Here is a 57671-nt window from a genome sequence, read left to right on the forward strand (position 1 = left end):
TCTTAAGTGAACGGCATTAACGCATGTGCATCGGTTTTTGTTTAACGAGACTCAAGTTATTGGATCAATCGAACCCATTAAGCGTTCGCTTGTTCCAAATCTTGCTGCTTGTCCTTTTTAGCCAATAGGCGGCTTGTAATTGTACCAGCTGTCATTGCACCAGATACGTTAAGCGCAGTACGTGCCATATCGATAAGTGGCTCGATAGAGATAAGCAGTGCTGCGATAGTCACAGGAAGACCCATCGCGGGTAGTACGATAAGTGCAGCGAAAGTTGCACCGCCACCAACGCCGGCAATACCAAATGAGCTCACTGTGATAATAGCAATCAGAGACAGAATGAAGTTAATGTCCATTGGGTCGATACCAACCGTAGGCGCAACCATAACTGCAAGCATTGCAGGGTAAATACCCGCACAACCATTTTGACCAATTGTTGCACCGAAAGACGCAGACAGGTTAGCAATCGCTGGTGGTACGTTTAACTTAGTGATTTGAGCTTCAACGTTCAGGGGAATAGTTGCTGCAGAGCTACGAGACGTGAAAGCGAACGTCAGTACTGGCCAGATCTTTTGGAAGTACTCTTTCGGGTTGACACCAACAAAAGAAACCAACACACCGTGAACGACGAACATCAGGATAATAGCGACGTAAGAAGCAACGATGAAGCCCAATAGGCTTAGGATGTCAGAAGCACTTGACGTTGCGACTACCTTCGCCATTAATGCTGCGATGCCGTATGGCGTTAGTGCCATGATCATCTTAACTAAGCGCATAACGATAGATTGAGCCGCTTCAACGAACGTACGGATTGGAGATTCTAATTCTTCTTTCTCTGCCATCACCTTACGAGCAGCAATACCCGTTAGCACGCCAAAGATAACTACCGCGATGATAGAAGTAGAGCGAGCCCCTGTTAGGTCTGCAAATGGGTTAGTCGGAATAAAGCTAACCAGCATTTGTGGAATCGTTAGATCTGAAACGCTGCCGATGCGGCTTTCTAGTGTTGCGATACGTGCTGTTTCACGAGCGCCTTCAGTTAAACCTTCAGCCGACAAGCCGAATGCTTGTGTTACAACAATACCAACAATCGCAGAAATTGCCGTTGTTGCTAGCAACACAGAAATGGTGATGCCGGAAATCTTACCTAGTGAGCCGCCTTTCTCAAGCTTCACTACTGCCGCAATCATTGAAACTAACACTAATGGCATGATGACCATTTTTAGTAGGCCAACGTAACCACGACCCACAATGTTTACCCAGTCGAGCGTCTCTTTGATAATAGGATTGCCTTCACCAAATAGCAGTTGAAGACCAAGGCCAAAAGCACTACCGAAAACTAAACCGAGTAAAACGAGGCGAGAAAGTGTGTTTTCTTTTTTCTGCTGTCCGTAGAGAAAAAAGAGGATACCAGTGAATACCGCTAAGGCAGCGATAGCTGAAAATGACATTGTTTTTCCTTATGAATAACCATGAATCGATAGGGCGCTTAGATATATGGGCGCAAATACTGTTAGCTAAAATAGCGACCTGTAACAAAACGTAAAATAAGGAAAAGTAATTTATTAGAACGATTAGTAATATCCACCCAATGGGTTGGATGGATATTCAACATTGTGGTGAATAGATAGACGTTTTAATGATATTTCGCTAATAAATTAAGCATGTCAGTCGAGGTGTAGATTTCGATACTTTGGAAATTATTTTCGAACAATCGGAATAATATTGCTTTCGCTACATCTTCCGATTGGATAGGGCGTAGGTTTTTGAATTTTCCAAACATTAACGGAGATATTAAAGGGAAGACTCTTTGTAGGAGCTTTTCATCAGTTCTGGGTTCGGCACGTTCACCCACCAGCGGGCCTGGACGAGCGATCAAAAGCTGCTTGAAGCCAATACGTTTTAGGTTTTGCTCCATTTGTCCCTTACAGCGCAGATAGTGTGAATAGGAGTCTGGCGAAGCGCCATAGCTAGAAACGACTGCGACACGTTGAACTCCAAGGAATTTCATCGACTGTGCCACTTGGCTAACCAGTTCTACATCGATCTTTCGCAGCGCTTCTTTTGAACCTGCTTTTTTCTTGGTTGTGCCTAAGCAGATAATGCCTAAGTTGGGCGTCGCTTTGGTGTCGTCCCAACTCGTTACTTGTAGATCGTTGTGGATGAGTGTATCGAGTTTGTTGGAGTGAAATTCTTCACCTAATGCTCTTCGTGACAAAGCATAGATGTGTTCTACAGCGGGCTCGTTAATGAGCAGTCTCAGGACATGATGACCAATTAGCCCTGTCGCACCAGCTATAACAACCGATGTTTTATCTCCATTAATACTCATTCTATTCCTTACTCGCTCTACAAGTGCTTGTTTAATATAAACAGTGTTTGAATTTTAAGCGAACAAAAGTTTCATGAATGAGCGTTAGGAAGATGGGGTTTGATGATGGGCTTTTATACGGAAGGTATGTGCTTAGCTAGGTAAACCTCAATTAAGGTGTTAAAGATAACAAAGCCCGCTGGGCGACGGGCTTGTTATTTGCTTTGCTACTTTGTTGTCTTATTGCTTCGATAGCTATTAGGTGAAGGAGAGTGGGATTTTCCTTACCTTTTTACTGGTTTTCTTACTCGATTTATTTGGTTTTATTTTACTTGAGTTTGGAATCATTCCACCTCCTAAATCATTGTTTGGTTTTGTCTTTCAATCGATTGTTTTCCTTTAAAGCAACTGCGATGTGGGTATTCACAGTATGGGCACTCATCAATGGAGAGATTAACAAGTACTTTAGATAAAGCATAAACGATGCCAAAATGTAAGTTATTGATAAATCTGTTATCAATATTGTAGGTGTTTCGGGTTCGTCAATTTGACTGTCAATTTGAGAAAATACCGGTGTGATCTGTTTAAATTAAGAACACTCTCTACCGTTTCTGTTGATTAGGCATAGATACAGCATTGCTTAACACGTAAACTGAGTCGTAATTCACATAGACCAAGGACGTGCTATGAACCTCAAGCTTGATACTCTTGCTCCCACTCAGATTTATCACCTGATGACACAAACCGTTGTGCCTCGCCCGATAGCGTGGGCATTAACGGAATCTTCCGACCAAGAGTACAACCTAGCGCCTTTCTCTTATTTCACGCCTGTTTCCAGCAATCCGCCGCTACTGATGTTATCAGTTGGGGAAAAGCCGTCGGGCGAAATCAAAGATACCACTCGTAACGCCTTAGAAACGGGTAAGCTAGTGATTCACATTGCTTCTTCAAGTTCTGCCGAAACAATGACAGCAACAGCAACTACACTCGATTACGGTGATTCTGAAGTAACCGCGAATAATATTGAGCTGGTTGAATTTGAGGGGTTTTCTTTACCGAGAGTGAAAGAGTGTGCGGTCGCTTTTGGCTGCACCTTGTACGAAGTAAAAGAAGTGGGAGAGGCGCCTCAAAGCCTTATCTTTGCTCAAGTTGAAACCGTGTACATTTCCGAAAATGTGATTGATAAAGAGAGTGAACGTCTGAAGATTGATGCGATGGCATTGGACCCTTTATCTCGACTTGGTGGCGGTGAATACGCGACGCTTTCCAATGTGTTCTCTGTTGCACGCCCTAAATAGTGTTATCGATTTAGCTTAAGCAGAATCGCAGCCCTAGAAATCCATTACCTTAAATTTAAGTGTTCCTAAACTTATGTTAGATACCCAATACTCGCAGTACATCCAACACCGAATTGACCAAAAAACCAAGCCACTCGGTGCGCTTGGCTTACTAGAAAAAGTCGCACATCAACTGGCATTGATTCAGAGCCAAGGCAACGAAACTGCGGTTGAGCACATCGAATTGAATAAGCCACGTATCATCATTTTTGCTGGCGACCATGGCATAGCAGATGAAGGTGTGAGTATTGCTCCAAGTGCCGTCACGCAACAGATGGTGTTGAACTTCTTAAGCGGTGGCGCAGCGATTAATTGCTTTTGTGCGGTAAACAACGTCGAAATTACAGTCGTGGACACTGGGATTTTGTTGCCTGTTGAATCTGACAGCGACATGTTGATTTCTCAGCGCTTAGGTACGCGAACCAATAACTTTGCCAATGAAGCGGCAATGAGTTTAGAAACTGTTGAACGTGGGATTGAACTGGGAACTGGTCTTGTATCTAGAACCATTTCGAATGGCACCAATATCATCATGTTTGGTGAAATGGGCATCGGTAATACCAGCAGCGCATCAGCGATCTTAAGTGCATTATCGAATCGGTCTGCGGATGAGTGTGTCGGCCTAGGCACTGGCATCAACAATGAACAGCTTGCACGTAAAGTGGCGGTGGTTGAGCAAGGTGTAGCTCGCTGCAAAGGCTTGGATCTTAAAGAAGTTAAAGATATTAAAGAGGTACTAGCACAAGTCGGTGGCTATGAAATCGTTCAAATGGTGGGTGGCTTCCTTGGCGCTTACGAAAACAGAACCCCTGTGTTGGTCGATGGTTTTATCGTGTCGGTTGCGGCGTATGTCGCGACTCTAATTGAACCGAGTTGCCGTGATTACATGATCTTTGCTCATCGCTCTGAAGAGTCGGGGCACAAGATTCTATTAGAGCTGCTAGACGCTGAGCCACTGCTCGATCTTGGATTGAGATTGGGCGAGGGCACAGGTGCTGCGCTAGCTATGCCAATAATTCGTGCGGCGGCAGAGTTCTATAACAACATGGCGAGTTTTGCGAGTGCTGGAGTCACGGTTTAATGAGTGATGTACCAGAAAGATCGTTGAGAGATCGAGTCACTTACCAGTGGGAGCTGTTTGCGCTGGCGATGGGCTTCTTTTCTCGTTTACCAATGCCAAAGAACACGCCCTATTCATCGGAGCGAATGAACCGTTCTGGTCGCTACTTTTCAACGGTTGGTTTGTTACTTGGTGTTCTATGTGGCGGTGTGTTTTTGCTACTTGATACGGTACTGCCGAGTGCAGTGGCGATTTTCTTGATGATGAGTTTTAGCCTGATGCTCACAGGTGCATTCCATGAAGATGGTTTGACTGATATGGCGGATGGCATTGGTGGCGGCATGACTCTAGAACGTCGTTTGACCATCATGAAAGACAGTCGAATTGGTACTTATGGCGCGTCTGCACTGGTTATGGCTCTGCTTGGCAAGTGGGTTCTATTAAACGAACTAGCGAATATGACAAATTTGTTTATGGCTATCGTGACCAGTTATACGTTTAGCCGCGCGATTGCCGCATCACTTATTTTTGATATGCCTTATGTCAGTGATTTAGATACCAGTAAAAGTAAGCCATTGGCGAACAAGCAAACTAAAGGTGAACTTGTCTTTTTATTGTTTGTAGGTGTGTTGCCTAGCCTGTGGTTTGGTCTTGAGCTCGCTTTGGTTTTATCTTTCTTCGCCTATCTGTTCAGAGTAGGTTTCAAAAAATGGTTAACGGCTCGAATTGGTGGCTTTACTGGCGACTGTTTGGGTGCGGCTCAACAGTTGATGGAGTTACTGATTTACCTTGTGTTCATTACTGCTTTTTACAATGGTTTTCTATAACAGGTTCCTATGACAAACACGAATCAAGCTAATCAAATTAATCAAGTAAGTCAGCGAAATAGCCATCTGGTATTGGGTGGAGCTCGTTCTGGTAAGTCTAGTTTTGCAGAACAACAGGCATTATGTGCGCTTGAAGCATGTTCAAATGGACGCCTCAACTATATTGCGACGGCCACTTATTTGGACGACGAAATGCGTGAGAGAATTGTGCACCATAAACAACGTCGTGGTGAGCTGTGGATTGAGCATGAAGCCCCTGTTGAATTAGCCGAAAAACTGCTGTCTTTTGGTCAAAACGATGTGGTGTTGATTGACTGCCTAACTTTGTGGTTGAACAACATTATTTTTGAGTTGGGTGATGATGCGACCAATGAACAGGTTGAGGCCGTGGTTGAAGTTTTAGTGAAAAGCGTAGAGCAAAGCCCAGCGCAAATTATCATGGTTTCTAACGAAGTTGGCTTAGGTGTGGTGCCGTTGGGTAAAGTGTCGCGCTTATTTGTAGACAATGCAGGGCGCATGAACCAAGCGTTAGCTCGGGTCGTTGAACGCGTTACGCTGGTTGCAGCAGGATTACCACTGAGCTTAAAACCATCTAATCACTTGCTTGATACTCAAGGCTAGGTCGCACACATGGTTAATGGAACAACTAAAAACATCTATTTATTAAGACATGGCAAGGTCGAAGGCGAAGCAGCACTTAACGGATTGTCAGACGTGTTGGTCAACCCTGATCTTCAATATCAGATCTGTGGAGCTCTCGCTAAACAAGACATTACCTTTGATAGTGTGGTTTCCTCGCCACTCAGACGATGTGGTGATCTCGCGAGCTTGTTTGCAGAGCGTATGTCTGTGCCTTTATCAGTTGCACCAGACTTTCAGGAAATGAACTTCGGTGAAGTAGATGGTGTCCCATTTGATGAACTTAAAGACAAGTGGGGAATGTTAGAAACCTTTTGGCAAGATCCTGCTAATCATCAATTAACTGGCGCAGAAAGTTTACAGGGCTTCCACGACAGAGTAACTCAAGCTTGGTCGCAACTTTTGAATGATCCAAGTGACAATATATTGTTGGTTACTCATGGTGGTGTGATTCGTATATTGTTAGCACACTGCCTTGATATTGATTGGAAAAACCCGAGTTTGTACTCGAAGTTATCGATAGAAAACGCATCGATAACTCATATTCAAATCACTCAGTTTGCGCAGAGCTTTATCAGCGTCAAATCGATAGGGCTACCTGTTCTCTGAGTGTTCAAAAAACACAGTTTAAGAATTAACGATCTATTAGATCTGTAAATAGAAACAGAAATATAAATAGAAGTATAAAGCGGCGTTTACAGCCGCTATACCAGATTGGTATTACTACCTACGTGAAAGGAATTTAGTCATGACAACACCGAGTTGGGATCTAAGCATTGCTTATCGCGATCTTAATGATGCAAAAATCGAACAGGACATTGAACTCATTCAACAATGTATTGAGCTGTTGTACCTACACGTTGAAAAGCGTCATATTATCCTAGCGATGCAAAACGCCATTCAAACTTCTGAAGCGGCAGGCACGTTACTGAGCACAATCAACACCTTCGCTAATTGCCACGCATCGGTAGACGCGACGCACACAGAAGCCAAAGCACTACTTGGTCGTGTAGCGAAGCTGAACTCTGAAATGTCTCAAGCGTTCAGCCCTTACGAAGACACGCTAATTCACGCAGAACCAGAATTTATTGATGCAGTATTAGAGCATGAGAGCGCGGATGTTGCAGGGCAACGCTTTGCTATCGAAAGCTCACGTAAGTTATCAAGCAGTCGACTCAGTGTTGCTGAAGAGCAGTTATTAGCGGCGATGAAGGTTGATGGCCGTGACGGATGGGGTCGTTTATACGACAACCTAACCGGTTCTTTAAAACTGTCGCTAAAGCTGGACGGTGAAGACGAAGCTCTAGGTTTTTCACAAGCCGCGAGCCTGTTGTACGGTAGCGAATTCGACAAACAAGAACCGGCATGGCGCGCCGTTCAAGGCGCGATGAAAACGCATCAAGAGTCTTTTGCTTCGATCCTAAATGCATTGGCGGGTTGGCGACTGACTGAAAACAAAAAGCGCTCGAAGATTAGCGATGTACACTTCCTAGATCCAAGCCTACACGGCAGCCGCATTGTGCCAGAAACGCTAGACACCATGATGTCGGTAGCCAAAGCTAATCGAGCAGTAGGCCAGAAAGCAGGCCTGTTAATGGCAAGAGTTCACGGGCTCGATGAAATGAAGCCTTGGAACCATTTAGCAGCAATGCCACCGCTGGGTGACAGCGAATCTAAGGTTTATCCATTTGATGAAGCGATCGAAGTGATCAAAACCGCCTTCGCTGAAGTAAATCCAGAGATGGCTGATTTCGTCGCATTAATGGTTGAGAACGGTTGGATTGATGCCGCTCCAGCTGCCAATAAACGTTTAGGTGCGTACTGCACTAAATTTGCTGCGACACGCACCCCGCTTGTGTTCATGACATGGAGTGGTAGCCGCTCAGACTTAATGACATTAGCGCACGAGCTAGGCCACGCGTTCCACAACTGGGTGATGAAAGACATGCCGTTGTGTCAAACACGCTACCCAATGACGCTAGCAGAAACCGCTTCGATTTTTGCAGAGAACATCGTTCGAGACCATTTGTTAAAACAAGCACAAACACGTAATGAGAAACTTGAAATGCTGTGGGAAGAGCTTTCTTCTTCATTGGCATTAATGGTGAACATTCCCGTTCGTTTTGAGTTTGAAAAAGCCTTCTACGAGCAGCGTGAAAAAGGCGAGCTAACGGCTCAGCAGCTGTGTGACTTGATGGAAACGACTTGGAAAGAGTGGTACGGCGATGCAATGACAGAAGCCGACCCTTACTTCTGGGCGAGCAAACTGCACTTCAGCATCTCTCAAGTGAGCTTCTACAACTACCCATACCTGTTCGGTTACCTGTTCAGTAAAGGTGTTTACGCTCAGCGCGATGCTAAGGGCGAACAATTCTACGGTGATTACGTTTCCTTGCTTCGTGATACGGGCAGCATGATGGCGGAAGAAGTCGTTCAAAAACACTTGGGAATGGACCTGACTCAAGCTGACTTTTGGCAACAAAGCATCGACATGGTCAAAGTTCAAATCGATGAATTTGAAAGATTGCTCGATCAGGAAGATTAATTGATCTCAATCTGTTCATGGTAGGTAAGAGCTGTGTTAGCTTACGTGGCTCTTATCTTGCTGATATAAACAGAGATAACCAAAAGTTGTTCTAAATAGGTAAAATTATTTGGAATAGATGTCGGTTAGTATAGTCAGCAGGTAATACAAAAATATATGGGTAGTATTTGTGAGTGATAACGGAGTTTCTATTGATAAGTGCGATCCTAGCAACACAATTTCTATGTACAATTTATTAACATACGGCCGTGCAATTAAGGAGTAGCGCATGACGAAGACCCTCTTTCGCCAATCATTTCTTTTTGACAGCCTAGATCTTGAGCAAGAAGTGGTTGCAGGACAGACCGTACTGAGTAACGGTGTTCAAATTAAGCTTCATCAACGCGGTGTATTGGAAGTGATTCCCGCAGAGTATAATTCTGAGACCAAGAACATCATCTTTTCAACAGGTGTTCATGGCGACGAAACTTCACCAATGGAGCTGATTGATAAGCTCATTGAGGATATTGAAACCGGCTTCCAAGTCGTGACAGCAAGATGTTTGTTCATCATTGCTCACCCAGAAGCGACCAATGCGCATACGCGTTTTCTTGATGTGAATATGAACCGTCTGTTTGATGAAAAACAGTACGAGAGTAATCGAGAAGTGGACATCGCGAAGAACCTTAAGTACTTGGTTACTGAGTTTTACAAGGAAACGGTGCCTGCCACTCGTTGGCACTTAGATCTGCACTGTGCGATCCGTTTGTCTAAGCATTACTCTTTCGCCGTAAGCCCTAAGGTTCGACACGAAGTTCGCAGTAAAGCCTTGTTCGATTTCATTAACAGTGCTCACGTTGAAGCGGTGTTGTTATCCAATGCGCCAACGAGTACTTTCAGTTGGTACAGCGCTGAAAACTTTGAAGCCCAAGCACTGACAATGGAGCTAGGGCAGGTAGCAAGAATTGGTGAGAACCAGCTTGATAAGTTAACTGCTTTCGATTTGGCAATGCGCAATTTGATTGCTGAAATAGAACCAGAGCATTTGCCAAAGAAAACCATTACTTATCGCGTAAGCCGAACCATTGTTCGTTTGCATGATGATTTTGATTTCATGTTCTCTGATGCCGTTGAAAACTTTACGGCGTTCAAGCACGGTGAAGTGTTTGGTCATGATGGTGATAAGCCATTGATGGCGAAGAATGAAAACGAAGCAGTTGTGTTCCCAAATCGCAACGTTGCTATCGGTCAACGAGCGGCCTTAATGGTGTGCGAAGTTGAAACACGATTCGACCACGGTCAGCTTGTGTACGATTAATACCGACTCGGGTTTAAACGACGAAAACAACCGCTCAACTGGTTGAAATATCAAGGTTCACATTACGGTGTGAGCCTTGAGTTTATTTGGGGATACAGGTAAGGTTACGCGAACAATTTCAAAGTAGCTTGATATGGATTTCCAACAACTTCTTCACCAAAAACAGCGCAAATGGACCCGAGCCATTTATCTGATGGCAGCACTGCTTGTCGCGCTGAGTGCGATTTACCTAATGGTTGGCGATCTTTTCATTTCCCCTCTGGGCACCTTGTCCACGTTAGAACAAAAACTACTGATTGATTTACGCTTACCTCGACTATTGGCGGCTATTGCTATCGGGGCAGGGTTAGCCGTATCTGGCGCAAGCTTACAAGTCTTATTGGGTAACGTATTAGCAGAGCCCGGTGTGCTCGGCATTTCTGGTGGTGCAAGCTTAGCGATGGTGATCGTGCTGTTCTTCTTACCGTTTGCTCCTACACCAGAACTGTTCATGATTGCCGCCGTTTTAGGGTCACTCTGTTTTACCGTGATTCTAGTGAGCATGGTTAAAACGATGCGACTGACTACGGCCAAGTTATTGCTGGTGGGTGTTGCGTTAGGCATTCTTTCTGGCGCGATGGTGACGTGGGCGTTCTATTTTAGTGATGACCTCAGCCTACGCTTATTGATGTATTGGCTGATGGGCAGCTTAGGTGGCGTCACTTGGTACCAACACTCGCTCACCTTAGTAATGATCCCCGTGATTATCTGGCTGTGCCTGCAAGGTAGCAAGCTAGACAAACTCATGATTGGCGAGACCCATGCTGCGCAGTTAGGCGTGAACGTTCCGAGATTACGTTGGCGTCTAATCTTCGCTGTGTCTATTTTAGTCGGCTGCGCAGTAGCGTTAGGTGGCGTGATCAGCTTTGTGGGTTTGGTGGTGCCACACTTACTCCGTTTAGCGATTGGTACCGACAACCGATACCTTCTTCCTTTGTCTGCCGTTGCAGGTGCCGCGTTACTGGTGTTTGCTGATATTTGCGCACGTACATTACTCGATTCTGCAGAATTACCCTTGGGTGTGATGACCACCAGTATCGGTGCACCAATCTTCATTTGGATGTTAATTAAAAATCATGATTCAAATTAAGAGCCTGAGCGTTGGCGCTCGTTTATTACCACTATCATTTGAGCTCAAGCAAGGGCAGGTGACTCATGTCATCGGTCCTAATGGCAGTGGGAAAAGTACCTTATTAGAAGCGATATCTGGCGTTGGTGATGGCTACAAAGGTGATATAAAGCTCGACGGTCAAGACTTGTCAGTATTATCACTACAAGATTTATCATTGCATCGCGCTTATCTTTGTCAAAGTGCAAGACCCGCCTTCAACTTGGAAGTGTTCCAATACCTTGCGTTATCACTGCCAAGTTCATCACATGGCCTTGATACTGAAATCAACACGGCTTTGGAAGAGATAAGCCAGATGTTGGACATCACAGATAAACTTCATCGTTCAATTCAGACACTGTCTGGTGGTGAATGGCAACGCGTTCGTTTGGCGGGAATGTGCCTGCAAATTTGGCCGACGCTTAACCCTTATGCAAAGCTCCTGATCCTAGACGAACCTGCAGCGCCGTTAGATATTGCTCAAGAAGCGTTGCTGTATAAGCTTATCGAACGAGTGGCTGAGAAGGGCATTGCGGTTATTATGGCTAACCACGACCTGAACCGAACCTTGAGGCATGCCGACCAAGTACTGCTGCTCGAAAAGGGCGTACTACAAGCATCAGGCAGTGCAGAGCAAGTGCTTGTGCCTGAACAGCTAGAATCCGTATTTAACACGCAAGTAAAAAGCATCTCGGTCGACAATCAAACTTACCTATTGTTTGGTTAATTTAGGCTCATCAATACAAGGCAATCTCTATGTTTAGATATATTCAACGACGACGAATCAAGAAAGTAATCAAATCACTTTCTGCAAAGTTGGTGAAAGCGTACGGAAGCAGTGATTTTTTCTCTATTGGGCAAGTAGAAACGAGTTCATGTGAATTGAGTAAGCGCCAACAACTGGTTGCCTTAGCATTGTTTGCTGATCCACAAGACCTTGCTGCTGAAATTGCTCCAGCCATTCAATTGCTGCGTAATGATGTGTCTAACGACTTCTTCGGTGGTGAGGAATATAACGCGCGTGATGTACTTAATTTGTTGGGCGGTGGCGGTTGGAAGGGCGGTCGTATGGACGATGATATGTCGAATCGCTTTGGTATGCATAGCCGCTATTAGTTTAGCTCTTTCAAACTAACGTTTAGTGGTTTAGCGATTTATAAACGTATACGCTTAATAGCTTAATAGCTTAATAGCTTAATAGCTTAATAGCTTAATAGCTTAGTCACTTAGCGACTTTGCAACAGTCTCAACAACGTTTTGATGATGATCAAAAGCACTCAATATCATTATTTATGCGAGCGTTTCACTCCAATTGATTCCCTAAAAAAATACCTTCCTAGTGAACTATTTTCTTAGGGAATGCGTAATTCGTGTCGGTAAAAATCGATAATTCGAAGCAATATCATCTATCTCTAACACATTTCTTTGAGTTGTGTGACTCTGATTCCTTTCAAAATAAATCCCACTTTTATTGATAGTTATGACGTATATATTTTCCGTGTTCTTTAAGTCAGAAACTATAAACCCTCGAACTGCAATCTTGATTAGTAAATATCCAATCAATATTGCATACGGGGTAAAATAATAGAGAGTGGGAAAGTGAAAACAGCAAATAATAATATTCTAAAAATAGCAGTGGGGATGGCTATGCTATCCAGCGTACCATCAGTAGCAAACGCTCATGGTTGGTCTGAATTTCCAAGTGCACGTCAGAATACGTGTTATGAACAAGGCGGAGTTTGGTCTGGTACGCCACCAAATGCGGCGTGTGCTCAAGCAAAAGAGATTTCAGGATCATATCCTTTCGTTCAACGCAACGAGTATGCGAAAAATATCCAAGATTTCAACAATATCAATGCTGTGAAAGCTGCGATTCCAGACGGCACTTTGTGTTATGCCAATGATTCGCAAAAACGTGGCATGGGTGCTCCTCATACTGGTTGGACTCGCACCGAGCTAAGCACTGGTAAATTTGAATATGTATTCAACGCGACTGCACCACACAACCCGTCATTCTGGGAGTTCTATCTAACAAAACCAAACGCCGACCTGAGCAAAGGCCTAGCGTGGGGTGATTTAGATCTTATCCAAGAAGTTGGGAATGTTCCTGTAAGTGGTGGCAAATACCGTATCAACGTAACGATTCCTTCAGACCGCTCTGGCGACGCAATCTTATACGTACGTTGGCAACGTGACGATGCCGCGGGTGAAGGTTTCTACAACTGTTCAGACATCACTATCGCGGGGGGAACAACTCCTCCACCAGAGCCGGGTCCTCAACCTGATCTAGTCCGTGGCGACCTGTTTGTTTCTGACCAGTTTGGTACGCCAGAAATTGGTGATACGGTTAAGTACGACATCATCAACAAGTACGGTGAAGTCGCGCGTAGCTTCGACATCGTTATCGACGCTTCAAACGTTAACGATTGGGCTCGCTTGTTGGCTTCAGAGATTAACGGCTGGCACGAAGAGTTTAAAGATGGCGCGATCTTCATTGGTGATTGGCACACTGAAATGCAGCACTACATGTACTTCCAAAACGATCCTTCACGTAACTTCTTTAACTCAAAAGATAGCCGTGCTTCTGGTCAGTTAACGCTGATTGATGGTGGCGACGGTGGTGTTGAACCATTAAAAGGCGACATCTACGAGCTAGTGAAGAGTGACAACGTAGTGAATGCTGGCGACAAAGTTGTGATTGCAACAAGCGAAGTGGCGACATTGACTCAAACTCAAGGCTCTTCAGTAAGCATTCAAAATAACGGCACGGCTTCTATCGTAGTTGATACCACTGGCATCACTGCAAACGAAACTCTATCGTTTATGGCTAGCTCGATTGAAAGCGAAAGTGTTGAAACCTTCACTTTTGAAGTAATTGCTGATGACGGTGGTGTAACACCAGACCCAGATCCAACGCCGGATCCTGATCCGACTCCTGACCCAGGCACATGGGATTCATCAGCGACTTACCTAGGCGGTGAAGTTGTGATGTATTCAAACCTGTCGTGGAAAGCACAATGGTGGGTTCAAGGTGGTACAAACCCTAAAGCGACCTACGAAAATGATCAATGGGGCGTGTGGCGTCCAGCTAACTAGTCGGCTAGTTAATCTAAACTAAGTAGCTAAGCAGCTCAGTAATTAAGGCACCACACTCGATTGATGAGTGTGGTGTCTTTTCTTATGGGAGAGATAAACAAGTCGACCGTGAAGGTAATTGGGTTTAGGGTAGGGCTTTGTTATACCTGAATGTCTGAGTACTTCGAATATTCACGGTTTAGTAATATTTTACACATTAGATAGAAAAGACTTTTTGATGAAAAAATCTCAGATACTCGCCAATACAATCAAGAATCAGATAGAACAAAACATCTGGCTTAGTGGTGAGAAGATCCCATCAATAAGAGACGCGTGTAAGCGCTACAAACTCAGTATCGAGACGGTACTTCAGGCCTATCAACAACTTGAAGACCAAGGCTATGTGCGCTCAAAGCCTAAGTCTGGTTATTTCGTGTTACCGCGTAGAAATGTATTCACCTCAGAACACACGCAACAAAAAGCCATCAAGCCGTATCCCGTTAAAATCAGTGACCTGCTTTACGATGTGCTTCAACGAGCCAAAGACCCTAGCATCATTCCACTCAGCTCGGCATTTCCAGACCCTGCCTTGTTTCCGCATCAAGCGTTGTCGCGCAGTTTAGCCAATGCCAGTCGCCAAATGCCCGATAACAGCATGCTTACTAATCTTCCTCCGGGCAGTGAAACACTTCGCAGGCAAATCGCTCAACGTTATCAAACTGGTGGGCTAGATGTATTGCCCGACGATATTGTGATCACATCTGGGGCAATGGAAGCACTTAACTTATGCCTGCAATCCTGTACCGAACCGGGTGACTTAGTCGCGATAGAGTACCCTGCGTTTTACGGTGTGTTACAGACCATTGAAAGGCTTAATCTTACCGCTGTTGAGATCCCGACCGATCCTGAAACCGGTATCGATTTAGATGTATTGGAGTCGGTGTTCGCTTCAATGGACATCAAAGCATGTTGGTTCATGACAGAATCGCAAAACCCTGTTGGCTATTCGATGAGTGATAACAACAAGCAGCGACTCGCCGAGTTAGTGAATGACCATAAGATCCCGATGATCGAAGACGATGTGTATCGAGAACTTCATGTCGGCAACCAAAGCTCATTGCCTGCTAAAGCCTATGACACCGGCGAGCAAATCATGCTGTGCGGTTCGTTTTCCAAATCATTGTCGCCCGGCTTTCGAATCGGTTGGGTAGTTGCAAGGAAACAAGCGTTAAAGATTCAGAGATTGCAGCACCTTTCGACGCTCTCAAGCAGTATTCCTATCCAACTTGGACTGTCTCATTACCTGACGTTTTATAGTTATGACAACCATCTTAAAAAACTTCGCAAGCTTTTGAATGAAAGGAAGAAGGCGCATATTGCATTGTTAGAATCTAGCTTACCTTCAAGTGCGATGGTGCATAAAAGCCAAGGTGGTTACTTCCTTTGGATAGAGTTGCCTCATTCTGTTTGTGTTGAGAAGCTTTATGAGCAAGCACTTGAACACAACATCTCTGTTGCGCCGGGAATTATACTCAGCAGCGACAAAAAGTTCTCTCATCATATTCGTCTCAATTGTTCGTACGCTTGTGACGACAAAATAGCAGAAGCCATTCGTACACTAGGTAGTTTGATTCAGACCATGGAATCACAAGCCTAAGTCGTTAGTCGATCCTCGACTATGTTTACTTGAAATCTAGCTTGTCACTCGTCGGATAATTCAACCTGTTCTGTTTTTTAACATTCAATCTGTTCTAGTTTGGTTTGTTCAAACTGTGCTGAAATACGCTCCAATTCTTAATATGAAATCCATCATTATGATGTTTTGAGCTTAAATGTTTGATGTAGTTGAATTGTCGCGTTTACAGTTTGCGCTAACCGCTATGTTTCACTTTCTCTTTGTCCCGTTAACTATTGGTATGTCTTGCTTATTGGCGATCATGGAGTCGATCTATGTGCTTACCGGTAAGCAAATCTATCAGGACATGACTCGCTTTTGGGGCAAACTTTTTGGTATTAACTTCGCATTAGGTGTCACGACCGGATTAACCATGGAGTTCCAGTTCGGCACCAACTGGTCTTATTATTCTCACTATGTCGGCGATATTTTCGGTGCTCCTCTTGCTATCGAAGCCCTTGTTGCATTCTTCCTAGAATCCACCTTTGTTGGACTGTTCTTTTTCGGTTGGGAAAGGCTGTCCAAACGCCAACACCTTATGGTGACTTGGCTGGTGGCGTTGGGCTCAAGCTTTTCTGCATTATGGATTCTGGTTGCTAACGGTTGGATGCAAAACCCGATTGGATCGGAGTTTAATTACCAAACCATGCGTATGGAAATGACTAGCTTTGCCGAAGTGGTGCTCAACCCAGTTGCTCAAGTTAAGTTCTTACACACAGTCGCTTCGGCTTATACCTGCGGTGCGGTGTTTATCCTTGGCGTGAGTTCATACTACTTGCTTAAAGGTCGTGACGTTGCTTTTGCAAAACGTTCGTTTGCTGTCGCAGCTTCGTTCGGCATTGCTTCTATCATATCGGTGATCGTATTAGGTGATGAGTCGGGCTATGAACTGGGTGACGTCCAAAAAGTAAAACTCGCAGCGATTGAAGCTGAATGGCACACCGAACCGGCACCTGCGGCGTTTACCTTGTTTGGATTACCAAATCAAGAAGAAGGCAAAACCGACTTTGCTGTGAAAATTCCCTATGTGATGGGGATTATTGCAACGCGATCTTTGGACGAGCAAGTGACAGGGCTTCATGACTTGCGTGATCAACACCTCGTCCGCATTCGAAACGGTATTATTGCTTATGAATTGCTAGAGCGTTTACGAGCTGGCGACACCTCTTATGAGACGGAACAAGCCTTTGATCAAACCAAGCACGACCTTGGCTACGGCTTATTGCTTAAGCGTTACACCGACACCGTGACCGATGCGACTGAACAGCAAATCCAACAAGCAGCAGATGATTCCATTCCAACGGTCTGGCCTCTTTTCTGGTCATTCCGAATTATGGTGGGCTGTGGCTTCATTATGTTGTTTGTCTTTGGTGCAGCCTTCCTTCAAACCTACCGTAAAAATATTACGCAAAAGCCTTGGTTATTGAAGGCGGCACTTTGGTCAATTCCATTACCTTGGGTGGCAATCGAAGCTGGTTGGTTTGTTGCAGAGTATGGTCGTCAACCATGGGCGGTCGGTGAAATTCTCCCTGTTGCGGTCGCGGCTTCTTCGCAAACCGTTGAAAACTTACTTACGTCTCTCGCGCTAATTATTGGCCTCTATGCGGTCTTCATCATTGTTGAAAGTTACTTGATGATTACCGTCGCTAAAAAAGGCCCAAGCAGTTTGAAAACGGGGCGTTATCACTATGAACAAACAACAACAACATCACTTGAAGCCAAATTGGCACAACAAGTTCAACAATAAGGTGACTGACTCATGTTCGAATATGACACATTGCGTTTAATTTGGTGGGTGCTAATCGGTGTGTTGCTGATTGGTTTTATGATCACCGATGGCTTTGATATGGGAGTAGGAGCGTTGTTACCGTTTATCGGTAAAACCAACTCTGAAAGACGAGTGATGATTAACTCCATTGCACCCCATTGGGACGGCAACCAGGTGTGGTTAATTACCGCAGGTGGAGCTTTGTTTGCGGCTTGGCCGTTAGTGTATGCGACATCGTTTTCAAGCTTATATGTTGCGATGTACTTGGCTCTTATCTCATTGTGGCTGCGTCCTCTTGCACTTGAGTACCGAGCCAAGATAGATAACGACCAATGGCGAAAAGTGTGTGATTTAGCGATTTCGTTTTCAGGCTTTTTTCCGCCGATTTTATTTGGTGTCGCGTTTGGCAACTTGATGCAAGGGCTTCCATTCTCGCTCAATAGTTTAATCATGGTTGAGTACCACGGATCGTTTGTTGATTTGCTTAATCCGTTTGCTCTGTTGTGTGGCTTCGTTGGTTTATTGATGGCGTTGTTGCAAGGCAGTGCTTGGCTGATGATGAAAACGACAGATGCGCTATACAACAAGGTAAGATTGGTTGCTCAGGTGAGTGCGATACTTGTGGTGAGTCTCATGGTGCTAGGTGGTTTAACAATAAGCCACATTGATGGTTATCTGGTAGTCAGTGCGATGGATCATAGCTCGGCTTCGAATCCTTTGAACAAAGAAGTCATCACACAAACAGGCGCTTGGTTAACCAACTTCGATACGTACCCTTGGATGTGGTTTGCACCGATCGGCAGCGTGACCATTCCATTGCTGGCTTTGATTGGCGCAAGGTTGAAATGGGATGCGATTGCTTTTATTAGTTCAAGCCTGACTAACGCTTGCATCATCTTAACGGCGGTTTTCTCGATGTTCCCGTTCATTATCCCGTCGAGTGTTAATCCAAGTCATAGCTTAACCCTTTGGGACTCGACATCAAGCGAACTGACCTTGAACATCATGACAGGCGTAGCATTTGTGATGTTGCCAATCATCCTTTGTTACACCGCTTTTAGTTATCGCACCATGTTTGGACGACTCGATAACGAGTATGTCGAACGCAACGGCAATTCACTGTATTAAGGAGTTTCTCATGTGGTATTTTGTTTGGATATTAGGCTTATTCCTAGCCTCTGCATTTGCAGTTTTGAATGTCATCAGCCTAGAGAAAAGTGACTCAGAAACTGAGTTCTGATTGACGTTTGATTCATAAAAAGACCAGAAGCATGATGCTCTGGTCTTTTTTATACCTTTAAATCATGGCTATGCTGCTTTATTAGTTAGTGGCACAAAATGGTAAGACTCGATTCGAGCGAATGACTAGAATTATCTCAAACGAAACAAGTGAATTAGGGCGGATTCTAGTCACTTTATCTTATTCGAATGGACGCTTTTAAAGCTCGAAAGAGGATTATTTTATGTACGAACTCACACTGATTCTAAGTCTAATGATGGGTGGCGCTGACAGCACAGCAGAAATGGAAGTTAACACCCAATTTACGACTCTTGAGCAATGTAATGAAGAAGGCGCAGCGTTAGCTAAGAAGCTCAATGCTACGGACCTTAAAGTCATGCAAGTTCAATGTGAACGTGACTAATCAAGAGAGCTAGTTAAACAATATGGGCACATACCTTTGTGTCCATATCACATCAACATAATAACCTAGTATTTACTCTCTCCATCGGAAACTTTCCGTTAGCCACTACAAGTTAAACCATATTATTAATACGCCTTCGTCAAAATACTGTTTCCCTCCACTTGCTAATTCCTTAATTTGAAACAATTTCATCTAACCTATTGTTAAATATTTACTATTTGATAGTGTGTCTAGGTGCACATCAAGGATGTGTTTCATATTTAGTGATGAAAATAGTAGGAGTTGCGATGAGTATTATAGTGAGACGGTCTGAACCGTCAGATGCAAAGGGAATCAAAGAAGTTTACGAATGCACTAATGCTTATACCGGTACGCTGCAACTCCCAAATCCATCTCTGGAAAGCTGGCAGAAACGAATCTCAAATATGCCCGACAACGTGTACTCGTATGTCGCGATGATCGACGATGAGATTGTTGGTAATTTGGGAATGGAAGTGTGTGTAAACCCGAGAAGGCGTCATGTTGCTTCATTCGGTATGGGTGTTAAAGACGATGTATTAGGCAAAGGTGTCGGTAGTCAACTGCTCGCGACCGCGATCGACTTGTGTGATAACTGGATTAACATCAAGCGAATGGAGTTAACGGTATACACCGATAATGAAAGAGCGATCAGCCTGTATAAGAAGTTCGGTTTCGTGATTGAAGGAGAGTCCGCAGGGTTCGCTTTCAGAAATGGCGAATATGTGGCGGCTTATCACATGGCACGACTGGTATAGTGTTCTGCTTCTAATACAAGGCTCCAATTACCACAGCTAGAGCTTTCTAATAGATAATAAAACGCCACGTTAAAATAACGTGGCGTTTTCGATTTCAGTCAACTGCGGCTTTAAAGTGCTTCAGTTGTAGCCTTACTTAAGCCGTTAGAGACTCAAGGTTCGCAGGGCGGTAATGTACTGATTTTAGTACTTTACCTTGGCGAACTGTCTTGCCTTCCGATACGAAATCTTCCGCACACTTAGCGATGATGTATTCACCTTTTTGAACAGCCATCAGTTTGATGTTCTGCTCAGCATAGAAAGCTTCAGTTTCTGCGTATTCTGTTTCGTTACGGCACACTTTACTCATGTTGCTTGAGTGTACTTCGTCCCAACAAGGCAGAAAGTCGATTGAGCGGTTTTTAGAAACATTCAACAGTAGGTCGATCAGGTAGCTGATTGCTAGGTTGTCTTCTACCTTAGCTTGGCCAAGGTGAACTAAACGTCCCATCAAAACATAAACGCTGTCTACGATAGCGTCCGCTTGTTCGATTTTAGAATCAGCTTCTGCAAGTTCTGTTAGTTCTTCGATCGCTAGAGAGGTATGTAGCGTATCGCCTTTTTCGTCCATTGTTTCAGGAGCAGCAACAGGCAGATCAAAAGTACTGCGGAACTCTTCAATGTCGCGGTAAAGGTGATCGTAGATTTCTTGGCTTAGTTGAGAAAGGTTCATTTTCCTATCCATTCTGTTTCGTTAATGGATTATTTTACCAAAGCTAGGAATAGGGTGCTAACGCAAAGTCGAAGAAGTCGACTTTTATTCATTGGACCAATGAGGTATTTTGCATACAAACCAATTGATTATTATGTTTTTTTACACTTTACTCTTCTTAATATACCAAATATTAATGTTGCCATTAACTTCGGCTGCAGTGGGACTCCATTTATGAACCAAGCCAGTGAAAGCGAAATTGTTATACGTCGCTTGTATCAAATCACCAATGATTACCGGAAGGGCTTCGATATTCAGATCGCTCAGCTGCTTATCATGGGGCTTGAACGCTTCAACCTTGATATCGGTATTTTATCTAAAGTCGAGGGTAATACTTACTTAGTTGAACACTCTGTCACACCTGAAGGGGTTGAGCTCAATAGTGGCGATATCTTCGATTATCGTTCAACCTATTGCGAAATTACCTGTAAATCGATTGGTCCTATCTGCATAGAGCATTGTGGCAAACACGATAAGTATGCGACGCATCCCGCTTACCAGTCTTTTGGTTTAGAGTCTTATATTGGCATCCCGATTTTCGTTAATGATGAGCTTTATGGCACCTTAAATTTTTCAAGCCCGGCTCCTTATCATCGTGAATTCAAAGAGTTCGATATCGACGTTATGAGGTTAATGGCCTCATGGATCGAAGTGGAACTGGTTAGAAGACAGCAAGAACGAAAACTCAAAGAGCTGAATGAGAAGTTAGAGTACCAAGCTCTGTATGATCCTCTGACCCATTTGCCAAATAGACGTTGCTTGTTCAAAACGTTGAATGCAGAAGTGGAGCAGTTAAAAGGATCCTTAGGAAAGGGAACCTTGGCCGTTGTCGACATCGATTTCTTTAAACAGGTCAATGACACTTATGGCCACCAAATGGGTGATGTTGTCTTAAAGAAAGTGGCGAACGTGCTGAGCCATAACACTCAAGAGGGTGAGTTTGTGGCGCGCTTTGGTGGCGAGGAGTTCATTCTTTGGTACCCAAATAAAACACCAAGTTGTGTTGAAGATAAGTTCATGACTCTTTTACAAGAGATGAAGAAAATCACGCTTGATAGAAAGCCAGTCACTATATCAATCGGTGCGTGTCATTTTGAGTTGAGTACAGGGGATACCAAAGGGGAAAGGATGTCGGCGTTAGATAAGCTCATCAAAGTTGCCGATGAATGCCTGTACATTGCGAAACAAAATGGACGAGATCAGTTCATTTCTCGTCCATATCATCAAGAACGCTCAGGAATATGAGCCATCTTGTTAGCGATTAACTGAACGATTAACTGAACAGGTAAGGGAACAGTTGACGACGTTCTTCCGGCGTTAAAGATTCAACTCTCGCGATGTTGGTATCAGGAATCGCTTCAGGGTTGGGGTAGTGCTTCAACACTTTTTCCATACTCGATTCACGAATCAAATGGTAAACCGGATACGGAGAGCGGTTAGTAAGATTTTCATCGTCTTCTGGATCCGCACCACCAAAGCAATAGTCTGGGTGGAAGGTTGCCACTTGATAAACGCCTTCCCAATCTTCTTGTTTGATCAAGGCCTCAATCCAATCAATGAACATGTTGTAGTCGAAGAAATCTTGCAGCATGTTAGGCACAACCACCAACGTCGTCTCTAATTCTGGGACTGGCGTGTTATCTAACTCTACGAAATGCGTCATGATGTCTCCCAACAACGCTTCTTCCGTATTTGCTTCACTCACAAAGATCTTAATCTGTTTATTGCGTTGCGGCTTGGCTGCGAATGGACACAGGTTTAGGCCAATAACGACATCGTCTAACCACTGTTTTACTTGGTCATGGATGGTTTGAAGATCTGAGCTTTGAGTGTTCGACATAACAGGTTCCGAAATGAAATTTTGCGTAGGATATCAGAACGGACGTTAATCAAAAGCAATAATTGAGTTACAACCTCGGTCGTACTTATGCTTGTGCGAGTTTAGAGGCTGACACTTGAAGTTGTTTTAACTGGTAGACCCATGCAAATATCGCGACATAAAAGATAGACCCACCGGCGATAACACCATTCCAACCGAACAACTGCCAGCAATATAAGAGTAAGAAACCACCTAAGCTCCCGCCTATGTAATAGTGAACTAAGTAAAGTGCGGTTGCTGTCGCTTTCGCGCTCGATGCTTTTTGACTTACCCAAGAATAGGCTAGGGTATGGGCGAAAAAAGCTCCGCCACTGATCAATAACAACCCAGCTAACATGAATGGGACTTTGTCGACGGCAGAAACCAACATTCCGATTAAGCTAATACACACGCCCATCAATATACCGTTTAACGGGTCAAAGCGAAGTGTCCATTTGTTGGAGAGCTTAGAGCTTACCGTACCGGCCAAGTAACATAGGAATATCAGTGAAGCTAAGCCCACAGGCACTGAGTGAGGTTCGGATACCAACCTAAAGCCCATTACTGAATACAGGTTAACGAATAGCGCGAAGTTAGCGCCACCAATCAACATCGCGAGCCACAAGGTACGGTTTCTTAAGTGCATCACAACCGAGCGGTTATGATGAAAGAACAACCCTTTTTGAGGTTTGAAGTTTTGTTGGTCAGGCAGACTATACGCAATATAGAGAGCGCCGATTAAGGAGCCGACCACGAAAAACAAAACCGTTGCGTGCCAGTCAAAATAATCCGTAATCAAGCCACCCAATACACGTCCGAAAATTCCACCCAATGAGTTGGCTGCAATATAACCACCGATCGCGACTGCAAATGCTTTGGGTGATAACTCTTCGACCATATAGGCAACCGCCACGCCTGCAAAAGCAGCGACTGCGATTCCCATTAATGCTCTGGCAATAACAAGTTGCAGTAGAGTGGTTGTGAACACCATGCTCAATCCAATCAAAGGAATAGCGAACAGACTGAATAGGATAATAGGTTTTCGACCAAAGGTTTCAGAAGCGATTGCCCAAGGCACCAAGCTGATGGAAAGCCCAAGTGTTGTCGCGGCAAACAGCCAGTTGATCTGAGTTTCAGATACTTGGAAGTGCTCCGCCATGTGCGGCAAGATAGGCTGAAAGAGGTAAAGGTTACAGAAAATGATAAATGAACCAATCGCCAATGATTGGGTGATGCGTTTGTATTGAGGACTGCCTTTATCAAACATTTACGTTGTGCCTGCGCGAGTAAGTAAGCTATTTGTGAACAAGTTATCAGTACAAGTGTGATTAAAGAAATATATTAAAAATATCACCTCTATATATTAAATATATCGCCATGCTTGAATCAAAACCTCTTCGACATTTTCTGGCCGTTGCTCAGTTTGGTAATTTTACCCAGGCTGCAAAAGCGCTGCATATCGCACAGCCTGCATTGAGTATCTCCATTAAAAAACTAGAACAGACGCTTGAGTTGATTCTATTTCGTCGAGGAGATAAATCCGTCACCTTAACGGAAGAGGGAAAGGTACTGTTTGAGCATGCAAAGCGAGTCGCCCAGCAGTTTGATGATGCTCAACTCGCAATGAATGAGCTAAAGGGACTAGAAAAAGGCGAGGTTCGATTAGGCGCTCCAAGTATGATGGGGAGCTACTTTTTCCCACAGGTGGTGATGGCCTTTAAAAGCCAATACCCAAACCTAAAACTGACGCTTATAGATGCTGGTACCGCTTCGATTCGTGAAATGCTGTTAAACGGCGAACTGGATATCGGGGTTATCAATCATGAAAATGTCCCAGATGATCTCGAAACCGATCACTTGTTGAGTTCTGAGATGCTAGCTGTTGTTGGTAAAGAACACCCATTAGCGTCACAACCATTCATTACCTTTGAAGAGTTTTTCGCTCAAGAACTGATTATGTTCAAGTCGGGTTATTTCCACCGTGATTTCATTGATGCGACCTGTAAAAAATACAATCTCGATATGACCATCGCCTTCGAAACCAACTTATTGCCAATGATTCTTTCTATAGTAAAACGAGAGTTTGCCATTACTGCGCTGCTGAGTTTGGTCACAGAATACGAAGAAGACGTTGTGGGGGTGCCATTTAAAGATCCTGTAAAACTCAATCTATCTATGGCTTGGAGAAAGGAAGGGTACTTGTCGAAGGCAGACCGAACCTTTATTGATTTCGTTAAGCGCTACGTGTGATTTAGAATGGTATAGAACAACAAAGCCCGAGTATCCTAGATTGGACATTCGGGCTTTATTATATAGAAGTATTACTGGCTTAGAGCACTTAGGTACTCTTTGAGTTATACATCTTATCGAAGTTTTTCTGATTCCAGCCGACCATCACCTGGTCGCCGATTTTAAGTACGGGGATAGAGCGAGCTCCCATCGCTTGCAACTCTTTACGACCACGCTGCATCTTTGCATTCGTTAGGCGGTAAACAATTTTCTTTGAATCCAAATAGCGCTGTGCATCTTTACAGTGCGGGCATTTGTCTGCGACGTACAATACAACACGTTTCATTTTTATAATCTCTTTTTGAGTCTAGCTCTTGGTGAATCTCGCTAAAGTGTAACGAATCCTAGGTGATTAGAAAAGTGTGATCAGTTACACTATGCGGCTCAATTTTCAAGACCACAACGTATTGTCGTGGTGTAACTTGTACGGTCTTTCAGCATGCATCCTTCTTTACGCTATATCCAAGGCTACCCGAAGCACATTCTCGACCCGGTAACTCAACTAGTTGAATCGGGAAAGTTGGTGCCGTGGTTCGAAGCTCGCTACCCAAAGAATCATGAAATAAAAAGCGAGAAAGCCCTGTTTGACTATGCGATTGAAATTAAAAATCGTTATATGAAAAAAACACCACCGATCAGTAAAGTGATTTATGACGGCAAGATACACCTAATCAATAATGCATTAGGTCTGCACTCTTACGTCGCGAAAAATCACGGTGGAAAGATCAAATCGAAGAATGAGATTCGTATCGCCAGTGTTTTTAAAAATGCTCCAGAACCTTTGCTGAGAATGTTGGTGGTACACGAACTGGCGCACATCAAAGAGAAAGAGCACGACAAAGCCTTTTACCAACTATGCTGTCACATGGAACCGGAATATCATCAACTTGAGTTAGATGCCCGTTTATTCATGATGTATTTAGATTTAAAGAAGTAGCCCAATGAGCCAATCACAAAATAGAACGACGCTAAGCCTGTCGAAAAACAGTACCTCCGCAGCAAAAACAAAAGATAACCAAGCTAACGAAGGTAACCGTACTCAAGGTAATAGTACGCAAGGTAACCGCAAGCAAGGTGATGTTAAGCCAAGTGCAGGTAAACCAAGCAGCGATAAGCGTATTTCTTCAAAGAACACATCGGATAAAAACCGAAAGAGTACAGTTTCAAAAGGCGCTAGTAACAACAAAGCAAAGCGACCTTTTGCAAAAGATAGCAAAGGTAAGCCGGGCGCGAATAAAGGGCCATCGAATAAGGCGTCTTTCAATAAAACTGTATTTAACAAGAATGCAGCACAGAAAAGACGTTCGGCAGAGAAGCCTCAAGGTGGATTACACCCAAGAAACCAACACACAGGTCGCTACGACTTTGAGTTATTGGTTGCAGCGTTACCTGAGCTAAAAGAACATCTGATCAAGAACCCGGCGGGCGAAGACACCGTTAATTTCTCTGATCCATTGGCTGTTAAGCTACTTAACAAGGCTTTACTGGCGCATCACTATGGCGTTAAGCATTGGGATATTCCTGCTGGTTACTTGTGCCCACCAATTCCTGGCCGTGCAGATTATATCCACAGAGTGGCAGACATCCTAAACAGCGATGGACAAGGTGAGCCTTATAATCACGCCTCTGTGAAAGCATTAGACATCGGTGTTGGTGCAAACTGTATTTACCCAATCATTGGCACGACAGAGTATAAATGGCGCTGTACGGGTACGGATGTCGATTCAGTCTCCATCAAAACAGCGAACTTCATTGCTGAAAGTAACCCTAATCTAAAAGGTAAGATCCGAGCTCGTCTACAAGCGGACTCTGAATCTATCTTTAAAGGCGTGATTAAGGATAATGAACGTTACGATGTCACTATTTGTAACCCTCCATTCCATAGTTCTCTAGAAGAGGCGGAAAAGGGATCACAACGTAAACTGGATAACTTAGCGGCAAACCGAGCTAAGAAAGCGGGCAAGTCATTCAAGCCCGAGATGAATAAGAAGCCAGCCAAATCGATTAAGCAAGAGAAACCAACCTTAAACTTTGGTGGCCAAAAATCTGAACTTTGGTGTCCGGGTGGCGAAGCTGCTTTCATTATGAAAATGGCGAGAGAGAGCCAACTTTTTGCTACTCAAGTATTGTGGTTCACGACATTGATTTCTAAGAAAGATAACGTCGATATGGTTCGTTCAGAGCTGGGTAAGCTAAGAGCTAAACAAGTAAAAGTGGTTGAGATGTCGCAAGGCCAGAAGGTGAGTCGCTTTATCGCATGGACCTTTATGGACGACGAGCAAAGACAAGAGTGGATCGCGCTAAAATAGCGGCTGCGCTAAGTCAAGACATTAAGTTGAAATTACGTACGGGCTTGTTGTTAACGCAACAAGCCCGTTTTTTGTGTTTTTCTATACGCTAAGCAGAAAGTAACTCATCTAACTTACTCTGATATTTCTTCTCTAGAGCACTGTTACCTGCTTTGTTTTCGAGATCGACCAAGATTTTAAGCGATGGAATTTGGTAACCATAACGCTGGTGGAATTTGAATAAACGAAGCCTAGCGTCGTTGTAATCGGCGTCACTCACTTCAATTTTTGATAGCTGTAGTATCGATTTTACGCGATTTGGATCGTGGTCAATCGCTCGTGTGAAGTAGTATTTTGCTTGGTCGGTATTACCAGCCTTAAACGCGCAGAATGCCGCATTCTCATAACTTGCAGAGACAAGGTAGTAGTAGGGTTGGTCAATTGCGCGATTGAAATATTTATCAGCTTGCTCGTATTCGCCTTGTTTACACAAGAACGTACCGTAGTTATTCAATACATTGCCGTTTCTTGAATCTAGACTGAGTGCTTTGCGATAAGTGGTTCTTGCTTCATCTACTTCGCCAACTTGCTCGTAATAATGTGCCATCGAAAGTTGGGCGCGGTAATAGCTAGGAGCGTGTTTGATAGCGAGCTCTAGATTTTCACGTGCCTTGACCATATTACCTTGTCCCATGTAACCCAAACCCAATTCAATACGTGATTGAGACATCGCAATTGGATCACTTGCCATTTTTGGTGGACCTTCGGTTACAGAAACACAACCTACCAAAGAAAGAGAGGCGAGTAGCGTGAGTTGAGAGAACAGAGTGGATTTTGGTAATAGCGACTTGTTAGGCATGTGCAGCTCCTTTTGAACACAAATCTATGATATGAAATCGAACACACTTAAGTGTTATGTCGATTATGGAATGCGACTCAAACACCATAAAAAAAGCCGTCTCCCATTTGGTGTTTTATCAACAACCTATGGAGCACGGCTTTATGTGCTTGTGAATCGAAAGAAAGAACTTAGTCGTCCTTGGTGAAGTTGTCTTCGCTGAAGTGATCCAGATCGTAAGGTGTTTGTTGGTAAACGCAGTAGTTAAGCCAGTTTGAAAACAATAAGTGTCCATGACTACGCCAACTTGCTACAGGCTTGTTGTCTGGATTGTTGTTCGGGTAGTAGTTGATTGGTATCACAGGCTCCATGCCTTCACCCAAATCACGAATGTATTCGTTGTGAAGTGTATGCGCATCGTATTCAGGGTGACCGGTTACAAACACGTTTCGCTTATCTTTGGTTGCCGCAAGGTATACGCCCGCTACATCAGAAGTCGCAAGAACATCAAGGTCGGTATGCTCGGCTAAGTATTCCTGAGAGAAATCAGCATAGCGAGAGTGCGGTGCCAAGAAGGTATCGTCGAAGCCACGTAAAATTGGGTGGTACGGGTTATGTATCTCGTGGTTGTAAACCCCAGAAAGCTTATCTTTACGAGTTCGCTTTGGTAAATCATACAAGAGCTTTAAGCCAGCTTGAGCAGCCCAACACACATACAAGGTTGAGGTCACATGCTTGTTTGCCCATTCCATGATGGTTTTTAGATGATCCCAGTAGATAACGTCTTCAAATTGAACCAAGCCAAGTGGCGCACCAGTGATGATCAATCCATCAAAGTTTCTCCCTTTAACCATTTCAAATTGACGGTAGAAGTTATCAAGGTGTTCTGTAGGCGTGTTTTTACTTGGTCGGTCATCAATACGCAACAGCTCTACATCGACTTGCAATGGGCTGTTGGATAGTAGGCGTAAGAATTGAGTTTCAGTTTCAATCTTCTTTGGCATTAGGTTGAGGATCAAGACTCGAAGTGGACGAATTTCCTGTGTCGATGCTCTTGATAACGGCATAATAAAGATGTTTTCTTCACGAAGAACATCAGATGCTGGCAATTGGTCTGGAATGCGAATAGGCAAAGCTTTCTCCCTAAGCTAGATATGTAGACGTCTATACATCTAAATTTATAGTAGTTTGATACGCTTGTCGATATACAAAATGGATAGTTGTAAATTATTTGTGTTTGCTATCAGAAGTCATCCACCGACGTCGAGGGGAGTCTCATTGTATTCAGTGATTATCTGAGTCGAGTATAAGGACTCGGTTTTCGGATGTTGAGCAACGGCAGTTATCAGAGAAACTCGTCACTATTTAAGATAAACTCATGTTTTAAAATTAGCCTGTAAAGTGACAGATGAAGTTAATACTCATTCGAGGGTTGCCCGGTTCCGGCAAGTCAACAAAAGCAAAAACCTACGATGCATTGCATGTTGAAGCGGATATGTATTACGTGAATGAGCAAGGCGACTATAATTTTGACCCAAGGCAGTTGCAGCAAGCGCATGAGTGGTGTCAGAACACTGCAGAAGACGGCTTAAAGCAAGGGCTTGATGTGGTTGTTTCGAATACCTTTATTAAGCACTGGGAAATGAAAGCTTACCGCCAACTCGCACTTAAATACGAAGCGGATTTGGTTATAGAAGTGTGCCGAGAGCAATATGGCAGCATTCACGCCATCGAACCGTCGGTGATTAAGCGCATGGCAAAAGATTGGCAAGAATAGCCTCGTGCTTATCCAGCTTGGGTGAGTGGCAAATAGAATTAATTAGTAGAACAACTCCAAGGTAACGATTGAAATGGCAAAGCGCTCTGTTGTGGTCGACATGACATCTTACGGCATCTATACAACGTGGGATTCCAAATCTAAAGATCTTCCAAAAATCCAAGAGTTCACCACTACCGTTGATGCTGAAATCGACGTGGAATTTGGCTATATCTTGAATATCAAAAAAGCCAAAGGTGAAAAAATCCGTTACTGCATCTATCACCCGAACATCACCACCGACACGGGTGAAGTGCTCGAACCGTTCGATGGTGAAGAGCATGTCGGCAACAATGACTGGGATTTTTACTTAGGCGATACTATCTGGGCGCCTATCTCCAACAAACTAGGTAAGTGGCGCATGACCGTCGAGCTAAAAGGCAACATCATTGCTGATAAGACATTCGACCTTGTTGCGAAAGACGAAGGGCAGTTTTGGAAGCGTAGGGGTTTTTAGATTAGAACTTCTGTCTAAATTAAGACAACAAAAAAGCCGAGTCACACGTTACATGTGAACTCGGCTTTTTGACGTTAACTAGATGGCATTTTCTATTTCGTCAACGAGTAAGATTGTCTAGTTAACAAATAAGACAGGCAGTTAACCAGTAAGGCTATTGAGTCACGTAAGCCACAACAAACTCAGTGATTGCGACCATGTCTTTCACTGCAATGTACTCTTCAGTGGTGTGAACTTTCGCCATACCAGTAGAAAGGTTAACTGTTGTTAGGCCTTTCGCGTTGAAGTTGTTTGCATCGCTACCGCCGCCAGTGCGTTTAGTGTTCGCTGTTACGCCAAGCTTCTCGAATGCGGACTTGATAGAAAGAACGTGTGGGTGATCGTCTGCGATAACGAATGCATCGTAAGCACGAGTCGACTCGATTTCTACTTCAGCACCGAATTGTTTTGCACTCTCTTGGAATGTAGAGATCATGTGCTCAACTTGAGCTGTTAGCTTTTCTCCGTTTAGAGAGCGAGCTTCAGCCACGACTTTAAGCTCTGGCATTACGATGTTAGTCGCTTGACCACCTTCAACAATACCGACGTTTGCCGTAGTTTCTTCATCGATACGAAGCAGGTTCATCTTAGTGATAGCGTCTGCTGCCACTTGAATCGCACTGATGCCTTCTTCTGGTGCTAAACCCGCGTGAGCAGGGCGACCTTTGATCTTCGCAACGATTTTCTGTTGGCCAGGTGCGGCATTTACGATAGTGCCGATCGGGCCGCCTGTATCTAGTACGATAGCGTGCTCAGACTGAATGTAAGACATATCGAAGTTTAAAGAACCGAACAGACCGCCTTCTTCGAATACAGTAAATGCAATCTCGATAGTTTTGTGCTCTTGGCCTTCAGATTTGATGCAACGAACTGCTTCCATGATAGCTGCGATACCAGACTTGTCGTCGCCACCTAGAATTGTGTTACCTTTTGAACGGATGATACCGTCTTCGATGATTGGCTCAATGCCGATACCTGGCGTTACTGTGTCCATGTGGCAGCTGAATACTGTGCTACCTGGAAGAGTGCCATCTAGACGAGCGTAGATGTTGAAACCGTTAGACACTTCTTCAGGAACCGCCAGTTTGTGAACTTCAAAACCCAGTTCACCGAGTTGCTCAGCCAAAGCTTCAGCAATCGCTTTTTCGTTACGAGATTCACTATCAATTTTCACTAGATCGCAGAAATGTTCTACGAGACGTTGTTCATTAATTTGGGTCATTGTTAATTCTCATTTTGCTCCGTTGTTTCTAAAGAAGTCACGGAGGCTGGAACAGGAAAATAACTATAACGCCTTTTTACAGAATCATTGCCTGAGTTAAATCAAGAAAATTATCTGATTATTCTAATTTATGAGAAAAATACTACGCGGATCGACCCATGTGCAGGATTTAAATCTCCATATGTGTCGGGTACAATGTGAAACCGCTTAAGGTAACCGTCGATTAAATTGGTATGCAATCAGTAATGGCACTTATAAATGAATAACAACAGAGTGTTAGGCTCATTTTTTCTCGTCGTACTGATCAGTGTTGTACTAGGATTGTATTTACTCTATCCAACTTATGACGACGATTTACAGACTATTCGACCAGAAACCCCAGGCGCGTACAGTCCCGAAAAAGAGTTATCAGCGACTCAATATGGCGCTGAACTCATTGAAATCCTTAATGTGTCTCGCGGTGATCCAAAGCTTGCCTCCCAAAAGCTTGAAACCTTAAAAGCAACGAGCCCTACGCAACATAAAGCCATCTATCGTGGTTATGAACTAATGATTTTATCGAATCTCGCACAGCATGATCTCGATAAACAGGCTGTGTCTGAATACACACGACAGATCAAGGCATTAGCACAGCGTGAAGATATGGGGTGGTTAAAGGCGCAATCTTTAGTTGAACTAGCGATTGAGCAGATGAGTCAAGGTGAATTAGTAGAGGCTGAATCTCAAGTTAAAGCAGCAATAAGTATCGCTGAATCAATCCAGTATGAAGAACTGTTGATAAAAGCCTACAACACTGTTGGGTCGATCAAAAACATCCAAAATGATTTTTCCGAAGCTCAGTATTTTTTTCATAAGGGCTTAAATCTTGGCAAGAAATACCCACGGCATATCTATAACAGTAAGTTGATGTCGAATATGGCATTGCTTTATATTTATCTGGAAGATTGGCCGAAAGCACTCAAACTTATCGAACAGGCCAAAAAACTCTATATCAAAAGTGGATTACGCGATGGTTCAACCATCGGTGTGTTATATGTTAATGAATCATTTGCTTATCTACGCAGTGGCGACTTAGTAAAAGGTCGAGAGGCTTATAAAAGTGCCACCAAATTTAATGATGATAGCGTAAGTGAAAGGTACAAAATCCTTCTTCTAAAAGCTCAGAGTGAAGTACTGCTAGCAGAAAAAAACTTTGAGTTAGCAAGGAAAGTAACAAACCAATGTATTGGTTACCCGGGTGTTGCAAAGTACACACTCCAACTGGGTCAGTGTTACTTAAACAGAGCTTTAGCAAATATCGGTTTGAACCAAGATAACTTTGTTTTCTTTGATCTAAAACGTTCGTCTACGATGTTTGATATTGTTGGCAGCCGTAGTTGGAAGGTGCTTGGTTTCAAAGCGCTTGCAGAATACTATGAATCTAAAGGCAACAGTGAAATTGGACTTCGGTATTTCAAGCTTTATTACAAGGGCAACAAAGCGCTGTTATTTGAAAAGCGTCAGAGTGATATCTTTTTATTAGAACAAGACTTTGCTACGGCTTCATTAGCGAAAGAGAATGAACTGCTTAATGCAGAAAAAGAGCTCGCAGAGATGACGCTAGATAAACAGAGCTTAAAAGACCGCATTGTTGTCGTACTCGGTGTTATGGTCATCATAAGCTTTGCTGTATTTCTGGTAAGGTTATGCACTATGCATAAGACCAACAAAGAGTTGGTTAAGCAATCGACGAGATGTGAGTTGACAGGTTTATTCAATAGACGCTACCTGGAACAATTGTTAACTCAGCCAATGCCATACCGTTTGTCGCCGTTCGGGTATACGCTTGCTATTTTGGACTTAGATCAATTTAAACGAGTCAATGATACATACGGACATGATATTGGGGACCAAGTTTTGGTAGAGGTTGCTAAGCGTATAGAGCGAGCGCTATCAACAAACGATGTGTTGGCTCGATGGGGTGGGGAAGAGTTCGTTTTACTGCTTGCTGGCACTCAAGACCCAGACGAACAGTTGGAAATGATAAGGCAAACAATCGCTGATCAAACGATAGAAACGTATTCCGGTCCGTTAGCGTTAACTACATCAATTGGTGCGACCATTCATTTAACGTATCAAGAATTAAATAGCAGTACCTACAAACAGCATTTGAAATCAGCAGATGACGCTTTATATCAAGCAAAACAATCAGGGCGCAACCAGGTGGTCATTGCTTAGCGAAAAATACAGCTTAGTGCGAAAATACAGCTTAAATGAACCTGTAATTTAAATACTTGGCAGCCTAATCAGAATCATTCCCCTTAGGCAGAAGTGTTTAAATTTAATCAAGTAAAAGAACCTAAAGCAACCATTCAAATAAGCAAATAAGCAAATAAGAAACTAAGCGAATAAGAGTGTTATCAACTCCTATTCGCTTAGTTTTTATATTATCTATTAAGAGTATTACTTAGCGATACTTTCTAACATTTCAACTAGCTCACTCTCTGTTGCTGGTTCACGAGCGAGCTCAATGACTGCTGAAGCGCCGCCTTTTAACATATAAGCTTGAGTTCCACAGTGGTCATAATGGAACCATTTACCATCGACACACACATCGGTATAACATCTTGGGTCTTGTTTGAGTTCCATAGCAATTTCCTTATTAACATTTGCCTAACGTTTTTTATGCTAATTGGTCACAACTTGGTGCGGTTTGATCTGAATCAATTTAATATGTAATTGATGATTTGATTATTAAATAGGAGATGTGCGTCTTGAACTGTCGAAGCCGATAAAGAGACCGCCTCTGACGATTAAAGCGTTCAAAGGTCATGATTCCAATTCGCAGCTCTGCTTCTTTTGCTTGCCACGTGACGCTTTTCTACATACGCTAACCACTCTCTTAATCCCTATACAAATGTGATTGTGTTGGAAAATGACTAATATTTTTATCGTTGTAATTGTTCTGGTTGTGTTCTTTTACTTTATTCAAAACTATCTAGTAAAAAATGATGACACCAAAGATCATGCTTATCAAAAGAAAGGCTCGTTAATGTCGGCGCAACAAGCGACCTTCTATAACGCACTCAAATCCGCAGTGGGTAACCATGGGGAAGTATTTGCTAAAGTGAGCATGTCTAACATTGTTGTCCCCGCTAAGGCGAACAATAAAAAGAACTGGTTTATTGCGAACAACAAAATCTCACGCAGTTATTTTGACTTTGTAGTGTGCGACCCGCGAACGTTAGAGCCACGTGTAATCATCGAATTGGATAATGGAAAAGAGCTGAATAAAGGAAAGGTTGATCGCGAGAAGCTATTGATGCACGTTTGTAAATCGGCTGGCCTTCCACTTATTGGCGCTTCAATTAAGCACAGTTATCAAGTGAGCCGTTTGAAGAGGTTACTGGCAGCACACATCGATTTGATTGAGCCATCTAAAGAAGTTCGATTCTGTAAGAAATGTAGCAGCCCTATGATCATCAAACTCGCAAGCCATGGCGATTATAAAGGCCGACGTTTCTTTACTTGTAGTCGTCAACCTAACTGTACTTATACAGAGAACTACAACGTCGTGTTCGACATGGACGAAGATTCTAACTAATACCTTGCGCCAAAGTGCTCAGTAAAGGGAGAAAAGACACGAAGCATGATGATGTCTGCAATCATCGAAGTTGAACTTAAATGTGATCTACTTCAAGCCATTGATCTGCTTTGTGTTTAAATTTTATTCTGATTGTTGTTTTTAAAAGCAAACAAACAGTTTTGTGCAAATTTATCCTTGCACGCATCCAAATCACTCGCTATTATCCATCTCGTTCTGAAGCGTTAGCCACTTAATAAAGCGGTTAGATAAGTTTCACAGCATTGCCCGCTTAGCTCAGTTGGTTAGAGTACTTGCATGACATGCAAGGTGTCACTGGTTCGAGTCCAGTAGCGGGCACCAAATTCGTTCTTTATGAACAAGCAAAAAAGCCCACCTAGTGTGGGCTTTTTTGTGCCTGTAATTCCTCGCCTTATCTATCTTCCTCTCGTCTTGTTCGTTCTATCCTCGCTGCAAACACAAAGAAACTCCTTGTAGCCACTGTGGCAGCCCGATGAGCAGTACAACTAAGCCTGGCTTTCAGGAGTGCATCAACGAAGAGTGTGGCGACATTCGCCCTCTTTGCAAGCGTTGTGGCAGTGAGATGAAGCTAAGAAATGGGAAATACGGTCAGTTCTGGCGTTGTTCGACATATAGAAAAAATGCAGATAAAAATTGTGATATACACTTAACTGTACCGTTAATGAACTTTGATTGGGGCTAGCACATGAAAGCTGGCAAACTTGTACAGTTACTTCTACCTAAAATTATCGAGTACTGTGAGCAAAATGATCACACGGAGTTCGAAAGGCTTTGTGATGCTGGTTATTCTAAACGAACATTTAATATCAACTTTCCATTTTTGGTTGAAAAGGGCTCCCTTCCATCAGAAAGCTCAAAACGTTACTGGACAAACATATACTTAGTACGCGGTAAAACAGTACGAGCTTGTAGCCAGTGGTATGAAAAAGACGCAGTTTGGTTTGTGGAGTACCTTCAACGAATTGGCATTGACTATGACGAATCTCAGCTTGAGGGGTTGTTATTAGACGCTAAGGCAACGTCTAAACAAAGAGCCTCAGTCCGAAGCCGAAAAGCAAACAGCCGATACCGTGGAAATGCGATAGGCAATGCTCAGAACTTACTAGTAAGAAACGTCCTTAGCAACTTGGGCTCAGAGCAGTTTTCTGAAGAAGATTGGTTAGAAACTAAAGCCTACTTTAATCATAAATGTGCTTATTGTGGTGAGGCGAAGGAATTGGTCATTGAGCATGCGATCCCCATCAATAAGGTCTATTTAGGAGAGCATAAGCTTGGAAATTTGGTTCCAAGCTGCAAGGAGTGTAACAGTGCTAAAGCGAGCAAAGACTTTCGTGAGTTTCTTGACGGGAGTGACGATAAAATTGCAGTTATCGAGTCGTATATGGACAAACAGAACTACGTGCCACTAGAGAACAATGAACAAGTTCAGATGATCCTTGAAATGGCCTATAGGGAAGTAGGGGCCGTGGCTGAACGTTATATTACGATTATCAATGAGCTGTTTGTACATGAAGACGACAACGATGAGCAGCATCTATAATAAATAGCGATTTAAACCAATTACGACTTGAGGAATTCGATGATGCCATTACAAAATAGAGTAAGCCCAAGAGGTGAACTACTGGCTGATAATGCTCGAGGTTCGTGGCTGGGCAATAGAGGGATTCTTCATAATGAAAAGAAAGAAATTATACGCCCTTGGAAGCACAAAAATTGGGTGCTTTGTGAGTTAAATTTCAAAGAGCGTAAGCGCCAGGTTTTTAGCCAAAATAGTTACTCCGAACTGTTTTTTCTTGATGAGGCTACCGCATTGTCGGCAGGACATAGACCTTGCGCTTCGTGCAGAAGGCAAAGGTTTGATGAGTTTAAACAAGCATGGAGTGCGGCTCAGCTAAGCGAATTGAAAGTCGATGAAATAGATAAATTCCTTCATCAAGATCGAGCGATAAGAGGTGGTAAAAAAGTCACTTATACCGAGAAGCTTACGAATTTACCTAATGGAGTGTTTGTAGAGCTAGAAGGTAAGCCTTGGCTCATATGGCGAAATGAACTACATGAGTGGCATCCAGATGGGTATAGAGATCGAGCAGATATATACTGTGATTTGAATGTTACGGTTCTAACGCCAAAATGTATGGTTGAAATCATCAACGAAGGGTTTATCCCACAGGTTGACGAATCCGTGATGGCTTAGCTTACTTCAGTGGTACGTGACGATGATTAACGGGAGGCGTTGACTGCCCGCACGGCAAGTTCTCTTTATATGCGGATAAGCAGTCTCTCGCCAAACTAAACTGTGATTAGAATATTAGGTACGGTCTCAGCTCTTCAAAATTCCCTAAGATGATCTGTTGTCCTTTAGGGTTCGAATTCAACACATTAATATCGATATTATAAGCATCAAGAACATAGCGAACCAATGCTGCGTTCGTCGGTATAGCCAGGATGCCTTTTTCCATACCGTAGTCGTGTGCAATTACTTTAGCCTGGGCTTCGGTCAACCTTGAGTCGGGGATTAACTTAATAGAGAGATGAGTGTTCCAAAGCTCATCTTGTTCTTTCCCTTTTATTTTTTTTGTCTCAAGAGCTGGAACACCTCGAATTCGGCTCAGCACGAAATCTCGATAGTCTTCTGAGTGTTCGCAATAAGCTCGAACATGCCAGCGTAATGGTGTACAAACGAGTGTATGTGGAGAGATGATCCGTTCTACTTCTCCACCATTCTTCAATGATGTGTAGCTTAAATCGACACGTTTCTTCTCTCTGATAGCTTGAACCAGTGGGCGTAAGATTTCAGGTGAAATGTTACGTGTCACCGGACGGACCATTGTTGTGTTTTCAAAGCCCATATCAAGCTCATTGAAAGTCACAGTCATATCTTCACTTCGAGATAGGATGTGTAAGTATTCATCAGCATGACCGCTCGTTAGCTTTGGAATGAAGCTATCACTGGGTTTGTAGCCTTTTAACTGCTTATCGTAGACAAGGTTACCTGGCGCTACATCGGTGAGGTAGGTGTTGATGTCTTTAGATGCTTGCTGCCTACCAATACCAAAGCTTTTAATCAAATGGTTGGTTGTTAGCCTACCTTCCCATAAGGCAATCACTTCTATCATGCGATAGCGAAATAGTAGATCCCACCGAATTGGCCATTTGCTCATAGTTTGATTCCTGTCTAGTTATTCTACATGTATATGCAGTCAGCATTTACCTGTCGTCGATGGCGTCATATTATGATTGGGTTAACTAAACATCAAGAGCTGTTGGGGTAGAATTGTATGAACGTGTCGATAGAAGCATTTGCGAGTTTTGATTTTAGTCTTATTCCCGAACCTTCGCCCTTGGATCTTGTCATTACAGAATCACTCGAAAATCACACTAAAGTTAATGGTGCTAAATCTGGAGCTTTGCTTCCATTACCGTTTCAGACTGGAATTGGGAAAACATACACGGCATTAAACTTTTTACTCCAGCAGATGCTTGATCAAGTGCAAAATGAATTACAGGAAGAAGAGTTCGGTATTAGCACTAAGCGTTTACTCTATTACGTTACAGACTCAGTAGATAATGTTGTGAACGCGAAAACGGATTTGTTTAGGTTAGTTGAAAAGCAAGCTGTCAAGGGTGAGCCTCGCTTCACTCTAGAACAGCAAGAGTACCTTAAAGCGCAAATAGTTCACCTACCCAATCAGTCAGAGCAGTTATTGCAATGTTCTGATGCGGTCTTGAACGAAGTGTTAGTCGGATTTGACTTGAACGCCGAGCGTGATGTTAAAGCAGAGTGGAGCGCTATATCAGGTCTAAGGCGTCATGCGAGTAATCCAGAAGTTAAAGTTTCTTTGAACAGGCAGGCTGGTTACTTCTACCGTAATCTAGTTGCCCGCTTACAAAAGAAACAAAAAGGTGCTGATAGAACCTCGCTTAATGGCACGTTACTGGCCTCTGTAGAAGCACTATTGCCGGGAGAAAAAATCCGCAATGGAAGCGCTCATGTTGTTTTTTTAACGACTAGTAAATTTTTGAAAGGCTTCCACAATACTCGCTCGCGCTACAGTCCATTGCGCGATTTAAGTGGTGCGCTACTTATAATTGATGAAATGGACAAGCAGAATCAGGTCATTCTCTCCGAGCTGTGTAAGCAACAAGCGCAAGACTTAATTTGGGCTATAAGAACTTTGAGAGCAAACTTTCGAGATCACCAACTAGAGAGTTCGCCTCGCTACGATAAAATTGAAGGCCTGTTTGAACCACTCCGTGAGCGGCTCGAAGAGTTTGGCACCAAGTGGAATCTAGCGCTCGCATTTAATACGGAAGGACCTAACTTGAATGAGCGACCTGTTCGGTTGTTTTCAGATAGAAGCTTTACACATGTAAGCAGTGCCACTCACAAGCTGTCATTAAAATCAGATTTATTGAGACAGAAAAATCTCATATTCAGTGATGAGAAAGTGGAAGGCCCTCTCATTGAAAAAAATGGCCTTCTAACCCGCTTTGTCAATGAAGCGGATGTTATATATCAGTGGTTTCTTGGCACAATGCGTAAAGCAGTGTTTCAGTACTGGGAGAACGTTCGTAGCCTTGAAATTGAAGGGCGTGAAAATAGAAGCTTAGAAGGAACGTTTCAAGAAGCCGTTCAATCCCTGCTTACTCACTTCAATTTGCAAGAGTTTGAGTCTGCTGTTTACGAGTCATTTGATACTAGGGGACTACGGCAATCTGCGGGCGGTCAAGTGAGCAAGTTAAGTTCTAGCAAGAGCTACCATCATACCGGCCTGAAACTTGTCGAAGTCGCTCATAATCAGGGGACTCGCGATACCGTAAATTGTAAAGCGTCATTCCTAAATCTTTCACCATCGGGTGTCTTAGCGGATATGGTTGATGCCGGAGCTGTCATTCTCGGTATAAGTGCAACAGCGAGAGCAGACACCGTAATACATAACTTTGATTTTAAATACTTGGATGGGCGTTTGGGTAAAAAGCTTCTGTCTTTGTCGAGAGAGCAAAAGCAGTGGGTAAATGATTATTATCATAGTAAGCGCAACTATAGAGATAACGGTGTGGTCTTAACGGTCAAATACCTTAATAGTCGAGATGCGTTCCTTGATACTTTATTAGAAGAGTATAAGCTGGAAGCTCGTTCAAGCCACTTTATCCTAAATCATTATGTTGGTATTGCGGAATCAGAGCATGCATTTGTTCGGAGCTGGTTGTCTAAGCTATTAGCCAGTATTAAAGCGTTTATCTCAGTTTCTGATAATCGTTATATGCTGTCGTTGTTAAACCGCACTCTTGATACAACGCGTCAGGATATTAATGACTTTATTCAGTTCTGCTGCGATAAGTGGGCGAAAGAATTTAATGTTCAAACCAAGACGTTTTTTGGCGTAAACGCCGATTGGATGAGGTTGATTGGCTATGATGAAATTTCCAAACACCTAAATACAGAACCTGGGAAAGTCGTTGTATTTAGTACATATGCTTCAATGGGAGCGGGTAAAAACCCCGATTACGCAGTCAATTTAGCGTTAGAAGGAGAAAGCCTAATATCCGTTGCCGATGTCACTTATAGCACGCAGCAGCGAACTGATATAGACAGTATTTATCTTGAAAAACCTACTCAGCTACTGATGTCAGATGATTATTCGCATACTGCTAACCAGCTTTGTCAATTCCACCAAATTCTATCTTTGCAAGAGAACGGGGAGTTGTCACCGAAAAGCGCTGAAAGCTGGTGTCGCCAGCAACTTATGGGTATGAGCAGAGAGCGCTCTTTACAGCAATACTACCAAACAAGTGATTACCAAAGCGCAGTAAGGAAATACATCGAGCAAGCGGTAGGGAGAGCTGGGAGAACCTCTCTGAAACGAAAACAAATTCTCTTGTTTGCTGATTCTGGTTTAAAAGAAATTTTGGTAGAAGAGAGTAGAGAGCCAAGCTTATTCTCGCACGAGTATGTTGCTTTGGTTGAAAAAGCGAAATCAGCTAATAAGTCTGTAGTTGAGGACAGGGTTGTCCGACGTTTATTCAACCTTGCTCAAAGAAACAACAAAGACGGTATGCAGTCAATTAAGGCCCTAGTTCGTCGTCTACATAATCAACCTGCATTTGATAATGATATTCAAGAGTGGCAAGACATTAGAACTCAGTTACTTCGATATCCGACGATCGCCTCTCAACCTGAGCGATTCAATCGATTGTACTTACAGTCTATGACAAAAGGGTATTACCGTTACCAAGGTAACTTAGATGGTAATCCGAATGCCTTCGAGTTCTTTGATAGAGTGCCTACTGGTGACATGGTTTCAGAAGAAGCGTGCAGCCTAGCTACGTTACTACAAAACCAATATGTGAGGTCGTGGTTTGAACACAAAGGCTTTGCCTGTTCGTGGCAAAAAGAAGTTTATGTAATGACGCCAGTTATGTTTACCAACATTTATAAGGGAGCGTTGGGCGAGCAAGCGGTAGAGGCAGTATTAAAAGCATTCGATTTTACGTTTGAAGAAGTTCCAAATTCAATTTACGAGCGATTTGACAATAGAGTCATGTTTGCAGGGATTGAGCAACCGATCTGGCTAGACAGCAAATACTGGAAGCATGAAGGTAATGAGACCGGCGAAGGCTACAGCTCGAAAATTTCATTGGTGGAGGAAGAGTTTGGATCTTCGAAGTTTATTTATGTGAATGCGCTAGGGGATGCTTCAAAACCGATTAGATACTTGGACTCATGCTTCGTAGAAACCTCACCACAGTTAGCTAAAGTCATTGAAATTCCGGCACTAATTGATGATGTCAATGCCGACACCAACCTAACAGCAGTACAGGAATTGATAAAATGGTTACACAACAGCTAGAGCAGTCCTCACTCGGACCCTTATCAACCTTAATTGAACAAATATCGATTGATACTGATTGGGTCGATAGAAGCTTCGCGATTTACTGCGTCAGTTATAAAGGAATTGACTACTCAGAACGATCTAAGCGTTTAGTGACATTAGCGTCTGAAATCTATAAATCCGGAAGTGTTTATTGCTTAGTGAAAGGGACTAATAAAGAAGCCTGTTACTGGGTATTGTTACCAAAGGAAGCAAAATTAGATCTCAAAGACACGTTTTTGGCAATTAAACTAAGTAGCGCTGCCGACCTGCCTACATGGCAATTGGCTCGTTTACTGATTAAAGCGATACCAAAAGTATTGAGTGGTACTACGCCAGAGATAAAGCGCTTTGAAAGTGAAGGTTTGTATTATCTAGTCAAAAGCAAAAAGTTACCGAAAGGTCACTCTGGCTATGAATTAACGGCTGTGGAAATCGACTTAGCGCCATGTGCAGCGCTTGGATTCAAACAAACACTGTCAATGAGTGCCAAAACGTTTTCCCCTTTGTCTTGGTTTACGCTAGAGAACGGAGAGATACAAAAAAAAGCAAAGTTTGCGACACGTTATCAACTTGATGATGTAGCGATGTTGGTAAGCAAATCGATAAAGGGCGACTATATCAAGAAGCCGCTTTACTCTAATGCGAAGAATCGAATTCAGGCGATTGATATCACCAAAGAATCTTATAGCGGCTTTCAACTATCTAAGGTCGGTATTCTTGAACAGTTCATACAAGATCTTAAGCAAGCTTATGGCGATTCAGTATCCGTGAAGTTGCAGCGGATTCCCGGAGAAAAGCACAGATTTGTTTCAGATACGATTGTCAAAAATCACTATGTAGGGCTGTTTGATGCGTTGAAAGAGCATCGTTTGGTGATCTGTGATTTAACCGAAACCAAAGATACTGATGCTGCATTAACCTTGCTTCATGGCATCGAGCATCTAGATATAAATGCAGAAATAGCTGAAGTTCCGATTCGTGGTGCATTGAATATCCTAATTGTCGGTAATAAAGACACCTATAAGTCAGCTGAAGAAGACCCGTATCAGGTTTATCGCAAAAAGTACCAAGATACGGTTTTCCAGTCGTGTTACCCAGAGCGATTATGGAACCGTCAAGGCCAGCCAAACCGCCATGTGGTGGAAGTGCTGTTAAAAGAACTACTTATCAAACTAGAAGTCCATACAAGAAAGCATTTGATTGAATACCCAAGCAGCCCTGAAGGATGTGTATATTACATGCCTCATCGGCCGCAAGGCGAATTTTCAGAGGTTCGAGACGGGCCGTGGCCAGTGTATGCGTCTAAGTTAGTGGGTAATGAATGGCAATATATACAAGCGACTCAAGATGAGCTTGAAGATCTTGAACTCGATTTAGGCAATGATAAAAGGCAAGTATTTCAAGGATTCCAACGTTCCCCCTTCATTTATTGGCCGGAGACGGGTGACTATGCCATTTTCAATGATACTGGTATTCAAATGCTGCCGGAATTTGAAGTAGTTGCAGAGCGGCTGCGTGAACTTAAAGAAGGGCGTTCACAAGATGTTCCAATTGCATTATTGATTAAGTTCATTGAAGAAAACCCAGAGAGTAAAGTAGTCAATAAGCTTAGAGCAATACTGTCGGAATGGGATGATACAGCCCCTTTACCGTTTGATGAGTTTTCGTCAATCTCTTACAAAGGTAATGATGAAAAACAATTTTACGATTGGCTGCGCGATCAAGGATTCTTTTTCAAAACGTCAATAAGAGGACAAAGTGAAGGGTTCTTTAATGCATCTTTAGGTTTTTTCTATAACCGGGAACAGGGAATGTATTTTGCTGGTGGCAAAGGTAGCCCACAAAGCAAAATCGAAAACTTTAGCCATTTATACGTGATAAAACATTCGTTTGATGTGCTACCAGAAGAGGTAGAAAACTTGTTTGACGTTTATCACCTAAGGCATCGTTTACCAACCGTAACGCCTTATCCGTTTAAGCATTTACGTGAGTATGCAGAGATGCAACGTTTTAAATCTTGATAACAGATAAGGAAATGAATCAGTTAGCGAATGAAACGAATGTTTTATTCGCTACTAGCGGTAAAAGTCAGTAAAATCCTGCCCAATTATCCCTATTATTATTGTTTGAATTTCAAGCGATTATCGTTAGTAAGAAGAATATTATGGACCACTCAGTACATAACAAACTCGTTTCCTTTATTTGGTCGATTGCCGACGACTGTCTTCGTGATGTCTATGTTCGTGGTAAATACCGCGACGTTATCTTGCCTATGGTGGTGTTACGCCGTCTGGATACGCTTTTAGAACCATCAAAAGAAGCTGTACTGGAAGAAGTAAAATTCCAAAAAGAAGAGATGAACGAAACTGAGCTTGATGATGCACCACTGTGCGCTGCATCAGGTTATGTATTCTACAACACCTCTAAGTGGACTCTACAAACGTTGTTCAGTACCGCGACCAATAACCAACAGATTCTGCTCGCTAACTTCGAAGATTACCTCAACGGCTTTAGCGATAACGTAAAAGAGATTGTTGAGTGTTTTAATCTGAAAGCTCAAATCCGCCACATGGCGGGAAAAGACGTTCTGCTAGATGTGGTTGAGAAATTCGTCTCGCTATACATCAACTTAACGCCAGAGGTTAAAGAAGACCCTGAGGGTAATAAACTACCAGCGCTCACCAACCTTGGTATGGGCTATGTATTTGAAGAGTTGATCCGTAAATTCAACGAAGAGAACAACGAAGAGGCAGGTGAGCACTTTACTCCGCGTGAAGTTATCGAACTGATGACGCACCTAGTATTCGATCCAATCAAAGATAACTTGCCACTTTCAATCACAGTGTATGACCCTGCATGTGGTAGTGGCGGTATGCTGACAGAAACACAGAACTTTGTTGAAGAGAAGTACCCAGCATCGAACCGTGATATCTACCTTTACGGTAAAGAGATCAACGATGAGACTTACGCCATCTGTAAGTCAGATATGATGATCAAAGGTAACAACCCAGAAAACATCCGTGTTGGCTCAACCCTTTCTACTGATGAATTCTCATCAGAGCGCTTTGATTTTATGCTCTCTAATCCACCTTACGGTAAGAGCTGGGCGAGTGAGCAAAAGCACATCAAAGACGGTAAAGATGTCGTTGATGGTCGCTTTAAAGTAAAGCTAAAAGACTATTGGGGTGTTGAGTCAGAACAAGATGCGATCCCTCGTTCAAGTGACGGTCAATTGCTGTTCTTGATGGAAATGGTCACCAAAATGAAATTGCCGCAAGTAAGCCCGTTAGGGGCTCGTATTGCATCGGTTCACAATGGATCAAGTTTGTTTACCGGTGATGCAGGCAGTGGTGAAAGTAACATTCGTCGTTACATTATTGAAAATGACATGTTGGATGCGATTGTTCAGTTGCCAAACAACCTGTTCTATAATACGGGTATTACCACGTACATCTGGCTGCTCAATAACAACAAACCTGAAAGCCGCCAAGGCAAGGTGCAGCTGATCGATGCTAGCTTGTTGTTCCGTAAGCTGCGCAAAAACTTGGGTAACAAAAACTGCGAATTCTCACCAGAGCACATTGCGGAAATTGTCTCTACTTATCTAAATAGCCAATCTGTTGAGCGTGCACTCGACGAGAAAGGCGATTCGGTGGGCATTGCCGCGCAAGTATTCAAGAACCAAGATTTTGGTTACCACAAAGTGAATATTGAGCGCCCAGACCGCCGAAGTGCCCAGTTCCGCGCAGACTTAATTGAGCCATTGCGTTTTGAAAAATCACTGCGTGAAGTGATGGAGTACTTGTACGCCGAACATGGCGAAAATGTCTATGAAGCAGGTTTTGTTAAAGGGATTGAAAAAGAGATCACCAAGTGGTGTGAAGAAAACGATATCAGCCTAAACAAAGCCGCAAAAACCAAGTTGCTGGATACGAAAAACTTGATTAAACAGCGCACACTGGTTAATGCAGCGAGTCAATTACATAGCAAGATTGGTGATGAAGTTTATAAAGACTTTAATCAGTTCAAACAATTAGTAGATGCAGAGCTTAAATCACTGGGACTTAAACTCGCGGCAACTGAGAAAAAAGCCATTGTTGATGCGGTAAGCTGGTATGACGAAAACGCAGAAAAAGTCATCAAGAAAGTCGCCAAGCTAAAGCAAGACAAGTTAGATGACTTGTTAGAAAACTACGAATGCGAACTGCAAGATTTGCCAGATTTCGGCTACTACCCAACGGGTAATCACAACGAGTTCGTGACTTATGAATCAAGCTCAGATCTGCGTGATAGCGAATCTGTACCGCTTGAGCAAAGCATCTATCAATACTTCCTTGATGAAGTTAAACCGCATGTTGATGAAGCATGGGTAAATCTTGAATCAGTCAAGATTGGTTATGAGATCAGTTTTAACAAGTACTTCTACCGCCACAAGCCTCTGCGTTCTATGGATGAAGTTGCGAGCGACATTATTGCGCTTGAACAAAAAGCAGAGGGTGTTATCGCTGATATTCTTGGTATCTCTGTAGGTAAGGCTTAGGTTGGTTATAGACTGATGAACAAATTTGATTCTAGTTCTTTTATTAACAGCGACAGTCAATGGCTTACAGAAGTTGCTGGTGGTCATTCTTTGAAGAAAATTAAATTTTTAGCAAAGATTAGAAATGGTGAAGATCAAAAAGCGGTCTTATCCGATACTGGTTATAGTGTTTATGGCTCTGGAGGAAAATTCGCTTATGCTTCGGCGTTCTTATATGACGGTGAGTCTGTGTTGCTCGGTCGAAAAGGTACGATCGATAAGCCTTTATATGTAAATGAAAAGTTTTGGACAGTGGATACAATGTTTTACACGGTTCCAAATCAAGCAGTAAATGCGAAATTTCTTTATTACGCTACTACTACTATTCCATTTGATTTTTATTCTACTTCGACTGCCATTCCAAGTATGACTCAATTTGATTTGAACAATCATAAACTTGCGTGGCCTATTACGTATGACGAGCAAACTGCAATTGCCAAGTTCCTTGATATAAAATCAGCTAAAATTAATGATGCGATCGCAATCAAGCAAAAGCAAATTGAGCTGCTAAAAGAGCGCAAGCAAATTATCATTCAGCAAGTGGTAACGCAAGGTTTGAACCCTGACACACCGATGAAAAATTCTGGAGTTGATTGGATTGGTTGCATTCCTGAACACTGGAATGTGAAGCGTTTGAAGTACGTGATGGAAGAAAGAAACGAACGCTCAAAAACTGGTGAAGAGCCATTGTTTATGGTGAGTCAAGTACATGGTTTGGTTGTACGTGCTGATTATCATGAAAAAGCGGAAGTCGCTGCTAGTAATATCGATAGCAAAATCGTTTATAAGAATGATCTGGTTTTCAACAAGTTAAAAGCGCATTTAGGTGTTTTCTTTAAGAGTAATATTGATTTTAAAGGATTAGTAAGCCCTGATTATGCAGTGTACAAAAGTAAAGCCTATATCAGTGATATGAAAATTCTTGAGCTGTTGTTTAGGCATCCCTCTTACATCGAGCAGTTTGTTATTCGAGCTACAGGTATTGTGGAAGGTTTGATTCGTCTATATACCAGTGAGCTTTTCGATATAGCCGTTCCAATTGCACCAGAGAATGAACAGCGAGAAATTATCAGTTTTGTTGAATCAGAAAGTCTCAAATATGACCAAGCTATTGCAATTCAAGTTCAACAGATTGAAAAGCTAAAAGAATACAAAACGACCCTCATCAACAGCGTAGTAACAGGCAAAATCAAAGTGCCTGGAGTGGTTTAACAGGGATGAATATTCAACAGGGCGCAATAAACAAATCAATGGACATTACCGTTAACAGTGTAACGGCTGCTCAGTTATTTTCTGGTGATGTCATTAATATTGATAAAGAGCCACAGAATGTCTTAAAGGGGCGGTTAAATCTTCCTGAATATCAGCGCCCTTACAAATGGTCTCCCAGCGATGTTGAAGCTTTGCTTGATGACCTTAAGGCTTATTTCAGTGTGAATACTGAACGCATTGATTCGCAAGATAAACCTGTAAAACCGTTACTTTATTTAGGTAGTGTGGTGTTGCATCAGGTCGAGCGAGGTTCAGAAGCGATATTAAACATTATTGATGGTCAACAGCGTATCACGACCTTGCAGTTGATTTGCATGGCAATAGCAGCAAAAAGTAGTAACCACTATGCACTGCCTAACATGCGGTATGGTTCGCCAAGCAGCCATGAGCGCATAGCTAAAAACTATCAATGGCTGACAGCGCAGTTGTTTCCTGATGAATTACTTACGCTCGATTTAAGCCGTATTAACTTTACGGTTGTGATCACACAATCTGAAGATGAAGCCTACCGCTTTTTTGAAACACAAAATACGGGCGGTGTTAGGCTGTCTGGTCCACAAGTCATTAAAGCTCACCACTTACGGGCGATACCTAGTGAAATACAAAATAACTTTGCACGTAAGTGGGAGTCATTTAACTACTTAGATGGAGTGGTTAACAGGCTGCTTAAAGCAAGACACTGGCAAGCATTTGTTTTTAAGTATGTGCCTTCACATCGCGCACCTGAGGGTGTTAAAAAAGCCATTGTAAAAGAGTTTGCAGAGAATGTTGGCAGCAATAAAGACGATTTAGCATTTAACCGGGGTGCTCAAATTAAAAGCCTGTCAGGGGCGATATCACAACAGCTTGTTGATGGCTATTTAGCGAAGCAGCCACTTAATGCAGGTATAAATACGGTTAACTATTTAGCCTATTTTAATGAGCTGTATAACACCTTAATGGTAGATCAGTCTCAACCTTACCTAGAGCCATTCTATTCGTTTTATAACGAGGTGGTATTAAAGGCGAACAATAGTGATTTTTTAACTGAGTTACTTGATATTACTATTTTGCTGTACGTCAGTGAATTTGGAACAGAGCATCTTAATGAAGCCAGCTTTTGGTTAGCTCGATGTGTCTTTTCTATTCGACTTTACAATGAAAAAACAGTGAGGGAAGACTCTATTTCTTCATTTGTTAATAAATATCCCTTACTCGATTGGATAACCACGGCCTATGATCACAAGCAGCTCCTTGTAATGCTGCAGAGTTTTGAGCGAGATATATCGCCCGATAACATTGGAATATCAGACAGAGACGGTAAGGTTGCGAATGGAGTAAAGCAAAAGTTCTTAAAAGGTTATGCTAACTTCTTTAACATTCACATCGCAGATCACGCAGGTAAACAACTCGCTCAGTCTTTTGATGCTGATTTGAAACAAGGCATAGAGAGCAAATTAGCTGAGCTAAAAGAGTGTAATGTTCAAGCATTTCAGGAGTGTGTTGCATGAGTTTAGCGGTATCAGACAATACACAGCGAAGTGTTAGTCAAGTCGAAACAAAAGTTCAAACCCCACAAGATTTATTTATCAATAAAATAGCGTTTGAAATCCCATCTTATCAGCGGTCTTATGTTTGGGGCGGTGAAGGCGTTTTAAAACTGTTACAGGACATAGAGCAGGCATTTATCGCAAAAGAGCATCAATACTATATTGGCACAGTGCTTTCTTCTCAGTTGTCGAAAAAAGCGAACAAAGATGCATCCGTGAGCTTTGAATTGATCGATGGTCAACAGCGAATGACTACCTTAATGCTGATTGCAATTGCATTTAAAAAAGCCAATGTTGATTGTGAGCTTTCAGATGTTGCGACATTGGCACATTTTCCTCGAGTTACGTTTTCAATTAGGGAAATGGTACAAGGTTTATTGTGCTCATGGACTGATTTGGAGTTTACACATAAGCCCTCTGATGAGGATGTTCATAAAAATGAATATACCAAGTATTTAGCTGAAGCGTTAAATACGGCATCGAGCTTTATTAAAGAAATACGTAAAGATAGCAAAAAAGGTGAAGCGCATTTAGTTCATTTTGCTAAGTACTTTTATCAGCAAGTACGGTGGGTTAACAACATTATTCCCGTTGGAACCGATTTAAATAAGCTGTTTGCGACTATGAATACTAGTGGTGTGCAGTTAGAGCAATCAGATATTATAAAATCAAAACTTTTAGGAAATTTGAGCCAAAATCGCCATGAATATGATGGATTGTGGCAAGTGTGTGAAAACCTAAATAACTATTTTGAGCGTAATGTAAGGCGTGTGTTTACAGCATCTAACTGGAAAGAAGTTCAAGATGCAGAGTTGGCTAGTTTTGATAAGACAAAGTTAAAACTCGTTGACATCAACTTGTCTCCGGATGATTTCGATAATGGTTCTGGTAGCATTAGGGGGCTAATGCTCGAACAGATCGTTAATGATGAGTCTCTGTTAGAAAAGCCAGAGTCTAAGAAGACTACTGGCAGTAGCGCTGTGGATGACGAAGTATTCTGCCGCTCTATAATAAGTTTTCCACTGCTTTTAATTCACGCGTTTAGAATTTATAACGCTCAAACTGGTAATGAAGACATTGAAAGTCGTGTTAATGGTGAGCGACTTAATCAAGTATTTGAAAAGTTTGTAATAAATGCTTCTGAATCTGAGGTAATTAAGTTTTTAGATTGCTTATGGAAAGTGAGGTACCAGTTTGATAAATGGGTTGTAAAATGGGTAGAAAAGGCCGAAGAGTCCACGGCAGTTTTACGATTGAGTAATGTTAACTTCTCAAAGCCCCAAAGCAGATTAAACCGAGTACCTACTGAAATAACAGAACTTAGCCAACTTCAAAGTGTTCGTTACTTTACTGGTGAACGAAGTGCTCAGTATTGGCTTACTTCTTTTTTAGATTGGCTAGTTAAAAACAATACTGATGATAAAAATTTAGTATTAGCTAAATTAGAAGATATTGATAACAAACTGTCATTAGCTTTGTTTCATGCCGAGCTAAGCCAAAAGCAGGCAAGTTTTAACTATCTAAAAAAACCAGAAGTTAGTTTTGGTAACTTATCTGAAATGAGTGAGTATCTAAATCATTTCAACGGCACTGGTTTCGAGCATTATTGGTTTCAGAAGCTGGAATATGTGCTTTGGAAAAATGAGAAAAATAGAGCTGAAGAAAAATTCAGAAAATACCGTATCAGTTCAAAGAACTCTGTTGAGCATGTTCATCCACAACATGAAGAATACGATAAACGGTTAGAAGATAGTTATTTGAACGCCTTTGGCAATCTTGTGTTACTTAGTCCAGGCGAAAATTCGTCTTACAGTAATCAAATAGTTGGTAAAAAACAGGAAGATTTTAAAGCTAAACCAGTATATGACTCACTTAAGTTAAAACGAGTTTTTGAGTCGAAGCAAAACGATGAGTGGGACAAAGTCAAGATTAAACAACATCAAAAAGAGATGTTAAATGCATTAGCAGCGCATTATAGTCACAAGGAATAATTATGGTCAGTCAAACAAATGAACAAGCATTAGAGGCCGCAATAGAAAAAGGTTTAGCCGGTATTTGTAAAGAAGAGCTAGCGCTGGGTGAAGCGCCTATTAGTTACAATAATGATCTTTATCTTATTGGTTCTTCAAGCGACTTTGACAAACAGTACGCTTTAGATACCCGTTTGTTTTGGCAGTTCCTTGAAGATACTCAAGCGAGTAAGTTAGAAAAACTAAAGCACACAAGCCCTCACGACTGGCAGAGAAAAATCCTTGAGCGTTTTGATCGTATGATCAAGCGTCATGGTGTTCTGCGTTTGTTGAAAAAGGGGCTAGACGTTGATGATGCGTTCCTAACGTTAATGTATCCAGCACCTCTCGCCAGTAGTTCTGAGAAGGTAAAACAAGATTTCTCGGCCAACTTATTTAGTGTGACTCGCCAAGTTTGTTATTCCAGTGCAAATCCATTGGAAGAAATTGATATGGTACTTTTCATCAATGGTATTCCGCTGATTACCATTGAGCTAAAAAACCAATGGACGGGCCAAAATGCAGCTTATCATGGTCAGAAACAGTACCGAGATGATAGAGACGCGAATCAACCTCTGTTGAACTTTGCACGCTGTTTGGTTCATATGGCGGTTGATACCGATGAAGTCTATATGACGACCAAACTGGCAGGTAAAAAGACATTCTTCCTACCGTTCAATAAAGGCTTCAATCTAGGTAAAGGAAACCCGACTAACCCATATGGCCACAAGACGGCTTACTTGTGGCAAGAGGTGTTCCGCAAAAAAAGCATCGCTAATATTATTCAGCACTTTGTTCGCCTTGATGGCAGCAGCAAAAAGCAGTTGGACAAACGAACTCTGTTCTTCCCTCGATACCACCAAATGGATGTCGTGCGTCGTTTGGTTGATAACTGTTCAGTTAATGGTGTTGGGCAAACCTATCTGATACAGCACTCAGCGGGTTCAGGTAAATCTAACTCAATTACATGGGCTGCATATCAGCTCATCGAAACTTATCCTATCAGCGATGATCTACCCGGAAGTAGGGGGAAAGAAGTGCCTCTATTCGATTCGGTTATCGTCGTTACCGATCGCCGATTGCTTGATAAGCAGCTACGCGACAATATTAAAGAGTTCTCCGAAGTGAAGAACATTGTTGCACCAGCGTTCAAATCGTCTGAGCTAAAGTCTGCATTAGAGAATGGCAAGAAAATTATCATTACCACCATTCAGAAGTTTCCATTCATTATTGATGGTATTGCCGATTTAAGTGATAAGCGCTTTGCCGTCATTATTGATGAGGCCCACAGCTCTCAGTCAGGCTCCGCTCATGACAATATGAACCGTGCGATGGGTAAGAAGGAAGTGGAAGAGCTAGAAGATGCTCAGGACAAAATTCTTCAGGCTATGTGTTCACGTAAGATGCGTGGAAATGCATCGTATTTTGCGTTCACCGCAACGCCCAAAAATACCACTCTAGAAAAGTTTGGTCAGCGACAAGCGGACGGGACTTACGCTCCTTTCCATTTGTACTCGATGAAACAAGCCATCGAAGAAGGCTTCATTCTCGATGTTATTGCCAACTACACGACTTATAAGAGTTATTACGAGATTGAAAAATCAATCCAAGATAACCCTGAGTTCGATAGTAAAAAAGCGCAGAAGCGTTTGCGAGCGTATGTAGAGGCAAGTCAAGAAACAATAGATACCAAAGCCGAGATCATGCTTGAACACTTTATCAAACATGTGATTAACGGTAAGAAGCTAAAAAGTAAAGGCAAAGGCATGGTGGTGACTCAAAATATTGAGTCAGCTATCCGTTACTATCGAGCACTAACAAGACAGCTTGATCAAATGGGTAATCCATTTAAAGTTGCCATTGCTTTCTCGGATACCAAAGAGGTTGATGGTATTGAGTACACCGAAGCTGGCCTGAATGGGTTCCCAGAAGGCGATACCAAAGATTACTTTGATGTGAACTACAAGCGTAAGGAGTCGGACTCCCCAATTCCTAAGCATGTAGACCAGGATGCTTTCCGTTTGTTGGTCGTGGCGAATAAGTATTTGACGGGCTTTGACCAACCGAAGCTTTGTGCCATGTATGTGGATAAAAAACTGGCGAGTGTATTGTGTGTGCAAGCGCTGTCTCGCTTGAACCGCTCGTCACCAAAGTACGGTAAGAAAACGGAAGATCTGTTTGTATTGGATTTCTTCAACTCAGTGGATGATATCAAAACCGCATTTGACCCTTTCTATACATCGACAACGCTTTCTGAAGCAACAGATGTCAATGTTCTTCATGAGCTAAAAGATGATATGGACGACACTGGTGTGTATGAATGGTTTGAAGTTGAGGAGTTCAATAAGCGTTTCTTTGAAGGAAGAGATGCTCAGGACCTGAGCCCAGTCATTGATATCGCAGCAGCGCGTTTTAACCACGAGTTAGAACTAGAGAACGAATTTAAAATCGATTTCAAAGTGAAAGCCAAGCAGTTTGTGAAAATCTACGGCCAGATGGCATCTATCATGCCTTATGAGGTCGTTCAGTGGGAAAAACTGTTCTGGTTCTTGAAGTTTTTGATTCCAAAACTTTCCGTCGAAGACCCAGATAAAGAAGCACTCGATTCACTGCTGGATTCAGTTGATTTGAGCTCTTATGGATTACAAAGGGTTAAGCTTAACCACTCCATCGAGCTAGATGACTCTGAAACTGAGTTAGATCCTCAAAACCCGAACCCGCGCGGAGCTCATGGTCCTGAAAGCGAAAAAGACCCGTTAGATGAGATCATCCAAATCTTTAACGAACGTTGGTTTCAAGGTTGGAGCGCAACCCCAGAAGAGCAACGAGTTAAGTTTGTGAACATTGCTGAGAGCATCCGAAATCACCCAGACTTCGAAGCTAAATACCAAAACAACGCAGACCCTCATACGCGAGAGCTAGCGTTTGAGAAGATGTTGAAAGAAATAATGCTTCAACGCCGTAAAGACGAATTAGAGCTGTACAAGCTGTTTGCACAAGACCCCGCTTTTAAAGCGTCTTGGACGCAAAGCATGCAGCGTATGGTTGGTGAATAAGAATACATTTAGATAGGGATAATCAATGAGTAGGTCAATTAAGTTGCTTACCTTTTTGAACGAGAAAAGGGAGCTGAACTGGGTCTTCGATGAGGTCGTTGGCACTATAAAGCAAGGATATACTGAAGAAGCAACGTCTACTTTAACAGCAGACAACTTTCAACTTGGGGAGTCTATTTCCAAAACTGATCATAAAAAGCTCAAAGGTTACGAGAAGACTAGAGAATACACACAAGATGAAGTATCTGATTTGGTAATAGATAGACTGAAATTCTTACACCTCGAAGTCCCAGAGTTCCAGCAAAGCGCATTTAAGTTGTTTCACTCCATCAACCCGTCGTTAACGGAAATTCAGCTTGTTGACAGTGATGATGGGGAGCTGAAAGGTTTTGAGTTGATAAAGGATACTGGTTTGTTGAAATGGCGTGAAATTCAGGATGACCTAAAAACGCGTCAGGAACGTTTTGATCGATTTCTATTGGAGGTAGATCGTGTTTGCGAGTAAACCTAATATTACAGATTTGATAACGGCATATGATTCGACGTTGGCGGCGCATGCTCCTGTTCATCACTCAAACCATGCGCATGATGCGTATGAAGTCTATTTGTTCTCTCTGGTTATTAAAGCTGCTCAAGCAGAAGGGGCTACAGTATCATTTGAAGATAATCGAAATCAGAAAAATCCAAGCACTCTCATTTTTAGAAGCTCTCCGGCAACTATTTATTCGAGCGCAAACGCTTTTACTCATGCTTTAATATCATTTACCTCTGCACCGACTCTAGAGGTTCATGTTGGGGTTTATGTTCAAGGTTTAGCTGGAGTAATTCATGAGTGTGATGTAGCTGTTATAGATCAGAGCGAAGCTAGGTTTTGTAGGGCTCACGGAGTACACCCCAAGAAGAATAAAGTTGTAATTGCAGTAGAGTGTAAACTGTATGAAAACAACCTAGGCATAAAAATCGGTAGAGAGTTTATTGGTATGACTGCTGACTTGGGTAAGGAAAATAGGTTTTTATTTAGTAATTCCTCTGGTGCTTCATTAGAGAAAATACTTGTCCACCATAAACGCCATAGACTAATGGGAGTTACACCGCTTGACCATGATAGGGAAGAGCAAGCGGTTGCAAAACTAAGAGACGCTTTTAGGGACTACAAGGTTAAGAACAGTTGAAAATTTAGTGGCTTAAGTCATCAACTAGGAGCTGTTTTTCGAAGCAATATGTTGCGGTTGTAAATCGTACTATTTCAGACCTGATCTGACAGTTACTCACTTTTCGACTCGGTGCCTGTCAGATTATATCTGGGCTAGATGCTTTTCAGCCCAGATTGATTTTCCATCCTCTAATGTTTCTATTGGCGTTCTGGCTTAGTACACTTTTCTTGAACGTCATTTGGTCACTTCATTTGTGTGGGCTTTTTTGTGTCTGTCGTATTTCAGCCAAAACAACCGCTTTAGCTGAAAGACTTGAGTAGAGCTCTAGCCTCGAATGATCATTTGCTCACGCTCTGGACCTACTGACACCATCACGATTGGCACGCCCATCAACTCTTCGATACGCGTAACGTAATCTTGTGCTGCTTGAGGAAGGCTCTCAAACGTGCGGCAACCCGTGATGTCTTCATCCCAGCCAGCCATATCTTCATATACAGGCTTTAGTTCAGCCGTTTGTGGCCAAATCGGGTTTTCAGTGTGCTCACCAGAGTAAGCGGTACAGATCTTAAGTTCAGATAAACCAGACAGGGAATCAATCTTAGTCAGTGCGATTTCCGTTGCAGCTTGTAGGTCAACGCCGTTGCGAGTTGCTACCGCGTCGAAGTAACCCATATCACGTGGGCGGCCTGTTGTTGCGCCGTATTCGTTAGAGCTTTCGCGGAAGCTGTCTTGCTCTTCCATAGCAGTTACTAGCGTGCCAGTACCAACAGACGAACTGAACGATTTAGCAACGGCAATAATACGCTCAGGGCGAAGGGCAGGTAAACCGCTACCAATGCCTGCATAAGCTGCGGTTACATTAGAAGACGTCGTCCAAGGGTATTCACCATAGACAAGGTCACGGCCTGCACCAAGTTGAGCTTCAAACAGTAGATTTGCGTCTTGTGATTGAAGTGCTTTAAGCGGCTCAGTTACGTTGCAGATGAATGGGCGCCACGCTTTAGTTACTTCAAGTAGCCATTCTGTCATTTCAGAAGCAGTCTGAGAGAAGTCACATTGTGGGTATAGCGCTTTAAGTTGAGGCATCTTCCAATCAAGTAAGAATTGAATGCGTTGCTCCAAAATTTCAGGTTGATTCAACCAGCCAACAAGAATGCCTTTCTTCATCACACGATCGCCGTAAGCGGGTGCAATACCTTGACGTGTTGAACCGTAAGCACCATCGCCTAAACGTTCTTCTTCAAGTGTGTCTTCAAGCGCGTGTAAAGGTAGACAAAGTGTCGCACGGTCTGAAATCGCCATTTTCACTTTGATGCCAGCTGCTTGTACTTCTGCAATTTCTTGAGTTAGCGCAGCAGGGCTGATCACCATGCCAGGGCCAAGAACTGCCGTACAATCAGGATTAAAAATACCACTAGGCAGTTGATGCAGTTTGAATGTACCGAAGTCGTTTACTACGGTATGGCCGGCATTGTTTCCGCCTTGAAAGCGAATGCTAGCAGAAGCTTGGTCTGCTAAAAAATCAACGATACGGCCTTTGCCTTCGTCGCCCCAGTTTGCGCCTACAACAACAATAGATGGCATAATTTTTCTCCTGACTGATTGAGAAATCATGTTAGGCCTACAAAGTGGATAAGAGAAATTAATTATCTTTATTATCTTGATAAGGATTTCATATATCATGTAAAAAACCTGGGAGGGATATGATGCTCGATATTAATTTGTTGAAGACGTTTGTGACGCTAGCGGAGTATAAGCATTTCGGAAAAGCAGCCAATGCACTGCATATGACACAACCCAATGTGAGTTTGCACCTAAAACAATTAGAACAACAAACACGCATAAAGTTGATAGAGAGAAGTCCATTTCAATTGACTCAAGCGGGTGAGCGGCTATTGGAAACTAGCAAAAGAACGCTAATCGAACTGCAGATTT

Annotated in this window: 50 protein-coding genes and 1 tRNA gene (1 of these 51 running past the window's edge); 39 read left to right on the forward strand and 12 right to left on the reverse strand. The window is 42.8% G+C overall.

The features are described from left to right. Positions 1 to 77: 77 nt before the first annotated feature. Both AB4180_RS19000 and AB4180_RS19005 read right to left on the reverse strand, forming a co-directional pair. Positions 78 to 1451, reverse strand: a complete 1374-nt coding sequence (locus AB4180_RS19000; RefSeq protein WP_009846939.1) for an L-cystine transporter — start codon at positions 1449 to 1451, stop codon at positions 78 to 80. 185 nt (positions 1452 to 1636) lie between these two features. Then, positions 1637 to 2332: an NAD-dependent epimerase/dehydratase family protein gene (locus AB4180_RS19005; protein WP_102248833.1), complete on the reverse strand. Its 696-nt coding sequence runs from the start codon at positions 2330 to 2332 to the stop codon at positions 1637 to 1639. Positions 2333 to 2997: 665 nt separating this feature from the next. On the opposite strand from AB4180_RS19005, the gene AB4180_RS19010 reads away from it, so the two are divergent. From AB4180_RS19010 to AB4180_RS19090, 17 genes are all read left to right on the forward strand, one after another. Further along, positions 2998 to 3609: a flavin reductase family protein gene (locus AB4180_RS19010; protein WP_102248834.1), complete on the forward strand. Its 612-nt coding sequence runs from the start codon at positions 2998 to 3000 to the stop codon at positions 3607 to 3609. Positions 3610 to 3682: 73 nt separating this feature from the next. Further along, a complete protein-coding gene (gene cobT, locus AB4180_RS19015) occupies positions 3683 to 4729 on the forward strand; it encodes a nicotinate-nucleotide--dimethylbenzimidazole phosphoribosyltransferase (RefSeq protein WP_102248835.1) in 1047 nt (348 codons plus the stop codon). Continuing rightward, on the forward strand, positions 4729 to 5535 hold the full coding sequence (locus AB4180_RS19020) for an adenosylcobinamide-GDP ribazoletransferase (RefSeq protein ID WP_102248836.1): 807 nt from the start codon (positions 4729 to 4731) through the stop codon (positions 5533 to 5535). The genes cobT and AB4180_RS19020 overlap by 1 nt, the downstream gene beginning before the upstream one ends. 9 nt (positions 5536 to 5544) lie before the next feature. Further along, on the forward strand, positions 5545 to 6156 hold the full coding sequence (gene cobU, locus AB4180_RS19025; RefSeq protein ID WP_102248837.1) for a bifunctional adenosylcobinamide kinase/adenosylcobinamide-phosphate guanylyltransferase: 612 nt from the start codon (positions 5545 to 5547) through the stop codon (positions 6154 to 6156). 9 nt (positions 6157 to 6165) lie between these two features. Continuing rightward, positions 6166 to 6783, forward strand: a complete 618-nt coding sequence (gene cobC / locus AB4180_RS19030) for an alpha-ribazole phosphatase family protein (RefSeq protein WP_102248838.1) — start codon at positions 6166 to 6168, stop codon at positions 6781 to 6783. A gap of 139 nt (positions 6784 to 6922) precedes the next feature. Further along, on the forward strand, positions 6923 to 8719 hold the full coding sequence (locus tag AB4180_RS19035; RefSeq protein WP_076645836.1) for a M3 family oligoendopeptidase: 1797 nt from the start codon (positions 6923 to 6925) through the stop codon (positions 8717 to 8719). Positions 8720 to 8987: 268 nt separating this feature from the next. Beyond that, positions 8988 to 10016, forward strand: coding sequence for a succinylglutamate desuccinylase (locus tag AB4180_RS19040; protein ID WP_017102184.1), 1029 nt, complete (start codon positions 8988 to 8990; stop codon positions 10014 to 10016). Positions 10017 to 10149: 133 nt separating this feature from the next. Further along, complete coding sequence (gene btuC, locus AB4180_RS19045) at positions 10150 to 11145, forward strand: vitamin B12 ABC transporter permease BtuC (RefSeq protein ID WP_004734896.1); 996 nt, start codon at positions 10150 to 10152, stop codon at positions 11143 to 11145. Next, entirely contained in the window at positions 11132 to 11890 is a 759-nt protein-coding gene (gene btuD / locus AB4180_RS19050; protein WP_017096954.1) for a vitamin B12 ABC transporter ATP-binding protein BtuD, read from the forward strand. Before btuC ends, btuD begins: the two co-directional genes overlap by 14 nt. Positions 11891 to 11919: 29 nt before the next feature. Beyond that, positions 11920 to 12279, forward strand: a complete 360-nt coding sequence (locus AB4180_RS19055; protein ID WP_017096953.1) for a DUF6559 family protein — start codon at positions 11920 to 11922, stop codon at positions 12277 to 12279. Between the two features lie 525 nt (positions 12280 to 12804). Beyond that, the gene (locus AB4180_RS19060; protein WP_102248839.1) at positions 12805 to 14259 is read left to right on the forward strand and encodes a lytic polysaccharide monooxygenase; all 1455 of its coding nucleotides are present in this window, start codon (positions 12805 to 12807) and stop codon (positions 14257 to 14259) included. A gap of 217 nt (positions 14260 to 14476) precedes the next feature. Further along, positions 14477 to 15895, forward strand: coding sequence for a PLP-dependent aminotransferase family protein (locus AB4180_RS19065; RefSeq protein ID WP_198592233.1), 1419 nt, complete (start codon positions 14477 to 14479; stop codon positions 15893 to 15895). 175 nt (positions 15896 to 16070) lie between these two features. Then, positions 16071 to 17660 carry a cytochrome ubiquinol oxidase subunit I gene (locus AB4180_RS19070; protein ID WP_102248841.1) on the forward strand — a complete coding sequence of 530 codons (1590 nt, stop codon included), beginning with the start codon at positions 16071 to 16073 and terminating at the stop codon, positions 17658 to 17660. Between the two features lie 12 nt (positions 17661 to 17672). Then, positions 17673 to 18809 carry a cytochrome d ubiquinol oxidase subunit II gene (gene cydB / locus AB4180_RS19075; RefSeq protein ID WP_102248842.1) on the forward strand — a complete coding sequence of 379 codons (1137 nt, stop codon included), beginning with the start codon at positions 17673 to 17675 and terminating at the stop codon, positions 18807 to 18809. Between the two features lie 10 nt (positions 18810 to 18819). Continuing rightward, positions 18820 to 18921: a cytochrome bd-I oxidase subunit CydX gene (cydX, locus tag AB4180_RS19080; RefSeq protein WP_004734907.1), complete on the forward strand. Its 102-nt coding sequence runs from the start codon at positions 18820 to 18822 to the stop codon at positions 18919 to 18921. 223 nt (positions 18922 to 19144) lie between these two features. Continuing rightward, positions 19145 to 19324, forward strand: a complete 180-nt coding sequence (locus tag AB4180_RS19085; RefSeq protein WP_004734908.1) for a hypothetical protein — start codon at positions 19145 to 19147, stop codon at positions 19322 to 19324. Between the two features lie 287 nt (positions 19325 to 19611). Next, a complete protein-coding gene (locus AB4180_RS19090; protein ID WP_017068284.1) occupies positions 19612 to 20100 on the forward strand; it encodes a GNAT family N-acetyltransferase in 489 nt (162 codons plus the stop codon). 136 nt (positions 20101 to 20236) lie between these two features. Here AB4180_RS19090 and AB4180_RS19095 read toward each other — a convergent pair whose 3' ends face one another. After that, the gene (locus tag AB4180_RS19095; RefSeq protein WP_076671730.1) at positions 20237 to 20812 is read right to left on the reverse strand and encodes a nucleoside triphosphate pyrophosphohydrolase family protein; all 576 of its coding nucleotides are present in this window, start codon (positions 20810 to 20812) and stop codon (positions 20237 to 20239) included. A gap of 213 nt (positions 20813 to 21025) precedes the next feature. Between AB4180_RS19095 and AB4180_RS19100 the strand changes: the two genes are divergently transcribed. Then, the gene (locus tag AB4180_RS19100; RefSeq protein ID WP_009846921.1) at positions 21026 to 22096 is read left to right on the forward strand and encodes a diguanylate cyclase domain-containing protein; all 1071 of its coding nucleotides are present in this window, start codon (positions 21026 to 21028) and stop codon (positions 22094 to 22096) included. Positions 22097 to 22124: 28 nt separating this feature from the next. Here AB4180_RS19100 and AB4180_RS19105 read toward each other — a convergent pair whose 3' ends face one another. Next, entirely contained in the window at positions 22125 to 22691 is a 567-nt protein-coding gene (locus tag AB4180_RS19105) for a DUF1415 domain-containing protein (RefSeq protein WP_102248843.1), read from the reverse strand. 85 nt (positions 22692 to 22776) lie between these two features. After that, entirely contained in the window at positions 22777 to 23976 is a 1200-nt protein-coding gene (locus AB4180_RS19110; RefSeq protein ID WP_102248844.1) for an MFS transporter, read from the reverse strand. A gap of 110 nt (positions 23977 to 24086) precedes the next feature. Between AB4180_RS19110 and AB4180_RS19115 the strand changes: the two genes are divergently transcribed. After that, positions 24087 to 24959, forward strand: coding sequence for a LysR family transcriptional regulator (locus AB4180_RS19115; protein WP_102248845.1), 873 nt, complete (start codon positions 24087 to 24089; stop codon positions 24957 to 24959). Between the two features lie 88 nt (positions 24960 to 25047). Here AB4180_RS19115 and AB4180_RS19120 read toward each other — a convergent pair whose 3' ends face one another. Next, on the reverse strand, positions 25048 to 25284 hold the full coding sequence (locus tag AB4180_RS19120) for a glutaredoxin family protein (protein ID WP_012604109.1): 237 nt from the start codon (positions 25282 to 25284) through the stop codon (positions 25048 to 25050). 153 nt (positions 25285 to 25437) lie between these two features. Here AB4180_RS19120 and AB4180_RS19125 point away from each other — a divergent pair, with 153 nt between their 5' ends. Together AB4180_RS19125 and rlmF are read left to right on the forward strand one after the other, a co-directional pair. Continuing rightward, on the forward strand, positions 25438 to 25935 hold the full coding sequence (locus AB4180_RS19125) for a YgjP-like metallopeptidase domain-containing protein (RefSeq protein ID WP_004734935.1): 498 nt from the start codon (positions 25438 to 25440) through the stop codon (positions 25933 to 25935). A 4-nt stretch (positions 25936 to 25939) separates the two neighbouring features. Continuing rightward, complete coding sequence (gene rlmF, locus AB4180_RS19130) at positions 25940 to 27307, forward strand: 23S rRNA (adenine(1618)-N(6))-methyltransferase RlmF (RefSeq protein WP_102248846.1); 1368 nt, start codon at positions 25940 to 25942, stop codon at positions 27305 to 27307. An 88-nt stretch (positions 27308 to 27395) separates the two neighbouring features. Here rlmF and pilW read toward each other — a convergent pair whose 3' ends face one another. Together pilW and metA are read right to left on the reverse strand one after the other, a co-directional pair. Next, positions 27396 to 28145: a type IV pilus biogenesis/stability protein PilW gene (pilW, locus tag AB4180_RS19135; protein ID WP_102248847.1), complete on the reverse strand. Its 750-nt coding sequence runs from the start codon at positions 28143 to 28145 to the stop codon at positions 27396 to 27398. 170 nt (positions 28146 to 28315) lie between these two features. Next, entirely contained in the window at positions 28316 to 29257 is a 942-nt protein-coding gene (gene metA / locus AB4180_RS19140; protein ID WP_012604106.1) for a homoserine O-succinyltransferase, read from the reverse strand. A gap of 275 nt (positions 29258 to 29532) precedes the next feature. On the opposite strand from metA, the gene AB4180_RS19145 reads away from it, so the two are divergent. Both AB4180_RS19145 and AB4180_RS19150 read left to right on the forward strand, forming a co-directional pair. Then, entirely contained in the window at positions 29533 to 29901 is a 369-nt protein-coding gene (locus tag AB4180_RS19145) for an ATP-binding protein (RefSeq protein ID WP_102248848.1), read from the forward strand. A 73-nt stretch (positions 29902 to 29974) separates the two neighbouring features. Then, positions 29975 to 30397: a DUF3859 domain-containing protein gene (locus tag AB4180_RS19150; protein ID WP_102248849.1), complete on the forward strand. Its 423-nt coding sequence runs from the start codon at positions 29975 to 29977 to the stop codon at positions 30395 to 30397. A 154-nt stretch (positions 30398 to 30551) separates the two neighbouring features. On the opposite strand, the gene AB4180_RS19155 is transcribed toward AB4180_RS19150, so the two are convergent. Continuing rightward, complete coding sequence (locus AB4180_RS19155; RefSeq protein ID WP_102248850.1) at positions 30552 to 31658, reverse strand: M20/M25/M40 family metallo-hydrolase; 1107 nt, start codon at positions 31656 to 31658, stop codon at positions 30552 to 30554. A 258-nt stretch (positions 31659 to 31916) separates the two neighbouring features. Here AB4180_RS19155 and AB4180_RS19160 point away from each other — a divergent pair, with 258 nt between their 5' ends. After that, positions 31917 to 33875: a tetratricopeptide repeat-containing diguanylate cyclase gene (locus AB4180_RS19160; RefSeq protein ID WP_102248851.1), complete on the forward strand. Its 1959-nt coding sequence runs from the start codon at positions 31917 to 31919 to the stop codon at positions 33873 to 33875. A 225-nt stretch (positions 33876 to 34100) separates the two neighbouring features. Here the strand turns inward: AB4180_RS19160 and AB4180_RS19165 are convergent, their stop codons facing one another. Then, complete coding sequence (locus AB4180_RS19165; protein ID WP_009846910.1) at positions 34101 to 34286, reverse strand: hypothetical protein; 186 nt, start codon at positions 34284 to 34286, stop codon at positions 34101 to 34103. A 286-nt stretch (positions 34287 to 34572) separates the two neighbouring features. Between AB4180_RS19165 and AB4180_RS19170 the strand changes: the two genes are divergently transcribed. The 5 genes from AB4180_RS19170 to AB4180_RS19190 all read left to right on the forward strand — a co-directional run bounded on the left by AB4180_RS19170 (position 34573) and on the right by AB4180_RS19190 (position 37456). Then, entirely contained in the window at positions 34573 to 35241 is a 669-nt protein-coding gene (locus tag AB4180_RS19170; protein ID WP_029223195.1) for a DUF2726 domain-containing protein, read from the forward strand. A gap of 265 nt (positions 35242 to 35506) precedes the next feature. Continuing rightward, a tRNA-Val gene (locus AB4180_RS19175) sits at positions 35507 to 35583 on the forward strand. Positions 35584 to 35734: 151 nt separating this feature from the next. Further along, positions 35735 to 35944, forward strand: a complete 210-nt coding sequence (locus AB4180_RS19180) for a recombinase zinc beta ribbon domain-containing protein (RefSeq protein WP_241909232.1) — start codon at positions 35735 to 35737, stop codon at positions 35942 to 35944. A 3-nt stretch (positions 35945 to 35947) separates the two neighbouring features. Beyond that, positions 35948 to 36802, forward strand: a complete 855-nt coding sequence (locus tag AB4180_RS19185) for an HNH endonuclease (RefSeq protein WP_102248852.1) — start codon at positions 35948 to 35950, stop codon at positions 36800 to 36802. A 39-nt stretch (positions 36803 to 36841) separates the two neighbouring features. After that, positions 36842 to 37456: a hypothetical protein gene (locus AB4180_RS19190; RefSeq protein WP_241909233.1), complete on the forward strand. Its 615-nt coding sequence runs from the start codon at positions 36842 to 36844 to the stop codon at positions 37454 to 37456. 106 nt (positions 37457 to 37562) lie between these two features. Here AB4180_RS19190 and AB4180_RS19195 read toward each other — a convergent pair whose 3' ends face one another. After that, positions 37563 to 38423 (reverse strand): YafY family protein, encoded by an 861-nt coding sequence (locus AB4180_RS19195; RefSeq protein ID WP_102248854.1) that lies wholly within the window; start codon positions 38421 to 38423, stop codon positions 37563 to 37565. Between the two features lie 117 nt (positions 38424 to 38540). Between AB4180_RS19195 and AB4180_RS19200 the strand changes: the two genes are divergently transcribed. The 9 genes from AB4180_RS19200 (at position 38541) to AB4180_RS19240 (ending at position 55754) form a co-directional block, all read left to right on the forward strand. Further along, complete coding sequence (locus AB4180_RS19200; protein ID WP_102248855.1) at positions 38541 to 42113, forward strand: hypothetical protein; 3573 nt, start codon at positions 38541 to 38543, stop codon at positions 42111 to 42113. After that, positions 42095 to 44158: a hypothetical protein gene (locus AB4180_RS19205; protein WP_102248856.1), complete on the forward strand. Its 2064-nt coding sequence runs from the start codon at positions 42095 to 42097 to the stop codon at positions 44156 to 44158. The genes AB4180_RS19200 and AB4180_RS19205 overlap by 19 nt, the downstream gene beginning before the upstream one ends. Before the next feature lie 143 nt (positions 44159 to 44301). Next, entirely contained in the window at positions 44302 to 46677 is a 2376-nt protein-coding gene (locus tag AB4180_RS19210) for a class I SAM-dependent DNA methyltransferase (RefSeq protein ID WP_102248857.1), read from the forward strand. Positions 46678 to 46692: 15 nt separating this feature from the next. After that, on the forward strand, positions 46693 to 47928 hold the full coding sequence (locus tag AB4180_RS19215; protein WP_102248858.1) for a restriction endonuclease subunit S: 1236 nt from the start codon (positions 46693 to 46695) through the stop codon (positions 47926 to 47928). Positions 47929 to 47933: 5 nt separating this feature from the next. Next, positions 47934 to 49478 carry a DUF262 domain-containing protein gene (locus tag AB4180_RS19220; protein ID WP_102248859.1) on the forward strand — a complete coding sequence of 515 codons (1545 nt, stop codon included), beginning with the start codon at positions 47934 to 47936 and terminating at the stop codon, positions 49476 to 49478. Beyond that, positions 49475 to 51508 (forward strand): DUF262 domain-containing protein, encoded by a 2034-nt coding sequence (locus tag AB4180_RS19225; protein WP_102248860.1) that lies wholly within the window; start codon positions 49475 to 49477, stop codon positions 51506 to 51508. Before AB4180_RS19220 ends, AB4180_RS19225 begins: the two co-directional genes overlap by 4 nt. Positions 51509 to 51510: 2 nt before the next feature. Next, positions 51511 to 54582: a type I restriction endonuclease subunit R gene (locus AB4180_RS19230; RefSeq protein ID WP_102248861.1), complete on the forward strand. Its 3072-nt coding sequence runs from the start codon at positions 51511 to 51513 to the stop codon at positions 54580 to 54582. Positions 54583 to 54607: 25 nt separating this feature from the next. Next, entirely contained in the window at positions 54608 to 55087 is a 480-nt protein-coding gene (locus AB4180_RS19235) for a hypothetical protein (protein ID WP_102248862.1), read from the forward strand. Next, a complete protein-coding gene (locus AB4180_RS19240) occupies positions 55074 to 55754 on the forward strand; it encodes a hypothetical protein (protein WP_102248863.1) in 681 nt (226 codons plus the stop codon). The genes AB4180_RS19235 and AB4180_RS19240 overlap by 14 nt, the downstream gene beginning before the upstream one ends. Before the next feature lie 306 nt (positions 55755 to 56060). Here AB4180_RS19240 and AB4180_RS19245 read toward each other — a convergent pair whose 3' ends face one another. Next, a complete protein-coding gene (locus AB4180_RS19245; protein ID WP_102248864.1) occupies positions 56061 to 57320 on the reverse strand; it encodes an adenylosuccinate synthase in 1260 nt (419 codons plus the stop codon). 119 nt (positions 57321 to 57439) lie between these two features. On the opposite strand from AB4180_RS19245, the gene AB4180_RS19250 reads away from it, so the two are divergent. Then, positions 57440 to 57671 carry the beginning of a LysR family transcriptional regulator gene (locus AB4180_RS19250; RefSeq protein WP_102248865.1) on the forward strand. The gene runs 641 nt beyond the window's last position, so only the first 232 of its 873 coding nucleotides appear in the window; its start codon is at positions 57440 to 57442; the stop codon falls past the right edge of the window.

Source organism: Vibrio sp. 10N.286.49.C3 (genome assembly GCF_041469545.1).
GTDB lineage: Bacteria > Pseudomonadota > Gammaproteobacteria > Enterobacterales > Vibrionaceae > Vibrio > Vibrio tasmaniensis_A.

Coding starts and splice junctions, on each gene's coding strand:
- rlmF (WP_102248846.1), top strand. CDS start 25,940: ATGAGCCAATCACAAAATAGAACGACGCTAAGCCTGTCGAAAAACAGT.
- AB4180_RS19160 (WP_102248851.1), top strand. CDS start 31,917: ATGAATAACAACAGAGTGTTAGGCTCATTTTTTCTCGTCGTACTGATC.
- btuD (WP_017096954.1), top strand. CDS start 11,132: ATGATTCAAATTAAGAGCCTGAGCGTTGGCGCTCGTTTATTACCACTA.
- AB4180_RS19145 (WP_102248848.1), top strand. CDS start 29,533: ATGAAGTTAATACTCATTCGAGGGTTGCCCGGTTCCGGCAAGTCAACA.
- AB4180_RS19230 (WP_102248861.1), top strand. CDS start 51,511: ATGGTCAGTCAAACAAATGAACAAGCATTAGAGGCCGCAATAGAAAAA.
- AB4180_RS19085 (WP_004734908.1), top strand. CDS start 19,145: ATGTACGAACTCACACTGATTCTAAGTCTAATGATGGGTGGCGCTGAC.
- AB4180_RS19095 (WP_076671730.1), bottom strand. CDS start 20,812: ATGAACCTTTCTCAACTAAGCCAAGAAATCTACGATCACCTTTACCGC.
- cydB (WP_102248842.1), top strand. CDS start 17,673: ATGTTCGAATATGACACATTGCGTTTAATTTGGTGGGTGCTAATCGGT.
- AB4180_RS19065 (WP_198592233.1), top strand. CDS start 14,477: ATGAAAAAATCTCAGATACTCGCCAATACAATCAAGAATCAGATAGAA.
- AB4180_RS19245 (WP_102248864.1), bottom strand. CDS start 57,320: ATGCCATCTATTGTTGTTGTAGGCGCAAACTGGGGCGACGAAGGCAAA.
- cydX (WP_004734907.1), top strand. CDS start 18,820: ATGTGGTATTTTGTTTGGATATTAGGCTTATTCCTAGCCTCTGCATTT.
- AB4180_RS19155 (WP_102248850.1), bottom strand. CDS start 31,658: ATGACCCAAATTAATGAACAACGTCTCGTAGAACATTTCTGCGATCTA.
- AB4180_RS19150 (WP_102248849.1), top strand. CDS start 29,975: ATGGCAAAGCGCTCTGTTGTGGTCGACATGACATCTTACGGCATCTAT.
- AB4180_RS19035 (WP_076645836.1), top strand. CDS start 6,923: ATGACAACACCGAGTTGGGATCTAAGCATTGCTTATCGCGATCTTAAT.
- AB4180_RS19200 (WP_102248855.1), top strand. CDS start 38,541: ATGAACGTGTCGATAGAAGCATTTGCGAGTTTTGATTTTAGTCTTATT.
- AB4180_RS19125 (WP_004734935.1), top strand. CDS start 25,438: ATGCATCCTTCTTTACGCTATATCCAAGGCTACCCGAAGCACATTCTC.
- AB4180_RS19110 (WP_102248844.1), bottom strand. CDS start 23,976: ATGTTTGATAAAGGCAGTCCTCAATACAAACGCATCACCCAATCATTG.
- AB4180_RS19210 (WP_102248857.1), top strand. CDS start 44,302: ATGGACCACTCAGTACATAACAAACTCGTTTCCTTTATTTGGTCGATT.
- btuC (WP_004734896.1), top strand. CDS start 10,150: ATGGATTTCCAACAACTTCTTCACCAAAAACAGCGCAAATGGACCCGA.
- AB4180_RS19225 (WP_102248860.1), top strand. CDS start 49,475: ATGAGTTTAGCGGTATCAGACAATACACAGCGAAGTGTTAGTCAAGTC.
- AB4180_RS19020 (WP_102248836.1), top strand. CDS start 4,729: ATGAGTGATGTACCAGAAAGATCGTTGAGAGATCGAGTCACTTACCAG.
- AB4180_RS19180 (WP_241909232.1), top strand. CDS start 35,735: ATGAGCAGTACAACTAAGCCTGGCTTTCAGGAGTGCATCAACGAAGAG.
- AB4180_RS19005 (WP_102248833.1), bottom strand. CDS start 2,332: ATGAGTATTAATGGAGATAAAACATCGGTTGTTATAGCTGGTGCGACA.
- AB4180_RS19100 (WP_009846921.1), top strand. CDS start 21,026: ATGAACCAAGCCAGTGAAAGCGAAATTGTTATACGTCGCTTGTATCAA.
- pilW (WP_102248847.1), bottom strand. CDS start 28,145: ATGCCTAACAAGTCGCTATTACCAAAATCCACTCTGTTCTCTCAACTC.
- AB4180_RS19205 (WP_102248856.1), top strand. CDS start 42,095: ATGGTTACACAACAGCTAGAGCAGTCCTCACTCGGACCCTTATCAACC.
- AB4180_RS19010 (WP_102248834.1), top strand. CDS start 2,998: ATGAACCTCAAGCTTGATACTCTTGCTCCCACTCAGATTTATCACCTG.
- AB4180_RS19120 (WP_012604109.1), bottom strand. CDS start 25,284: ATGAAACGTGTTGTATTGTACGTCGCAGACAAATGCCCGCACTGTAAA.
- AB4180_RS19115 (WP_102248845.1), top strand. CDS start 24,087: ATGCTTGAATCAAAACCTCTTCGACATTTTCTGGCCGTTGCTCAGTTT.
- AB4180_RS19185 (WP_102248852.1), top strand. CDS start 35,948: ATGAAAGCTGGCAAACTTGTACAGTTACTTCTACCTAAAATTATCGAG.
- AB4180_RS19105 (WP_102248843.1), bottom strand. CDS start 22,691: ATGTCGAACACTCAAAGCTCAGATCTTCAAACCATCCATGACCAAGTA.
- AB4180_RS19195 (WP_102248854.1), bottom strand. CDS start 38,423: ATGAGCAAATGGCCAATTCGGTGGGATCTACTATTTCGCTATCGCATG.
- AB4180_RS19040 (WP_017102184.1), top strand. CDS start 8,988: ATGACGAAGACCCTCTTTCGCCAATCATTTCTTTTTGACAGCCTAGAT.
- cobU (WP_102248837.1), top strand. CDS start 5,545: ATGACAAACACGAATCAAGCTAATCAAATTAATCAAGTAAGTCAGCGA.
- AB4180_RS19165 (WP_009846910.1), bottom strand. CDS start 34,286: ATGGAACTCAAACAAGACCCAAGATGTTATACCGATGTGTGTGTCGAT.
- cobT (WP_102248835.1), top strand. CDS start 3,683: ATGTTAGATACCCAATACTCGCAGTACATCCAACACCGAATTGACCAA.
- cobC (WP_102248838.1), top strand. CDS start 6,166: ATGGTTAATGGAACAACTAAAAACATCTATTTATTAAGACATGGCAAG.
- AB4180_RS19060 (WP_102248839.1), top strand. CDS start 12,805: ATGGCTATGCTATCCAGCGTACCATCAGTAGCAAACGCTCATGGTTGG.
- AB4180_RS19055 (WP_017096953.1), top strand. CDS start 11,920: ATGTTTAGATATATTCAACGACGACGAATCAAGAAAGTAATCAAATCA.
- AB4180_RS19190 (WP_241909233.1), top strand. CDS start 36,842: ATGATGCCATTACAAAATAGAGTAAGCCCAAGAGGTGAACTACTGGCT.
- AB4180_RS19170 (WP_029223195.1), top strand. CDS start 34,573: ATGACTAATATTTTTATCGTTGTAATTGTTCTGGTTGTGTTCTTTTAC.
- AB4180_RS19235 (WP_102248862.1), top strand. CDS start 54,608: ATGAGTAGGTCAATTAAGTTGCTTACCTTTTTGAACGAGAAAAGGGAG.
- AB4180_RS19090 (WP_017068284.1), top strand. CDS start 19,612: ATGAGTATTATAGTGAGACGGTCTGAACCGTCAGATGCAAAGGGAATC.
- AB4180_RS19070 (WP_102248841.1), top strand. CDS start 16,071: ATGTTTGATGTAGTTGAATTGTCGCGTTTACAGTTTGCGCTAACCGCT.
- AB4180_RS19000 (WP_009846939.1), bottom strand. CDS start 1,451: ATGTCATTTTCAGCTATCGCTGCCTTAGCGGTATTCACTGGTATCCTC.
- AB4180_RS19215 (WP_102248858.1), top strand. CDS start 46,693: ATGAACAAATTTGATTCTAGTTCTTTTATTAACAGCGACAGTCAATGG.
- AB4180_RS19220 (WP_102248859.1), top strand. CDS start 47,934: ATGAATATTCAACAGGGCGCAATAAACAAATCAATGGACATTACCGTT.